Source organism: Streptomyces sp. BBFR25, assembly GCF_044590125.1.
Lineage (GTDB): Bacteria > Actinomycetota > Actinomycetes > Streptomycetales > Streptomycetaceae > Streptomyces > Streptomyces canus_D.
Genome location: NZ_CP172447.1, coordinates 1257269 through 1312831, shown reverse-complemented (window position 1 = coordinate 1312831; position 55563 = coordinate 1257269). Strand labels below are relative to the sequence as shown.

51 protein-coding genes (2 of these 51 only partly in view) are annotated in these 55563 nt (G+C 73.2%); 22 read left to right on the top strand and 29 right to left on the bottom strand.

All coding sequences use genetic code 11. The annotated features are described in order from the left end of the window. Positions 1 to 407 carry the start of an MFS transporter gene (locus ACGH52_RS05790; protein ID WP_399946646.1) on the bottom strand. The gene continues 766 nt to the left of window position 1, outside the view, so the window shows 407 of its 1173 coding nt (coding positions 1-407); its start codon is at positions 405 to 407; its stop codon lies off the left edge, out of view. A gap of 164 nt (positions 408 to 571) precedes the next feature. Next, the gene (locus ACGH52_RS05785) at positions 572 to 1594 is read right to left on the bottom strand and encodes a LacI family DNA-binding transcriptional regulator (protein WP_399938021.1); all 1023 of its coding nucleotides are present in this window, start codon (positions 1592 to 1594) and stop codon (positions 572 to 574) included. A gap of 276 nt (positions 1595 to 1870) precedes the next feature. Here ACGH52_RS05785 and ACGH52_RS05780 point away from each other — a divergent pair, with 276 nt between their 5' ends. The 6 genes from ACGH52_RS05780 (at position 1871) to ACGH52_RS05755 (ending at position 10231) form a co-directional block, all read left to right on the top strand. Further along, positions 1871 to 3232 carry an ABC transporter substrate-binding protein gene (locus ACGH52_RS05780; protein WP_399938019.1) on the top strand — a complete coding sequence of 454 codons (1362 nt, stop codon included), beginning with the start codon at positions 1871 to 1873 and terminating at the stop codon, positions 3230 to 3232. After that, positions 3229 to 4164, top strand: a complete 936-nt coding sequence (locus ACGH52_RS05775) for a carbohydrate ABC transporter permease (protein ID WP_059297437.1) — start codon at positions 3229 to 3231, stop codon at positions 4162 to 4164. Before ACGH52_RS05780 ends, ACGH52_RS05775 begins: the two co-directional genes overlap by 4 nt. Positions 4165 to 4166: 2 nt before the next feature. Then, a complete protein-coding gene (locus ACGH52_RS05770) occupies positions 4167 to 5048 on the top strand; it encodes a carbohydrate ABC transporter permease (RefSeq protein WP_076973134.1) in 882 nt (293 codons plus the stop codon). Positions 5049 to 5119: 71 nt separating this feature from the next. After that, complete coding sequence (locus tag ACGH52_RS05765; protein ID WP_399938016.1) at positions 5120 to 7201, top strand: glycoside hydrolase family 2 protein; 2082 nt, start codon at positions 5120 to 5122, stop codon at positions 7199 to 7201. Positions 7202 to 7266: 65 nt separating this feature from the next. Then, positions 7267 to 8934, top strand: coding sequence for a ricin-type beta-trefoil lectin domain protein (locus ACGH52_RS05760; RefSeq protein ID WP_399938014.1), 1668 nt, complete (start codon positions 7267 to 7269; stop codon positions 8932 to 8934). Positions 8935 to 8989: 55 nt separating this feature from the next. Further along, a complete protein-coding gene (locus ACGH52_RS05755; RefSeq protein WP_076973131.1) occupies positions 8990 to 10231 on the top strand; it encodes an ROK family protein in 1242 nt (413 codons plus the stop codon). Between the two features lie 43 nt (positions 10232 to 10274). On the opposite strand, the gene ACGH52_RS05750 is transcribed toward ACGH52_RS05755, so the two are convergent. From ACGH52_RS05750 to ACGH52_RS05735, 4 genes are read right to left on the bottom strand one after another with little or no spacing between them, the layout of a single operon-like run. Then, positions 10275 to 11654, bottom strand: a complete 1380-nt coding sequence (locus tag ACGH52_RS05750) for a GH1 family beta-glucosidase (protein WP_399938012.1) — start codon at positions 11652 to 11654, stop codon at positions 10275 to 10277. A gap of 41 nt (positions 11655 to 11695) precedes the next feature. Continuing rightward, positions 11696 to 12523 (bottom strand): carbohydrate ABC transporter permease, encoded by an 828-nt coding sequence (locus ACGH52_RS05745; RefSeq protein ID WP_059297795.1) that lies wholly within the window; start codon positions 12521 to 12523, stop codon positions 11696 to 11698. Between the two features lie 5 nt (positions 12524 to 12528). Further along, positions 12529 to 13482: a carbohydrate ABC transporter permease gene (locus tag ACGH52_RS05740; protein WP_210976097.1), complete on the bottom strand. Its 954-nt coding sequence runs from the start codon at positions 13480 to 13482 to the stop codon at positions 12529 to 12531. A gap of 23 nt (positions 13483 to 13505) precedes the next feature. Next, the gene (locus tag ACGH52_RS05735) at positions 13506 to 14792 is read right to left on the bottom strand and encodes a sugar ABC transporter substrate-binding protein (RefSeq protein WP_059297432.1); all 1287 of its coding nucleotides are present in this window, start codon (positions 14790 to 14792) and stop codon (positions 13506 to 13508) included. 283 nt (positions 14793 to 15075) lie between these two features. Here ACGH52_RS05735 and yicI point away from each other — a divergent pair, with 283 nt between their 5' ends. After that, entirely contained in the window at positions 15076 to 17346 is a 2271-nt protein-coding gene (gene yicI, locus ACGH52_RS05730; RefSeq protein WP_121703910.1) for an alpha-xylosidase, read from the top strand. A 91-nt stretch (positions 17347 to 17437) separates the two neighbouring features. On the opposite strand, the gene ACGH52_RS05725 is transcribed toward yicI, so the two are convergent. After that, positions 17438 to 18640, bottom strand: a complete 1203-nt coding sequence (locus tag ACGH52_RS05725; protein ID WP_399938009.1) for a cysteine desulfurase-like protein — start codon at positions 18638 to 18640, stop codon at positions 17438 to 17440. Between the two features lie 50 nt (positions 18641 to 18690). Continuing rightward, on the bottom strand, positions 18691 to 19410 hold the full coding sequence (locus tag ACGH52_RS05720; protein ID WP_121703908.1) for an aspartate/glutamate racemase family protein: 720 nt from the start codon (positions 19408 to 19410) through the stop codon (positions 18691 to 18693). A gap of 266 nt (positions 19411 to 19676) precedes the next feature. Here ACGH52_RS05720 and ACGH52_RS05715 point away from each other — a divergent pair, with 266 nt between their 5' ends. The 5 genes from ACGH52_RS05715 to ACGH52_RS05695 all read left to right on the top strand — a co-directional run bounded on the left by ACGH52_RS05715 (position 19677) and on the right by ACGH52_RS05695 (position 26736). Beyond that, positions 19677 to 21026 carry a cytosine permease gene (locus ACGH52_RS05715; RefSeq protein WP_121703907.1) on the top strand — a complete coding sequence of 450 codons (1350 nt, stop codon included), beginning with the start codon at positions 19677 to 19679 and terminating at the stop codon, positions 21024 to 21026. A gap of 55 nt (positions 21027 to 21081) precedes the next feature. Beyond that, positions 21082 to 22644, top strand: coding sequence for a hydantoinase/oxoprolinase N-terminal domain-containing protein (locus ACGH52_RS05710; RefSeq protein WP_121703906.1), 1563 nt, complete (start codon positions 21082 to 21084; stop codon positions 22642 to 22644). Further along, positions 22637 to 23716, top strand: coding sequence for a DUF917 domain-containing protein (locus ACGH52_RS05705; RefSeq protein ID WP_121703905.1), 1080 nt, complete (start codon positions 22637 to 22639; stop codon positions 23714 to 23716). The genes ACGH52_RS05710 and ACGH52_RS05705 overlap by 8 nt, the downstream gene beginning before the upstream one ends. Positions 23717 to 23726: 10 nt before the next feature. Continuing rightward, positions 23727 to 24833, top strand: coding sequence for a DUF917 domain-containing protein (locus tag ACGH52_RS05700; protein WP_121703904.1), 1107 nt, complete (start codon positions 23727 to 23729; stop codon positions 24831 to 24833). 358 nt (positions 24834 to 25191) lie between these two features. Beyond that, on the top strand, positions 25192 to 26736 hold the full coding sequence (locus ACGH52_RS05695) for a helix-turn-helix domain-containing protein (RefSeq protein WP_399938005.1): 1545 nt from the start codon (positions 25192 to 25194) through the stop codon (positions 26734 to 26736). Positions 26737 to 26767: 31 nt separating this feature from the next. On the opposite strand, the gene ACGH52_RS05690 is transcribed toward ACGH52_RS05695, so the two are convergent. Further along, positions 26768 to 27841, bottom strand: a complete 1074-nt coding sequence (locus tag ACGH52_RS05690) for an ABC transporter permease (RefSeq protein WP_399938003.1) — start codon at positions 27839 to 27841, stop codon at positions 26768 to 26770. An 11-nt stretch (positions 27842 to 27852) separates the two neighbouring features. Then, entirely contained in the window at positions 27853 to 28455 is a 603-nt protein-coding gene (locus tag ACGH52_RS05685) for a Dps family protein (protein WP_121703902.1), read from the bottom strand. Positions 28456 to 28847: 392 nt separating this feature from the next. On the opposite strand from ACGH52_RS05685, the gene ACGH52_RS05680 reads away from it, so the two are divergent. Then, complete coding sequence (locus ACGH52_RS05680) at positions 28848 to 29300, top strand: phospholipase (RefSeq protein WP_121703901.1); 453 nt, start codon at positions 28848 to 28850, stop codon at positions 29298 to 29300. Here the strand turns inward: ACGH52_RS05680 and ACGH52_RS05675 are convergent. From ACGH52_RS05675 to ACGH52_RS05665, 3 genes are all read right to left on the bottom strand, one after another. Then, positions 29273 to 29941: a phosphatase PAP2 family protein gene (locus tag ACGH52_RS05675; RefSeq protein WP_210976043.1), complete on the bottom strand. Its 669-nt coding sequence runs from the start codon at positions 29939 to 29941 to the stop codon at positions 29273 to 29275. The two genes, ACGH52_RS05680 and ACGH52_RS05675, sit on opposite strands and share 28 nt — an antisense overlap. A gap of 209 nt (positions 29942 to 30150) precedes the next feature. Beyond that, positions 30151 to 32412 carry a heavy metal translocating P-type ATPase gene (locus tag ACGH52_RS05670; RefSeq protein ID WP_399938000.1) on the bottom strand — a complete coding sequence of 754 codons (2262 nt, stop codon included), beginning with the start codon at positions 32410 to 32412 and terminating at the stop codon, positions 30151 to 30153. Positions 32413 to 32490: 78 nt separating this feature from the next. Continuing rightward, on the bottom strand, positions 32491 to 32736 hold the full coding sequence (locus tag ACGH52_RS05665) for a heavy-metal-associated domain-containing protein (protein ID WP_076973119.1): 246 nt from the start codon (positions 32734 to 32736) through the stop codon (positions 32491 to 32493). Positions 32737 to 32927: 191 nt separating this feature from the next. On the opposite strand from ACGH52_RS05665, the gene ACGH52_RS05660 reads away from it, so the two are divergent. Next, positions 32928 to 33905 carry a hypothetical protein gene (locus tag ACGH52_RS05660; protein ID WP_399946643.1) on the top strand — a complete coding sequence of 326 codons (978 nt, stop codon included), beginning with the start codon at positions 32928 to 32930 and terminating at the stop codon, positions 33903 to 33905. A 20-nt stretch (positions 33906 to 33925) separates the two neighbouring features. Here the strand turns inward: ACGH52_RS05660 and ACGH52_RS05655 are convergent, their stop codons facing one another. Next, the gene (locus tag ACGH52_RS05655; RefSeq protein ID WP_059297417.1) at positions 33926 to 34705 is read right to left on the bottom strand and encodes a DeoR/GlpR family DNA-binding transcription regulator; all 780 of its coding nucleotides are present in this window, start codon (positions 34703 to 34705) and stop codon (positions 33926 to 33928) included. Positions 34706 to 34831: 126 nt separating this feature from the next. Between ACGH52_RS05655 and ACGH52_RS05650 the strand changes: the two genes are divergently transcribed. After that, entirely contained in the window at positions 34832 to 35713 is an 882-nt protein-coding gene (locus ACGH52_RS05650; protein ID WP_399937998.1) for an SIS domain-containing protein, read from the top strand. Positions 35714 to 35808: 95 nt separating this feature from the next. On the opposite strand, the gene ACGH52_RS05645 is transcribed toward ACGH52_RS05650, so the two are convergent. Then, the gene (locus ACGH52_RS05645; protein ID WP_399937996.1) at positions 35809 to 37038 is read right to left on the bottom strand and encodes a methyltransferase; all 1230 of its coding nucleotides are present in this window, start codon (positions 37036 to 37038) and stop codon (positions 35809 to 35811) included. Between the two features lie 77 nt (positions 37039 to 37115). On the opposite strand from ACGH52_RS05645, the gene ACGH52_RS05640 reads away from it, so the two are divergent. Then, positions 37116 to 37766: an alpha-ketoglutarate-dependent dioxygenase AlkB family protein gene (locus tag ACGH52_RS05640; RefSeq protein ID WP_398345755.1), complete on the top strand. Its 651-nt coding sequence runs from the start codon at positions 37116 to 37118 to the stop codon at positions 37764 to 37766. Positions 37767 to 37803: 37 nt separating this feature from the next. Beyond that, positions 37804 to 39042, top strand: coding sequence for an ROK family protein (locus ACGH52_RS05635; RefSeq protein WP_399937994.1), 1239 nt, complete (start codon positions 37804 to 37806; stop codon positions 39040 to 39042). A gap of 22 nt (positions 39043 to 39064) precedes the next feature. Here ACGH52_RS05635 and ACGH52_RS05630 read toward each other — a convergent pair whose 3' ends face one another. The 6 genes from ACGH52_RS05630 to ACGH52_RS05605 are packed head-to-tail and all read right to left on the bottom strand — an operon-like array spanning position 39065 to position 42400. Continuing rightward, on the bottom strand, positions 39065 to 39463 hold the full coding sequence (locus ACGH52_RS05630) for a VOC family protein (RefSeq protein WP_171987030.1): 399 nt from the start codon (positions 39461 to 39463) through the stop codon (positions 39065 to 39067). Then, the gene (locus tag ACGH52_RS05625) at positions 39457 to 39858 is read right to left on the bottom strand and encodes a tautomerase family protein (protein ID WP_121703895.1); all 402 of its coding nucleotides are present in this window, start codon (positions 39856 to 39858) and stop codon (positions 39457 to 39459) included. Before ACGH52_RS05625 ends, ACGH52_RS05630 begins: the two co-directional genes overlap by 7 nt. A 50-nt stretch (positions 39859 to 39908) precedes the next feature. After that, positions 39909 to 40820, bottom strand: coding sequence for a phosphotriesterase (locus ACGH52_RS05620; RefSeq protein WP_076973400.1), 912 nt, complete (start codon positions 40818 to 40820; stop codon positions 39909 to 39911). Then, a complete protein-coding gene (locus ACGH52_RS05615; RefSeq protein ID WP_121703894.1) occupies positions 40817 to 41404 on the bottom strand; it encodes a DUF4865 family protein in 588 nt (195 codons plus the stop codon). The genes ACGH52_RS05620 and ACGH52_RS05615 overlap by 4 nt, the downstream gene beginning before the upstream one ends. Positions 41405 to 41415: 11 nt before the next feature. Next, complete coding sequence (locus ACGH52_RS05610) at positions 41416 to 41811, bottom strand: cupin domain-containing protein (protein WP_121703893.1); 396 nt, start codon at positions 41809 to 41811, stop codon at positions 41416 to 41418. 16 nt (positions 41812 to 41827) lie between these two features. Beyond that, on the bottom strand, positions 41828 to 42400 hold the full coding sequence (locus ACGH52_RS05605) for a TetR/AcrR family transcriptional regulator (RefSeq protein WP_121703892.1): 573 nt from the start codon (positions 42398 to 42400) through the stop codon (positions 41828 to 41830). A gap of 193 nt (positions 42401 to 42593) precedes the next feature. Between ACGH52_RS05605 and ACGH52_RS05600 the strand changes: the two genes are divergently transcribed. Continuing rightward, complete coding sequence (locus ACGH52_RS05600) at positions 42594 to 42878, top strand: SHOCT domain-containing protein (protein ID WP_076973110.1); 285 nt, start codon at positions 42594 to 42596, stop codon at positions 42876 to 42878. A 35-nt stretch (positions 42879 to 42913) separates the two neighbouring features. Then, a complete protein-coding gene (locus tag ACGH52_RS05595) occupies positions 42914 to 43108 on the top strand; it encodes a hypothetical protein (protein WP_399937990.1) in 195 nt (64 codons plus the stop codon). Between the two features lie 96 nt (positions 43109 to 43204). Here the strand turns inward: ACGH52_RS05595 and ACGH52_RS05590 are convergent, their stop codons facing one another. Beyond that, a complete protein-coding gene (locus tag ACGH52_RS05590) occupies positions 43205 to 43753 on the bottom strand; it encodes an ATP-binding protein (RefSeq protein ID WP_171987029.1) in 549 nt (182 codons plus the stop codon). A 185-nt stretch (positions 43754 to 43938) separates the two neighbouring features. Next, entirely contained in the window at positions 43939 to 44262 is a 324-nt protein-coding gene (locus ACGH52_RS05585; protein WP_059297407.1) for a hypothetical protein, read from the bottom strand. Positions 44263 to 44541: 279 nt separating this feature from the next. On the opposite strand from ACGH52_RS05585, the gene ACGH52_RS05580 reads away from it, so the two are divergent. Next, the gene (locus ACGH52_RS05580) at positions 44542 to 45666 is read left to right on the top strand and encodes a PLP-dependent cysteine synthase family protein (protein ID WP_076973108.1); all 1125 of its coding nucleotides are present in this window, start codon (positions 44542 to 44544) and stop codon (positions 45664 to 45666) included. A gap of 41 nt (positions 45667 to 45707) precedes the next feature. Here the strand turns inward: ACGH52_RS05580 and ACGH52_RS05575 are convergent, their stop codons facing one another. Continuing rightward, positions 45708 to 46181, bottom strand: coding sequence for an SRPBCC family protein (locus tag ACGH52_RS05575; RefSeq protein WP_399937987.1), 474 nt, complete (start codon positions 46179 to 46181; stop codon positions 45708 to 45710). Between the two features lie 102 nt (positions 46182 to 46283). After that, on the bottom strand, positions 46284 to 47108 hold the full coding sequence (locus tag ACGH52_RS05570) for a DeoR/GlpR family DNA-binding transcription regulator (RefSeq protein WP_059297404.1): 825 nt from the start codon (positions 47106 to 47108) through the stop codon (positions 46284 to 46286). 254 nt (positions 47109 to 47362) lie between these two features. On the opposite strand from ACGH52_RS05570, the gene ACGH52_RS05565 reads away from it, so the two are divergent. Then, complete coding sequence (locus ACGH52_RS05565) at positions 47363 to 49720, top strand: hypothetical protein (RefSeq protein WP_399937985.1); 2358 nt, start codon at positions 47363 to 47365, stop codon at positions 49718 to 49720. 48 nt (positions 49721 to 49768) lie between these two features. Here the strand turns inward: ACGH52_RS05565 and ACGH52_RS05560 are convergent, their stop codons facing one another. The 4 genes from ACGH52_RS05560 to ACGH52_RS05545 all read right to left on the bottom strand — a co-directional run bounded on the left by ACGH52_RS05560 (position 49769) and on the right by ACGH52_RS05545 (position 54456). Continuing rightward, positions 49769 to 52207 (bottom strand): right-handed parallel beta-helix repeat-containing protein, encoded by a 2439-nt coding sequence (locus ACGH52_RS05560; RefSeq protein WP_399937984.1) that lies wholly within the window; start codon positions 52205 to 52207, stop codon positions 49769 to 49771. A 108-nt stretch (positions 52208 to 52315) separates the two neighbouring features. Beyond that, positions 52316 to 52924 carry a hypothetical protein gene (locus ACGH52_RS05555; RefSeq protein WP_059297401.1) on the bottom strand — a complete coding sequence of 203 codons (609 nt, stop codon included), beginning with the start codon at positions 52922 to 52924 and terminating at the stop codon, positions 52316 to 52318. 218 nt (positions 52925 to 53142) lie between these two features. Continuing rightward, the gene (locus ACGH52_RS05550) at positions 53143 to 53970 is read right to left on the bottom strand and encodes an MOSC domain-containing protein (protein WP_399937981.1); all 828 of its coding nucleotides are present in this window, start codon (positions 53968 to 53970) and stop codon (positions 53143 to 53145) included. 42 nt (positions 53971 to 54012) lie between these two features. After that, the gene (locus tag ACGH52_RS05545) at positions 54013 to 54456 is read right to left on the bottom strand and encodes a DUF6643 family protein (RefSeq protein ID WP_059297785.1); all 444 of its coding nucleotides are present in this window, start codon (positions 54454 to 54456) and stop codon (positions 54013 to 54015) included. Positions 54457 to 54752: 296 nt separating this feature from the next. Between ACGH52_RS05545 and ACGH52_RS05540 the strand changes: the two genes are divergently transcribed. After that, positions 54753 to 55563 carry the 5' portion of a TerD family protein gene (locus ACGH52_RS05540; protein ID WP_399937979.1) on the top strand. 506 nt of this gene lie beyond the right edge of the window, so the window shows 811 of its 1317 coding nt (coding positions 1-811); it begins with the start codon at positions 54753 to 54755; its stop codon lies beyond the right edge, outside the window.

Below are 55563 nucleotides of genomic sequence, written 5' to 3'. Positions count from 1 at the left end.
GGCATGATGGGGCGTCCCAGGACGGCCACCAGATCGACGGCGGCGCTGTTGAAGGCGACGTTGATCCCGCCGTACGCGCTGCCGAAGACCAGCAGTACGGCGCCTAGGGCGAGCGCCGAGTGGGTGAGCGGGGGCAGGGCGATGCTGAGGCAGAGCAGGACCGCGCAGGCGACGGTGACGGGGTGGCTGCCGAAGCGGCGGACGAGTCGTCCGGTGAGGGTCATGGTGACGACGGCGCCCGCCGAGACACCGAGCAGGGCGAGGCCCAGGGCGCTGGCGGAGGCGCCGGTCTGCTCCTTGATGGCGGGGATCCGGACCACCCAGCCGGCGAAGACGAAGCCGTCGAGGGCGAAGAAGGCGGTCAGGGCGATGCGGAGACGGGTGAGATCGTCGCGGGTGCCCGGCACGGCGTTGTGCGATCGGGCTTTGTTTATTTGCGGCACAAAGTCAGGCTAGGTGCCGGGCGGGGGACGCGGCAAGGGCGCCGGGGCGGGGGAGGGGCGTCCGGGCGGGGCCGGACCGGGGCGGGGAAGGGGCGTCCGGGCCGGGGCGGAGGGGTGGCGGGCGGCCGTCAGTCGACCGGTGCCCCCACCGTGCTCTGCCGCACCAGCAGCCGGTGCGGCGCCTTGGTCTCCGTCGGCGCGGGCGCCGAACCGTCGATCACGCCGAGCAGGGTGCTGACCGCCGTGCGCGCGATCGCGGCCTTGTCCGGGGCGACGGTGGTCAGCGACGGCGAGCTGTACCGGCCCTCCTGGATGCCGTCGACCCCGACGACGGCGATGTCGTCGGGCACCCGTACACCGGCCCGGGTCAGGGTGTGCATGGCGCCGATGGCCAGCAGGTCGTTGTAGCAGAAGACCGCGTCGGGCGGCTCGGGCAGGGCGAGCAGGCGCTCCATGGCCTCGGCGCCGAGGTGGCGGTGGAAGCGCGGGGTGGGGACGATCAGCTCCTCGTCGACGGTGAGACCGGCCCGTTCCAGTGCCTGGCGGTATCCCGTCGTCCGCAACTGCGCGGTCTCGCCGGTGCTGTAGGGCTGGTCGCCGATGGCCGCGATGCGCCGACGGCCGAGGCCGATCAGGTGCTCCGTCGCCTCTCGGGCCGCGACGATGTTGTCGATCGCCACGTGGTGGAAGCTGCCGTTGAAGATGTGCTCGCCGAGCAGCACGACGGGCACCCTGTTGGTGCGCCGGCGCAGCTCGTCGGCGGAGATGGACAGCGGGCTCAGCAGCAGGCCGTCGAACATCGTGGCGCGGGACTCGCGGCCCAGCAGCTCCCGCTCGCGGTCGCCGTCGCCGTCGGTCTGGTCGAGCATCACCACGTACCCGTGGGTGCGGGCCGCGGTGATCACCTCGCGGGCCAGTTCGGCGAAGTACGGCACGTCCAGCTCCGGGACGACCAGGGCGATCATGCCGCTGCGGCCCCGGCGGAGATTGCGGGCCACCAGGTTCGGCCGGTAGTCGAGTTCGTCGAGCGCGGCCTGCACCCGCACCCGCAACTCGTCGGAGACGGGCACCGAACCGTTGACCACGTTGGACACGGTGCGAATCGAGACTCCGGCGCGTCGGGCGACGTCGCGGAGTGTGGAGCCGGCCATCCAGTTCCCCCTCACGGCCCTCGCGGGGCATCGGTCGGCAGCATCTCGCGTTCGCGCCGGTGCGGACCAGCGCTGAGGCAGGTTGATGTTACTCAGCTATTGCATCGTTGCAAAATGCGCAGCATCATCTCTGCATCGTTGCAAAGTGCGGGCGGCGGAACGGGCCACACGTGTGCCGTCGCGCCGTCGGCGACGCCTGCGCGCGTCACGTCCACTCCTGCTCAGCCACCCCGTCCCACGCACCCCAGCCCGTATCCCGACCGAGGAGCCGTGCTCATGTCCAGATCATTCGTCCCCCGGCGCAGCGTTCTGCGCGGCGCGCTCGGCGCCGGCGCGCTCGCCGCGGCCGCCGGTCCCCTCGCGGCGTGCGCCCCCGGATCCTCCGGGTCCGAGCCGCGCAAGCTCACCGGGACGCCGAGTGCCTCGGCCAAGGGCGAGATCACCATCTGGAACCGCTCGGGAGACCTGTTCAAGGTCTTCGACGCGGCGATCGACGCCTTCCGCAAGGCCTATCCGGACATCAAGGTCAACCACCAGGCCGTCGACATCGACGCCAAGCTCGCCAACACCCTGATCAGCGGCACCGACCTGCCCGACGGCAGCTTCTGGGACGACGCCAAGATCGGCGGCCAGGCGGAGCACCTGTACGACCTGACCGACCTGATAGCGCCCTACCGCGACAAGACCTCGGCCTACAAGCTGTCGGTCAACACCGTCGACGGCCGGATCTACGGCGTGCCCTGGGACCTCGACCCCGGGCTGCTCTGGTACCGCGAGGACCTGCTGGAGGACGCCGGAGTCGACCCGGCCGGGCTGAAGACCTACGACGACCTGCTGGCGGCGGCCCGGTCGCTGCGGGAGAGGAACCCGAAGGCCCGCCCCCTCCACATGGAGAAGGACCCCTTCCTCGGCCAGCTCTGGCTGGAGATGCTCGCCGGACAGCAGGGCACCAGCCTCGCCGACGCCGAAGGCCGGGTGCGGCTGGACTCCAAGGAGTACCGCAACATCCTCAACTGGGTCCGGGACGCCGTCGACGACGACCTGGTCACCCACGCCGAATACCTCAAGCAGGCCGACCTGGCCGCCCTGGAGAGCGGGCAGCAGGCCCTGGTCCCGTGGGCGGTGTGGTGGTCCTTCGCCCCTCAGCAGCTGCTGAAGAAGGGCAAGGGCAAGTGGCGGGCCGCACCCCTGCCGGCCTGGACCCCGGGCGGCGCGCGCAGCGGCGCCATGGGCGGCAGCAGCTTCATCATCCCGGCGAAGGCGAAGCACCCCGAACTCGCCTGGCTGCTGTACGAGTTCCTGTGCTTCAAGGAGCCCGGCTACAGCGCCGTGTACGGGCCCAGCGAGATCTACCCGAGCGGTCTGACCACCTCGGTGCCGAGCTACGGCCCCGCCCGCCGCCCCGACAAGCCGCTGTTCGAACCGGTGGCCGCGCTCGGCGGACAGGACCTGTGGAAGGTCGCCGTGGACGCCGCCGACACCATCCCGTCCGCCGCGCCGATCCCGGCCTGGTGGGCCAAGTCGGTCGACTACCTCGGCAACAACCTCCAGCGGCTCATGGAGGGGCAGATGACACCCGACGACGTCATCGACGACTCCACCAAGAAGATCCAGCGCAACCTGGTGGACCGCGCATGACACCCGGCACCCTCACCCCGTCGAGCGAGGAACGGGCGGTGCCGGACGCGCCGCGCCCCGCCCGCCGCTCCCGGCGCAAGCCCTTCCTCGCGCCCTACCTCTTCGTCGCGCCGTTCTACGTGGTCTTCGCGGCCTTCGGCGTCTATCCCCTCGTCTTCGCGCTCCAGTTGAGCTTTACCGACTGGAAGGGCGCCGGTGAGGCGAACTTCATCGGCCTGGAGAACTACACCTACCTGCTCACCAGCGAGGAGTTCTGGTCCTCGCTGGGCAACAGCGCGGTGATGTGGCTGCTGATCGTGCCCCTCCAGATCGTCGGCGGCCTGGCCGCGGCGGTGCTGCTCGCCAACGCGCGGCTGCGGCTGAAGGGCATGTTCCGGGTCGCCTTCATCGCGCCCTTCGTCACCCCGCTGGTGGCGATGGCGCAGGTGTGGATCGTCGCCTTCGACACCGACTACGGGCTGGTCAACCACCTGTTCAACCTGGTCGGCCTGCCGGACGTCGACTGGCTCCAGTCGACCGCCTGGGCCAAACCGACGCTCGCGCTGCTGTTCCTGTGGAAGACCACCGGATTCGCGATCATCATCCTGCTCGCCGGACTCCAGGCCGTGCCCGCCGACGTGTACGAGGCCGCCGCCCTCGACGGTGCCTCCCGCAAGCGGCAGTTCTGGTCGCTGACCCTGCCACTGGTGCGGCGCAGCATCGCCTTCCTCGTCGTGGTGCAGACCCTCGCGGTGTTCCAGATGTTCGCCGAGCCGTTCGTCGTCACCCAGGGCGGCCCGTACGGCTCGACCACCACCGGCGGGCTGTACCTCTACAACCACATCCTGGCGTCCGACCTCGGGACCGGCGCCGCGAACTCCTTCCTGCTCGTGCTGCTGGTGTTCGCCCTGTCCCTGCTGTCCGTGCGCCTGCTCCGCTCCCGAGACGAGTGACCATGACCAGCCAGACCCAGAAGGCGAGCAGGAGTCTGTCCCAGCCCCGGCCGGGGCCGCTCCAGTACCTCGTGCTCGGCCTCCTCGCCCTCGTGTTCGTCTACCCCATCTGGTGGGCCGTCAGCTCCTCGCTGAAGCCGCCGTCCGACATCGTCCGCGACCCCCTGTCCTTCTCGCTCGGCTCGGCCACGCTCGACAACTACCGGGCCATGTTCGACGACGTGCCCATCGGCACCGGCTTCGTCAACACCGTGCTGGTCGTGGCCGTCAAGGGCGCGATGACCATGTTCTTCTGCCCGCTGGCCGGCTACGCCTTCGCCAAGTACCGCTTCCCCGGCAAGAACCTGCTCTTCGGCGTGCTGATGCTCACCCTGATGCTGCCGACCCTCGTGCTGGTCATCCCGCTGCTCCTGGAGATGAGCGAACTGGGCTGGGTCAACACGTACCAGGCGCTGATCCTGCCCGGCAGCATCGACGCCTTCAGCATCTTCTGGATGCGGCAGACCATCGCCGCGGTGCCCGACGAACTCCTCGACGCCGGACGGGTGGACGGGGCGAGCGAGTTCGGCATCTTCGCCCGGATCGTCGTACCGGTCATCCGGCCGGGCATCGCCGCGCTCGGCGTCCTGACCGCCATGAACATCTACAACGACTTCGTCTGGCCGGTCGTCGCCGTCAACGACGAGAGCCACCAGACGCTCCAGGTCGTGCTCTCCACCCTCGCGCAGAACGTCACCGGCAACCGGGTCGGCGCCGACTTCGCCACCGTCTGGGGCGAACTGCTCGCCGCCGGAAGCATCGCGATGCTGCCCGTGCTCGCCCTGTTCGTCCTGCTGCAACGCCACTTCATCAACGGGATCCTCGCGGGCAGCGTCAAGGGCTGACCTCACCGCTGGCCTCCCCCCGTACACCGCCGACCGCCCCACAGCCGTACCGAATCGGAGCACACACGCCCATGACCACCCCCCGTCCCGAATACCCCCGCCCGCACTTCGACCGGTCCCACTCCTGGCTCACCCTCAACGGCACCTGGGACTTCCGCGCCGACCCCGCCGAGCGGTACTCCGCCGACGCCTCCGAGGGCTACGACCGCGCCATCACCGTGCCCTTCGCCTGGGAGACGCTCGCCTCCGGCATCGCCGAGCACTGGCTCCAGACCGCCTGGTACCGGCGCACGTTCACCGTGCCCGCCGACTGGGCCGGACAGCGCGTCGTCCTGCACTTCGGCGCCGTGCACCACGCCGCCACGGTCTGGGTGAACGGCACCGAGGTCGCCCACCACGAGGGCGGATACACCCCCTTCGCCGCCGACGTCACCGACGCGCTCGGCGACGGAGAGCACCTGCTCACGGTGCGGGTCCACGCCCCGGCGGACAAGCGGGACATCGCCCACGGCAAGCAGCGCAGCATGCCCCGCGACGACTACGACGGCGTCTGCTTCACCCCCTCCTCCGGCATCTGGCAGAGCGTCTGGATCGAGGCCCGCCCCGCCACCCACCTGGCCGCGCTCCGGCTGCGCCCGAACGACGACCTGACCGGCATCACCGCCGAAGCCGTCGTGCGCGGCCCCGCGGCGGACCGCGCCGAACTCCGGCTGCGGATACGCGACGAGGACACCGCCGTCACGGCGACGGTGGACGCCGACGGACGGCTCCGCACCGAACTCCCGCTCACCGCACCGAGGCTGTGGTCGCCGGAGGACCCGCACCTCTACCACGTCGACGCCGAACTGACGTCCGCCGACGGCACCGACCGGGTCGCGGCCTACACCGGACTGCGCACCATCACCGTCGACGGCGAAGCCCTGTACCTCAACGGGCGGCGGCTGTTCGTGCGCGGCGTGCTCGACCAGGGCTACTGGCCCGAGACCGGCATCACCGCCCCCGACGACGCCGCCCTGCGCCGCGACCTCGAACTCGCGGCCGAGGCCGGCTACAACCTCGTCCGCAAGCACCTCAAGCTGGAGGACCCCCGCTTCGCCCACCACGCCGACACCCTCGGCATGCTCCTGTGGGCCGAACCCGCCTCACCCGGCCGCTTCTCGCGCGCCTCCGTCACCGCCTTCACGGAGCAGATCGAGCCGATGGTCGAACGCGACGGCAACAGCCCCGCCATCGTCATCTGGGGCCTGTACAACGAGGAGTGGGGCCTGGACTGGGACATCCCCGGCGACCCGGCCAAGCAGCGCGCCACCGCCGATGCCTACGACCGCGTCAAGGCCCTCGACCCCACCCGCCCGGTCGTCGACAACTCCGGCTGGACCCACGTCAAGACCGACCTGCTCGACTGGCACTACTACGACGAGAGCGCCGCCTCCTGGGCCTCCACCGTCGCCGACCTGCTCTCCGGCGAACGCGACGACTTCCCCGTCAAGCTCGGCCCCGACTTCGTCGTCCACAAGAAGCTCGCCGTCCCCGGTCAGCCGCTGCGCGGCCTGCCCAACCTCAACAGCGAGTACGGCGGCGGCTTCACCGGCCTGGACCGCGCCTGGCACCTGCGCTGGCAGACCCAGGAACTGCGCCGCCACGACCGGCTCGCCGGGTACGTGTACACGGAGCTGTACGACATCGAGCACGAGAGCGCCGGGCTGCTGGACTTCGGGCGCGGGGCGAAGGACCTGGCGGGTGTCGACCCGGCCCACGCCAACGCGCCGACGACCCTCGTCCTGGACGTGACACCGGTGGCACCGGGCCGCGACCTGCTCACCACCGGCCCCGACTTCACGGTCGACGTGCACGTCTCCCACCACGGCGCCGACCCGGTCGCCGGCACTCTGCACACCACCTGGACCCCGGTGTACGCCAGGACGCCCGACGCGCCCGGCGACGCCGTCCCCGGCTGCCGCGCGGAGGCCAAGCCGCACGTCCTCGGCGCCCCCGTCACCGTGCCCGCCACACTGCCCGAGGGCTGGACCAGCGGCCGGCTGCACCTGGCGCTGGTCGTGGACGGCACCGTCGCCGCCCGGACCGCGCTGGACGTGGACACCCGGACCGACCCGTACATCGGCGACGACCCACTGGCCCGCCCCACCGCCTGACCCCCGGCCCACCAGATCCACCGATCCCGCACCACCCGACATCCCCACCACCAAGGAGTCGATCCGTGCGCAACCCTTCACCCACCCACAGAAGATCACCGGCCCTGCTCGGCGTCCTCGCCCTGCTCACGGCCCTGCTGTCCCTGTGGTCGCAGCCCGCGTCGGCGGCGCCCGCCGGGCAGGTCCTGGCGTCACCCGACCTCGCGGCCCACCCGCAGGGCGACAACAGCTACCCCCGCGCCGTACGCCTCGACCACGACGGCTCGGCCGGACAGACCATGCTGGCCACCTACGCCAAGCGCGAACAGGGCGCCACCAACACCCTGCCCGTCCACCGCAGCACCGACGGCGGCCGCACCTGGAGCGCCGCCCCGATCTCCACCATCACCTCGCACACGGCGGGCTGGGACATCGAGGCACCCGTCCTCTACGAGGTGCCGCGCACCGCGAACGGCCTGAACCAGGGCGACCTCCTCGCCGCCGGCACCGCCTGGCAGGCCGGGGACTACACCACGCAGCGCGTCGAGGTGTTCAAGAGCACCGACCACGGGCAGAGCTGGCAGTACCTCTCCGACTGCACCCGCACCAGCGGCCTGCCCGACACCATCGGGCACGGCATCTGGGAACCCTGGTTCCTGCTGGCCCCCGACAACACACTGGCCTGCTTCATCTCCGACGAGCGGCCCGCGAACAGCCCCACCAACAACCAGGTCATCGGCCACTACACCTCCACCGACGGCGGCCGCACCTGGAGCGGCACGCTCACCCAGGACGTCGCGTTCCCCGCCGACAACCTCGCCCGCCCCGGCATGTCGATCATCGTCCCGCTGCCCGACGGGCGGTTCATGATGGCGTACGAGATGTGCCGGGACGCCACCGACGCCGACCACGCCTGCGAGGTGTACACCAAGACCAGCCCCGACGGGCTGAACTGGGCGCCCGCCGACAACCCCGGCACCCTGGTGCGCACCGCCGACGGCAGGGAACTGCTGCACACCCCCTACCTCGCCTGGGTACCGGGCGGCGGCCCCGACGGCACCCTGCTGATGTCCGGCCAGCGCGTGGTGAGCGGACCCACCGGGAACAAGACCGTCCTGTCGGAGTCCGGCACCGTGGTCTTCGCCAACACCCGCCTCGGCGCGGGGGAGTGGACCGAGATCGAGGCCCCGGTCCTGACCGACCCCACCGGCGGCTACAACCCCGGCGAGCCCTCCTGCCCCGGCTACAGCTCACCGATCGTGCCGCGCGCCGACGGCACCTCCTTCCTCTACCTGACCGCCACCTGGCTCGGCACCGGCAACCAGTGCCAGGTCCGCTTCGGCACCGGCGGCCTCGGCGGGCCGGTCGGCCAGGTCACCACGCCGTGGGTCGCGGGCAAGTGCCTGGACGTCGACACCAACACCAGCCGCAACGGCAACGCCGCCCAGCTGTGGGACTGCTCCACCGCCACCGGACAGCGCTGGTCGGTGGCGCCGGACGGTACGGTGCGCGCGTTCGGCAAGTGCCTGGACATCGACGGCAACGGCACGGCCAACTTCGCCAAGGTCCAGGTGTGGGACTGCGCGGCGGGCGTCGCCGGCCAGCAGTGGCGCCACCGGAGTGACGGCTCGCTGTTCAACCCCCAGTCCGGCCGCTGCCTGGACATCTCCTCCGGCGGCACCGCCAACGGCACCAAGCTGCAGATCTACGACTGCAACGGCCTCGGCACCCAGAAGTGGAACCTGCCGGCCTAGGGGCGGGAGCACCCGGGGCTGACGGCCCCGGGTGTCGCATACGCTCGACAGCACCATGATGAACAACCTCACCCCCTTGGAGCCGAAGGCCGACAAGGCCACGGTCAGACGGCACAACCTCAGCCTGGTCCTGAGGGCCGTGCACGACGCGGGGGAGGCGACCAGGGCCGGCGTCGCCACGCATGTCGGACTGACCCGCGCGGCGGTGTCGTCCCTGGTCGAGCAGTTGCTGGAGTACGGCGTCGTCGCCGAGTGGGGCAAGACCAGCAGTGGCCAGGCGGGACGGCCCGGCACCGTCCTGAAGGTCTCCCGCTCCGGCCCGGCGGGCCTCGGCGTGGAGATCAACATCGACTACATCGCGGTGTGCGTCGTCGACCTCGCCGGTACCGACCGGGTGCGGCTGGTGGAGCACGTCGACAACCGAGGCGTCCAGCCCTCCGCGGTCCTGGCGCGCGCGGCCCGGCTGGCGGCGCGCGCCATCGGCTCGGCGGCGGAACAGGACCTCGTACCGGCCGGTGTGCATGTCGCGCTGCCGGGCCTGGTGACCGGCGGCACCGTGCGCCAGGCACCCAACCTTGGCTGGCAGCGGGTCGCCGTCGAGGGGCTGTTCGCGCAGGCGCTCCTCGCCCTGCGCCCCGCCCACCGGCCCCTGCCGGTCAGTTCCGACAACGAGGCCAACGCCGCCGCCCTCGCCGAGCTGTGGTTCGGCGCCGGAACCGAGGGTGTGCGCAGCTTCCTGTATCTGACCGGCGAGATCGGCATCGGCGGCGCCCTCGTGCTGGGCGGCGAGCTGCTGCGCGGCGCGCACGGCTTCGCCGGGGAGATCGGGCACACGGTCGTCGATCCGGACGGCCCGCGGTGCCGGTGCGGCGCCCACGGCTGCCTGGAGCAGTACGCCGGACAGGCCGCGCTGCTCACCGCCGCGGGCATCGACGCGGACGCGGGTGCGCAGGGCGTCGCCGAACTCGAACGCCGTGCCCGGCGGGGCGACCCGCCGGCGCTGTCGGCGATCGAAGGCGCCGGGCGGCAACTGGGCGTCGTGGTCGCGGGCGCGGTGAACCTCTTCGACCCCGAGGCGGTGATGCTCGGCGGTGTCTACCGGGAGCTGATGGACTGGCTCGCCCCGGCCGTCCACCGCGAACTCGCCCGGCGCGTGGTGTCCGGGCTGTGGAGCGAGGACGGCAAACGGCTGCGGGCCGCGTCCTCGCTCGGCGACGCGGCCCGGGGCGCGGCCGGGGTGATCGTCCGCGAGGTGCTGGCCGACCCGGCGGCGCACGCGGAACGGGACGCGGTCTGACGCGGAGGACGGCCGCCCGGCGGTCCTCCGCGCCCGGCCTCCCTCACCCGCGGTTCGCGGCGATCATCTCCCGGTACCAGCGGTAGCTGTCCTTGGGCGTGCGCTCCTGGGTGTCGTAGTCGACCCGCACGATGCCGAAGCGCTTGTCGTAGCCGTACGCCCACTCGAAGTTGTCCAGCAGCGACCACACGTAGTACCCGCGCACGTCCACGCCCGCGTCGATCGCCGCCCGCAGCGCGGTGAGGTGGTCGCGCAGGTAGGCGACCCGGTCGGTGTCGTGCACCGTGCCGTCGGCGGCGGGCGCGTCGTCCTCCGCCGAGCCGTTCTCCGTGATGTGGACCGGCGGGAGCGCGTCGCCGTACCGGTGCTTCAGTTCGACGAGCAGGTCGGTGAAGCTGTCCGGGACGACCGGCCAGTCCATCGCCGTGTGCCGCACACCGGGCAGGCGCACCTCCTCGTAGCGGTTGTCCGTCGCCACTCGCCGCGCCGGGTCGCTCTCCCGGTGGGGAGCGTCGGCGACCACGATCGGCCGGTAGTAGTTGACGCCCAGGAAGTCCAGGGGCTGGGAGATCAGCTCCAGGTCGCCGTCGCGCCGGAAGTCCGCGCCGGTGATCAGCTCGCCCCAGGTCTCCTCCTCGGTGGCCGGGTAGCGGCCCGCGAGGATCGGCTCGGTCCACACCAGGTTGTGCTGGGTGTCCGCCCGGACCACCGCCGCCCGGTCGGCCGGGGAGTCGGTGGCGGGCAGGTTGCGGTCCAGGTTGAGCGTGATGCCGACCTCGCGCACCCCCGCCGCGCGCAGCGCCTTCACGGCCAGCCCGTGCCCGACCAGCAGGTGGTGGGCGGCGGCCAGCGCGCCCCGGCCCTCCTTGGCGCCGGGGGCGTGCCGGCCGATGGAGTAGCCGAGGAAGGAGCTGCACCACGGCTCGTTGAGGGTGATCCAGCGCGACACCCGGTCGCCGAGGTGCTCCGCGACCGCCGCCGTGTACTCGGCGAACCGCTCCGCCGTCTCCCGCACCCGCCAGCCGCCCCGGTCTTCGAGGGCCTGCGGCAGGTCCCAGTGGTAGAGGGTGGCGGCCGGTTCGATGCCCGCCGCCAGCAGTTCGTCCACCAGGCGGGAGTAGAAGTCCAGGCCCTTGGGGTTCACCGCGCCCGACCCGTCCGGGACGATGCGCGGCCAGGCGATCGAGAAGCGGTAGGAGTCGACGCCGAGGTCGCGCAGCAGGGCCACGTCCTCGGGGTAGCGGTGGTAGTGGTCGCAGGCCACGTCACCGGTGTCGCCGTTCACCACCAGACCGGGGGTGTGGCTGTAGGTGTCCCAGATCGACGGACCGCGGCCGTCCTCCGTCGCCGCGCCCTCGATCTGGTACGAGGCGGTCGCGGCGCCGAAGACGAAACCGGGCGGGAAACCGGGATAGTTGCTCATGCTGTGCTGCTCATCTCCGTGCTTGCGGGGTGGTGCGGGGTTCACTTGACGGAGCCGCCGGTGATCCCGGCGGCGATGTACTTCTGGGCGAGGACGAGGAGGACCGCCGCCGGCACCGCCGACAGCACGGAGGCCGCCATCACCGAACCCCAGTCGCCGACGTGCGCGCCGATGTACTGGTAGATGCCCAGGGTGATGGGCTTGACGTCGTCGGTCGTGTTCAGGGTGAGCGCGAACATGAAGTCGCTCCACGAGAACAGGAACGCGAACAGGCCCGAGGTGATCAGGGAGTTGCGGCTCATCGGCAGCACCACCCGTACGAAGGTGCGCACCGGCCCGGCACCGTCGATCTGCGCGGCCTCGATCACCTCGCCCGGGATCGACACCATGAAGGAGCGCATCAGCACGATGGAGAACGGGATGCCCAGCGAGGCGTCCGCGAGCATCAGGCCGAAGTAGGAGTTGACCAGCCCCAGGTCGACGTAGGAGTTGTAGAGCGCGTTGGCGATGACGATGCCGGGCACCATCTGGGTGATCAGCGTGCCGAACACGATGGTGCGCGAGCCGCGCAGCCCGAACCGGGCGAGACCGTACGCGGCGGGCGCCGAGATCGCCAGGCAGATGGCGACCGCGCCGAGCGAGACCGCCAGCGAGGTCAGCAGGTGCCCGCCCTGGTCGCTGATCGCCTTGGAGAAGCCGGAGAAGTCCAGGCTGCCCGGCACCGGATCGACCTGGAGCAGCCCGGAGTCGGGCTGGAGCGCGGTGTTGAGCATCCAGTACAGCGGGAAGAGCATCACGCACAGGATGAGCACGCCGGCGACGGTGGAGCCCCAGCGGCGCCGGGAGGCGGTGGGCGTGTGGGAGGCCATGGACGTCACTTCCCCTCGGTGCGGTTGGCCCGCAGGTAGAACACCGCGAACACGGCGGAGATCAGGATGAGTACGTTGCCGACCACGGCGCCCGCGCCGAAGTCCAGCTGGACGAACGAGTTCTGGTAGGTCAGCGTGCCGAGCGTCTGGGTGGCGTCGGCCGGGCCGCCGTCGGTCAGGGCGAGGATCAGGTCGAGGATCTTCACCGTCGACATGAAGCCCAGCACGAGCACGACCGTGACGACCGGCTTGAGCATCGGCAGGGTGACCGAACGGAAGGTCCGCCAGGCCGAGGCGCCGTCCAGCGCGGCCGCCTCGTGCAGCTCCTTCGGGATCTCCTGGAGACCGCCGTACAGGATGACCATGTTGAACGGGATGCCGATCCAGATGTTGACCAGGATGACCGACAGCAGGGCCATCTCGGGGCTGGTCAGCCAGGGCGTGTGGCCGCCGATGCCGAGGGTGTCCAGGAACGAGTTGAGCACGCCCGTGTCCTGGTCGAGGATGCGGCGCCAGACGATGCCGGACACCACCATGGGCACCAGCCACGGCAGCAGGATCAGCGAGCGCAGCACGCCGTTCAGCGGGAAGCGGCGGCTGAAGAAGACCGCGAGCGCCAGGCCGATGCAGAACTGGCCGAGCAGCGAGCCCGCCGTGAAGACGAGCGTGTGCCACAGCGCCTTGCCGAACAGGGCGTCCTGGAACACGTTGGACCAGTTGTCGGCGCCGTTGAAGGGCGCCTCACCGGTGAAGAAGGTCTTCGGCGTGTAGTCCTGGAAGCTCATCACGACGTTGCGCACGAGCGGGTAGCCGAAGAAGAGCAGCATGAAGACGACGGCGGGGGCGACGAACCCCCACTGGGCGAGCCTGCGGCGGCGCGCGATCCGGCCGGGGTCCGGCGCGGCGGGTGACGAGGCCGCCTTCGAGGGCGGCTGCGCGGCGACGGTCGACGTGGGCATGGGCGTGGTCATGGGGGCGTACCTCAGTTCCCGCTCGTGGCCCGCTGCTGGGCGCGCTTCAGGGCGGTCTCACTGGACTGGCCGGTCAGGGCCGACTGGAAGGCGCTCTGCAGCGCGAGCGAGACACTCGACCAACCGGCGCCGAGCTTCGCCGTCCGGGACCGGGCGACGGCCACCTGGTCGGCGAGGGAGTCCAGCTCGGGCACCTTCTCGCGCCACACGGCGGCGGCCTCGGCGTTGGCCGGGACCATCCAGCTGTTCAGCGCGTAGGTCAGCTGCTCCTGCTCGCTCGCCAGACACGCGACGATCTTCCCGGCCGTCTTCTCCCGGGCCTCGTCACCGGTGTTGGGCACGGTGAGCACGGCACCGCCGAGCGGACCCACCGAGTCCTCCCCGGCCTCGGGCACCGGGATCGGCGCGATGCCCCAGTGCAGCGACTTGTCGCTGTTGAGGGTCTCCACCTGCCACGGACCGTTGATCATCATCGCCGCGTTCCCGGCCATGAACTGGTCGTTGACGTCCGCCTGGGTCCAGTTGACCGTCGACTTGGAGAGCGAGCGGTCCTTCAGCAGGCTCTTCCAGTAGTCCAGGGCCTCGACGACCTTCGGGCCGTCCAGGTCGGTCTCGTCGCCGCCGTTGGACCACATGAACGGGGTGAACTGGAAGACGCCGTCCTCCGCGCCGCCCGCGCTGAGCGCCAGGCCGTACTGCTTGCCCCGCGTGAGCTTCTTCGCCGTCTGGCGCAGCTCGGCCCAGGTGGTCGGCACCTTCACGCCCGCCTTGTCGAGGACGTCCTTGTTGTAGAAGAGCGCGAGGGTGTTCACCGAGCGGGCCGCGCCGTAGTACGTGCCCTTGTACGAGCCGAAGTCGACGATGCCGTCGGGGATGTCGTCGGTGCTCAGCCCGAGGGTCCGCAGATCGACCAGACCGCCCGCGTCGGCGAAGGTCGGCATCTCGGACGCGTCGAACTGCACGATGTCGGGCAGCGACTTGGACGAGGCCATGCGCAGCGCCTTCGTCATCACCTGCGCCGCGGGGACGCTCTGCTGCTCGATGCTGACGCCCAGCTCCTTGCCGCAGCGGGCCATCGCCTCCGCGTCCCAGCGGTGGTACGACTCGTCGGTCGAGGAGTTCATGACGGTGTACGTGTCGGCGTCACGCTGCTGTCCGCAGCCGGCCAGTGCCGCCCCGGCGACCAGCACGGACACCGCCGTGAACGGGGCGACGACTCGGCGTGAGCGCCCTCGTTCGCGGCGCGTGGCAGCCGGGGGGTGTGCTGTCAAGGCGAGCGAGGTGAAGCGCTTCGACATGGTGCGGCCCTTGCTGTCGTACCGTCCGGCTTCCTCGCCGGACTGTTTTGTTTGATGTGATGACTAATACGTCACCGACCCGCTTCCGCGCTAGAGGAAAGTGGCCCCCCTCTCTTCGCTCCGCCGGGTGAGGGAGTCGTGATCATGCGTGATAGGCCCAGCTCAGCGCAGTGAAGTCGACGCGAACGTCTCGGCTTCGGGATTTGTTTTGTGTACGATCAAAACGCTGTGAGACCGCCCCCGTGCTCCCACCCGACAGCTCCCGCCCCACCCAAGGAAGATCATGAAGTTCACCGACGGCTTCTGGCTCATCCGCGAGGGTGTGCATCTCTCGTACGCCACCGAGGTACGCGATGTGCGCCCCGAATCGAAGCGCTTCACCGCCCATGCCGCCGTGAAGAAGGTGACGCGGAGGGGGGACACGCTCAACGCGCCGCTCCTCACGGTCGAGTGCTTCTCACCCGCCGAGGGCGTCATCGGCGTCCGCGTCACCCACCACGCCGGCAAGCGCCGGCCGGGTCCCGACTTCGCCCTCGCCGAGGCGGCGGACGGCGCCGGCCAGGTGCGCCAGGAGGGCACCGTCACCGAGCTGACCAGCGGCCCGCTCACCCTCCGCCTCGACCGCGAGGGCCCCTGGGGCCTCACCTTCCACGGCGCGGACGGGCGTGAGCTGACCCGCGCCGACGCCAAGGGCACCGCCTTCGCCACCACCGGCGACGGCGCCCACCACATGCTCGGCCGCCTCGCCCTCGGCGTCGGCGAGCAGGTCTACGGCCTTGGCGAGCGCTTCACCCCGTTCGTCAAGAACGGCCAGGTCGTCGACATGTGGCAGGCCGACGGCGGCACCAGCAGCGAGCAGGCCTACAAGAACGTCCCGTTCTACCTCTCCTCGCGCGGCTACGGCGTCTTCGTCAACCACCCCGGCGCGGTCTCCTTCGAGGTCGGCTCCGAGTCCGTCGGCCAGGTGCAGTTCAGCGTCGAGGACCAGACGCTGGAGTACTACGTCGTCGCCGGGCCCACCCCCAAGGAGGTCCTCACCCGCTACACCGCCCTCACCGGCCGCCCCGCCCTGCCGCCGGCCTGGTCCTTCGGCCTGTGGCTCACCACGTCCTTCACCACCTCGTACGACGAGCAGACGGTGACGAAGTTCGTGGACGGCATGGCCGAGCGCGGCATCCCGCTCTCCGTCTTCCACTTCGACTGCTTCTGGATGCGCGAGTACCAGTGGTGCGACTTCCAGTGGGACCCGGACGTCTTCCCGGACCCGGACGGCATGCTCGCCCGGCTCAAGGCCAAGGGGCTGAGGGTCAGCGCCTGGATCAACCCCTACATCGCCCAGAAGTCCCCGCTCTTCGACGAGGCCGCCGCCCTCGGGCACCTGGTGCGCAGGCCGGACGGCGACATCTGGCAGTGGGACCTGTGGCAGGCCGGCATGGGCCTGGTCGACTTCACCAGCCCGGCCGCCCGCGACTGGTACGCCGACAAGCTCAAGCCGCTGCTCGATCAGGGCGTGGACTGCTTCAAGACCGACTTCGGCGAGCGCATCCCCACCGACGTGGTCTGGCACGACGGCTCCGACCCGGAGCGCATGCACAACTACTACACGCACCTGTTCAACCGCACCGTCTTCGAACTCCTGGAGAAGGAGCGCGGCCAGGGCGAGGCCGTCCTCTTCGCCCGCTCGGCGACCGCGGGCGGCCAGCAGTACCCCGTCCACTGGGGCGGCGACTGCTGGTCGTCCTTCGAGGCGATGGCCGAGTCACTGCGGGGCGGCCTGTCCCTGTCCCTGAGCGGCTTCGGCTTCTGGAGCCACGACATCGGCGGCTTCGAGGGCACGCCCGACCCGGCGGTCTTCAAGCGCTGGCTCGCCTTCGGCCTGCTCTCCTCGCACAGCCGCCTGCACGGCTCCTCGTCGTATCGGGTGCCGTGGGAGTTCGGCGAGGAGGCCGTCGACGTCGCCCGCCGCTTCACCCTCCTCAAGCACCGCCTGATGCCCTACCTGTACGGCGTCGCCGCCGAGGCCCACCGCACCGGCGTGCCGATGATGCGGCCGATGGTCCTGGAGTTCCCGCACGACCCGGCGTGCCGTCCGCTGGACCGCCAGTACATGCTCGGCTCCGACGTCCTGGTCGCCCCGGTCTTCACCGAGGACGGCGAGGTCGAGGTCTACCTCCCGGAGGGCACCTGGACCCACCTCCTGTCCGGCGAGCGCGTCACCGGCCCGGCCTGGCGCACCGAACGGCACGGCTACGACAGCCTGCCCCTGTACGTCCGTGAGGGCGCCGTACTGCCGCTGGCCTCGGACGACCAGCGGCCCGACGGCGACTGGCTGGACGCCCCGACCCTGCTGGTCCACCCGTCCGCCGACGCCGACCACACGGCCGAGGTCACCGTGCCCGACCTGCTGGGCACACCGGCCGCGACGTTCCGCGTGCGGCGCGACGGGGACGCCCTGCGCGTCACCGCGAGCGGCACCGACCGCCCCTTCACCGTCCGGGTCGCGGGCGGCGCGAGCGCGGAGGGCGCCGGAGAGGTGACCGTGCCCCTGGCCTGACCCCTGCGCGACGGGGGGGAGACACGGCGAAGCGGCACGCGGGGGCGTGCCGCTTCGTTCCGCGGGGTGCGGGTGTTCCGAGGAGTGCGCCTCAGCGCTTCAGGGCACCGAGCGCCGTCAGCAGCCGGTCCACGTCCTCCGCGCTGCTGTACGGTGCCAGGCCGACGCGTACGCCGCCCTCGTCGCCGAGGCCCAGTCGGCGCGCGGCCTCCACGGCGTAGAAGGAACCGGCCGGCGCGTCGACCGCCCGCTCGGCGAGCTGCCGGTAGACGCCGGCCGGGCGCAGGCCCGCCACGGTGAACAGCAGCGTCGGAGTGCGCCGCGCGGCCCGCGAGTACACGGTGATCCCGCCGAGGTCCGCGAGCCCTCGTTCGATCCGACCGCGCAGCGCGTCCTCGTGCCCCTCCAGCGCCGCGAAGGAGGCGATCAGCCGGTCCCGGCGAGAGCCCCCGGCCTCGGGGTCGAGCCCTGCGAGGAAGTCCACCGCCGCGGTCGCCCCGGCCAGCAACTCATAGGGCAGGGTGCCCAGTTCGAACCGTTCGGGCACGGTGTCGGCGGACGGCAGCAGCTTGTCCGGGCGCAGCGACTCCAACACCTCGGCCCGGCCGGTCAGCACGCCCAGGTGCGGGCCCAGGAACTTGTACGGCGAGCACGCCAGCGTGTCCGCGCCGGTCGCCGCCAGGTCCACCACGGCGTGCGAGGCGTAGTGCACCGCGTCGACGTGGAAGTGCGCCCCGTTCGCGTGCGCGAGGGACGCCAGCGCGGGCAGGTCCGGGAGGGTTCCGATCAGGTTCGACGCGGCGGTGACCGCTACCAGCCTGGTGCGCGGGCCCAGCACCGCCGCGAGGTGCTCGGGCCGCAGCTCGCCCGTGGCCGGGTCGAAGTCCGCCCACCGCACGTGTGCCCCCGCCGCCTCGGCCGCCTGCACCCACGGCCGGATGTTCGAGTCGTGGTCGAGCCGGGTGACCACCACCTCGTCGCCCGGTCCCCAGTCCTTGGCCAGGGTCCGCGACAGGTCGTAGGCGAGCTGGGTGGCGCTGCGCCCGAAGACGACCGTCCCCGGGGTGGTGCCGAGGAGGTCGGCGAGAGCGGACCGGGCCCCGTCGACGATCCGGTCCGCGTTGCGCTCGCCCTCGGTGTTGCGCCCCCGGTTGGCGAGCGGGGCGGTCAGCGCCGCGGCGATCGCGTCGATCACCGGCTGCGGGGCCTGCGTACCGCCCGGCGCGTCGAACCGCGCGGTACCGGACTTCAGGGCGGGCACGTGCGCGCGGATCGCGGCGACGTCGAGGGCCATGGGGCAACTCCAGGGTCGTGGGCCAGGCGGACAGGGGAGGGAGACGGTCGTCAGGCGATGCGGTCCTTCGGCCGGGGCGGCAGGTACGTGGTACGGCTGGGCCGCACCCCGAGCCGCACCTGCGACTCCAGCCACATGATCGCAGCCCCCGTGGGGTCGACGACAGGGACGAAGGGACCCTCGGCCGCCAGGCGTTCCTGGAGGGCCGCGGCCACGCCCAGCATCCCGGTGCAGCCGAGCACGATCACGTCCGCCTCCCGCGCCGCCACCGCGGCCCGGGCCTGCTCGGTCAGCGCGTCGATCAGCCGGTCGCCGGTGTCCAGGTCGAGGACGGGGATGTCGACGACCCGGATCGGTCCGACCCGCCCCGTCAGCGCGTAGCGCCGGACCAGGCCGTGCAGCATCGGCAGTACGTTCGGCAGCACGGTGATCACCCCCGTGTGCTCACCCAGCGCGAGGGAGGTGAGCACGGCGGGCTCGAAGCCGCCGACCACGGGAATGTCCACGATCTCCCGGGCCGCCTGCACCCCGGGATCGCCGAAGCAGCTGACGAACACCGCGTCGGCCCCCTCCGCCGCCGCCTCGCGGACCGCGTCGAGAATGCCGGGTGCGGCGAGTGCCTCGTCGTACTCGGACTCGATGGAGGCGGTGCCGCGCGCGATGCGGCGGACCTCGACCTCCGTTCCGGGCGACACCCAGGCGCCCACCTCGCGGCGGACCTCCTCGGTGAACGCGTCGGTGATGACGGGGAGCACGACCGTGAGCTTCACAGCACCTCCAGGGTGGGCGGGCGGAGCGGTCGGCCCACCCTGTGCGGCCCCGCCGGGGGCCGCAAGGTGCGAGGCGCACAGCCGGGCCGCGGCGACCGTGCGGACCGCACCGCCGACGGCCCCGGCCCCGGGCCGCTCCGGCTGCCCGACTGTGCACGGTGCCCTGCCGGTGCCGCGAACCGGTGCCTGATGCACGGTGACCGCCCGAGGGCGGCGGCCTAGTCTCGGCGCACCGCACCCGGCGCCCCCGCCCTTCTGGAGTCCCCATGGCGTCCTCTTCAGGACACGACGACCACGCGCTGGCCCGCGTGCCGCAGACGGCCCGGTTCCACTGGTTCTCGGTGGCGACCCAGCGCTTCGGCCAGCTCTCCACCCTGGCCAGCTTCCTCATCGGCGCGACCCTCGGCTTCGGCATGACCTTCTGGAACGCCGTGCTCGCCATCACCCTCGGCGCGGTGATCCTCGAAGTCATGACGGTCTTCACCGGCATCGCCGGGCAGCGCGAGGGGCTCTCCACCTCGCTGCTGGCCCGGTGGACCGGATTCGGCGCGGCCGGGGCCTCCCTCATCGGACTCGCCATCGGCATCAGCGCCGTCGGCTGGTTCGGCATCCAGAACGCGGTCTCCGCGGACGGACTGGCGGACCTCGTCGGCGTCCTGCCCTCCTGGGGCTGGGCCCTGGTGGTGGGACTGCTCATCACCGCCATCGTGGTCCACGGCGTCGGCTCCATGGCGTGGGCCGCCTACGTCACCGTCCCCGCCTTCCTGCTCATGGCCGGCTGGTCCATCGCCGTCGAACTGTCCCGGCACGACCTGGGCGCGCTGACCTCCGCCCAGCCCGCCGGGCCCCCGCTGTCCCTGCTCCAGGGCACCACCATCGTCGCGGGCGGCTTCATCGTCGGCGCGGTCATCACCCCCGACATGAGCCGCTTCAACCGCAGCGGCAAGGACGTCGTCAAGCAGACGGTCGTCGGCATCACGGTCGGCGAGTACGTCATCGGCCTGATCGGCGTGCTCCTCGCGCTCGCCCTGCGCACCAACGACGTCATCGCCATCGTCACGTCCACCTCGGGCTTCCTCGGGACTCTGATCATCGTGGCCGCCACCGTCAAGGTGAACGACTGGAACCTGTACGCCGCCTCCCTCGGCGTCGTCACCTTCGTCGACCAGACCTTCGGCCGCCGCCTCCACCGGGGCGCCGTCACCGTCGGTGTCGGGGTGCTCGGCTCCCTGCTGGGCGCGGCCGGGGTCCTCGACAACTTCACCGACTTCCTCGACCTGCTGGGCGTCCTCTTCCCGCCGATCGCCGGGATCATGGTCGCCGAGTACTTCGTCGCCCGGACCTGGCGCTCCGGTCTCGACGAGACCCGCGACAGCGGCGAACTTCCCGCCGCCTCGCCCATGTGGGTGCCCGCGGGGCTGATCACCTGGGCCGTCGCGGCCGTCGTGGGGAAGTACGTCGACTGGGGCCTGCCGTCGATCAACTCGATCGCCGTCGCCTTCGTGCTCTACCTCGCCGCCGCCCGCCTCGGCCTGGTCCGCGGGGTGGGCACGGCACCGACCCGCCGCGCCGTCCCCGGGACGGCGGTCGGCACCCCCGGCGTTCCCGCCGCCTGACCGCGCACGCCACCGGCGTACGCGGCCACCGAAAGAGAAAGGCAGGACCACCCACATGCTCCGACTGGGCATCGACGTCGGCGGCACCAACACCGACGCCGTCCTCATCGACGGCGACCGGGTGCTGGGCGCCGTGAAGGCGTCCACCACGGCCGACGTCACCGGCGGCATCGTCACCGCCATCGGCGACCTGGGGCAGGCCACCGGCTTCGACCCGGCCGCCGTCCACGCGGTGATGATCGGCACCACGCACTTCATCAACGCGCTGGTGGAGGGCGAGCGCCTGGCGCAGACCGCGGCCATCCGGTTCGGGCTGCCCGCCACCCGCGCCCTGCCCCCACTGGTCGACTGGCCCGACCGCCTGGTCACCGCGATCGGCGGCCACAGCCATCTGTGCCACGGCGGACACGAGTACGACGGCAGCCCCATCGCGGACTTCGACGAGACCGAGTTCCGCGCGGTCCTGGACCGGGCGGTGGCCGCCGGCGCCACCTCCTTCGCGCTGTCCTCCGTCTTCTCCCCGGTCAACGCGGAGTTCGAGACCCGCGCCGCCGAGATCATCGCCGAGCAACTGCCCGGGGCCCCGGTGAGCCTCTCCCACGAGATCGGCCGCATGGGCCTGCTCGGCCGGGAGAACGCCACCGTCGTCAACGCCGCCCTGCGCGGCCTCGCCGACCAGGTGGCCACCGGACTGCTGCGCACGGTCGCGGAGGCGGGCATCAACGCGCCGGTCTTTCTCAGCCAGAACGACGGCACCCTGATGGACGTCGACTACGCCCGCCGCTACCCGGTGGCGACCTTCGCGTCGGGACCGACCAACTCCATGCGCGGCGCCGCGTTCCTGTCCCGGCTGCCGTCCTGCGCCGTCGTCGACATCGGCGGCACCACCAGCGACGTCGGCATCCTCCAGCAGGGCTTCCCGCGCGAGGCGTCCACGGACGTCAACGTGGCCGGCGTGCAGACCAACTTCCGCATGCCCGACGTGCTCTCGATCGGCATCGGCGGCGGCAGCCACGTCGTGCACCAGGCGTCCGGCACCGCCGTCGGACCCGCCAGCGTCGGCTACCGGCTCGCCCAGGAGGCCCTCGTCTTCGGCGGCACCCGCCTGACCGCCACCGACGTCGCGGTGGCCGGCGGCCGCGCCGAGGTGGGGGACGCCTCGCTCGTCGCCCACCTCGACAAGAGCGCGGTGGACGCCGCCCTGCGCGTCGTCGACGACCGGCTCGCCGAGGTCGTCGACCGGATGCGGGCCTCCGCCGAACCGGTGCCCGTCGTCGCCGTCGGCGGCGGCAGCATCCTGGTGCCCGACGACCTCGCGGGCGCGTCCCGCGTCGTACGCCCCGACCACTTCGCCGTGGCCAACGCCATCGGGGCGGCGATCGCCCAGGTCGGCGGCGAGGTCGACCGGGTCTACTCGGTCGTACCGCAGCAACGCGACACCGTGCTCGACGAGGCCCGTCAGGAGGCCGTCGACCGAGCGGTGGCCGCCGGAGCCCGGCCGGGCTCCGTCGAGATCGTCGACATCGAGGAAGTACCGCTGGCCTACCTGCCGGGCAACGCCACCCGGATCCGGGTCAAGGCCGTCGGAGAGCTGAGCCTGGGAGGCCCCCGTGCGTGAGATCACCGCCGACCACCTGCCCGACCTCGCCCGCGGGGCCGCCGTGCTCGGCACCGGAGGAGGCGGCGACCCGTTCGTCGGCCGCCTCCTCGCCCAGCAGGCGCTGAAGCGGAACGGTCCCGTCACCCTCCTCGACATCGACGAGGTCGACGACGGTGCGCTGATCGTCCCGACCGCCTTCATGGGGGCGCCCACGGTGATGCTGGAGAAGCTCCCCTCGGGCGACGAGATCATCGGCGCCATGCGGGCCCTGGAGGAACTCCTCGGCCGCAAGGCCACCCACACCGTCTCCATCGAGGCGGGCGGCCTGAACTCCATGACGCCGTTCGTCGCCGCCGCCGAGACGGGCCTCCCGCTGATCGACGCCGACGGCATGGGGCGCGCCTTCCCCGAACTGCAGATGCTGCTGCCGACCCTGGGCGGCGTGCAGGCCTCCCCGATGGCGCTCGCCGACGAGCGCGGCAACTCCGTCACTCTGCGCACCGACGGCAACGCCTGGGCGGAGCGCCTCGCCCGCGCCGCCACCGTCGAGATGGGCTGCAGCGCGGCGGTCAGCCTGTACGCGCTCACCGGCCGCCAGGCCAAGGACCACCTGGTGCCCGGCACCCTGACCCTGTGCGAGCGGGTCGGCCGGGCCATCCGCGAGGCCCGCGAGGGCCACGAGGACCCGGTGGCGGCGGCGTCCGGTGTCCTCGGCGGCCGGACGGTCTTCACCGGGAAGATCGGCGACGTGCAGCGCACCACCACGGGTGGCTTCGCCCGCGGCACCGCCCGGCTCACCGGCCTCGACGCCGACAGCGGGTCCGCGCTGGAGCTGTCCTTCCAGAACGAGAACCTGGTCGCCACCCGCGACGGCGAGGTCGTCGTCAGCGTCCCCGACCTGATCTGCGTCCTCGACACCGACTCCGGCGAACCGGTCACCACCGAGACGCTCCGCTACGGCCTGCGGGTCAGCGTCCTCGGCGTGCCCTGCGACCCGCGCTGGCGCACCCCCGAGGGCCTCGCCCTGGCCGGGCCCGGCTACTTCGGCTACGCGCACGAGTACGTCCCGTTCCGGGGCGCCGAAGTGTGATGATCGAAGGGTGACCCGCACATCCGCCGAGGCCCCCTCGCCCGTGCCTCCTGCGCCGCTGACCGCCGCGCGGGTGCCGGCGCTGGCCGCCGGGGCGATGCTGCTCGGCTCCGGCGGCGGGGGAGAGGTGGCCACCGGCGCGCTGCTGCTGCGCCGCGAGCTTGCCGGGGCGCCGGTGCCGCTGGTTCCCGCCGACAGGCAGGCGCCGGACACCCTCGTGGTGCACGCCGGGCTCGTCGGCGCTCCCGACGTCCTGGCCGAACGGCTCGCCGACCCCGAGGACTTCGCCCACGCCGTACGCACCGCCGCCGAGGTGGCGGGCGGGCCGGCGGGCGCGGTCGGGGTCATCGAGATCGGCGGCCTCAACGCCGTCGTCGCCGCGGTCGCCGCCGCCCGGCTCGGCCTGCCGCTCGTCGACGGCGACCTCATGGGGCGGGCCTTCCCCCGCATCGACCAGACCGTGGCCGCCGTGGCCGGTGTGGACCCGGCGCCGCTCGTCCTGGTCGGCCCCGGCGGGAACACCGTCGTCGTCCGGGAGTGCTCACGCCGACTGGCCGAACGGCTGCTGCGCGCCAACGTCCTCGCCCTCGGCGGGGCCGCCGCCCTGGCCGTCCACCCCCTGCCCGCCGCCCGGCTCGCGGCGATCGGGGTGCGCGGCTCCGTCTCCGCCTGCCTCGGACTCGGTGACCGCCTCCTCACCGCGCGGGACGCGGGCGGCACGCCCGAGGGGCTGGCCGGCACCCTGGGGGCCGAGCTGCTGGCGGTCGGCCGCGTCGAGGAGATCGTCCCCCGACAGGACCTGACCCCCGGCTGGGCGACCCTCACCGACGGACGCACCGGTGCGGTGGTCCGGGTGGACCTCCTGGACGAGTACCTGGCCGTCACGGTCGACGGCGTCACCCGGGCCGCCGCCCCGCAGATCATCGCCGCCGTCGATCCCAGCGGCCGCCGCCCCCTGCGCGCCGATCAACTCCGCACCGGCGGCCGCCTGATCCTGCTCGGCCTTCCGCCCCTGCACACCTGGCCCTCAGACGCGGAACCCCTGGTCGGCCCCACCGCCTTCGGCCTCGACCTGACCCCGCGCCGCGGCGCCTCCCGGTCGTGGGTTCCGTCGTGACCGCCGCGTTGGTCGTCGGCGACCTGCTCCGCCCGGGCGGCGGCTTGGCCGTGCTGCGCCCTCCGGTGCTGCGTGCGTGGTCGGTCGGGGTCCGCCTTCGGTGTCGGCCTGGCTTCGCTCTGCGTCCTGGTGCCGCGCCGCGGGGCCATTCGGCCGTGGGTTCGGTCGTGACTGCCGCGTTGGTCGTGGGTGGTCTGCTCCGCCCGGGCGGCGGCTTGGCCGTGCTGCGCTTCCCGGTCCTGTGTGCCTGGCCCTCCCGGGCGGGGTCACTGGGGGACCCGACCGTCTTCGGGCTCGGCCTGGCGGCGCCCACGGGTGCGGTTCTGCCTCGCGGCGCCTTCCGGTCGTGGGGTCCGTCGTGACCGCCGTGCCGAGCGTCGCCGACCTGCTGGCCGACCCGCTGCTCGGGGGCGCCCGCACGCTGGCCGGACACGCCGGGCTGGGGCGGCCGGTGCGCGATGTCACCGCCTACCGCGGCGTCCTCGCCCCGGTCGACGGCCACCTGGTGCTCTGCGCCGCGGCGGACGCCACCCCCGCCTACCGGCTCGACGCCCTCGTCCGCCGCGCCCAGGAGGCCGGCGCGGCGGCGCTGTGCGTGACCGCCGACGACACGGCCAGGCCGCCGCTGTCCGCCGTACGACTGGCCGACCGGCTGCGGATCCCCGTGCTGTGGGCCGCCACGGACGACCCGTTCGGGCTCGCCCTCGACCTCACCCTGCGGGTCCGTGCCCCCGAGGCGGCCCGGGCCCGCACCGTCGAGAACCTGCTCCGCCGGCTCGCCACCCGCACGGAGGGACCGGAGCTGATCGCCGCCGCCCGCACCGTGCTCGCCGCCGACGTCAGCCTCGTCACCCCCGACGGCGGAGCCATCGTCGGTGACCCGGTGGTGCCGGACGCCCTGCGCACGCGGCTCGCCGTGCCCCAGCGCGTCCCCGGCCTGCTGGCCCACCCCGTGCACGCCGTCCCGCTCGCCGGGCACCTGCCGGGCGGCACCGCGCCGGTCACCGCCTGGCTGGTGTGGTCCTTCGAACGGGCCGACGAGGACCGCGCCGACACCGTCGCGCTGGGCCTCGCCCTGCTCGAACCCTTCGTCCGGTCCTGGCTCGCCGGAGCGCGCACCCGGGCCGACCACGACGGCGCCGTCCGCCGCCGCCTGCTGGCGGAGGTCGTCACCGGCCGGGGGACCGTCAGCCGGGAGGTCGTCGAGCAGGCGGTCGCCCTGGGCTGGCGGCTGGAGGACTGGCACGTGGGTCTGGCCGTGCGCGCCGAGGAACCGCCCGCCGCGGACCGTCCCGACACCGTCCCCGCACCGCTGCTCGCCGCCCTGTCCCGGCACGGCGTCAGCACCCAGGCGGTGGCGGAGGGGGACGGCGACTGGGCCCTGTGGTCCAGCAGCGGGCCCCGGCCCGCCGACGACGAGCCCCGGCTGCTGCTGCGCCGGGTACGCCGGGCGCTCGCCGAACTTCCCCCCGGCTGGCGGCTGGTGGCCGGCATCGGCAGGCCCCGCCAGGGTCCCGGCGGCCTGGCCGACACCCTGACCGAGGCCCGCAACGCGGCACGGCTCGCGGCTGCCCGGAACGTCCGGCCGTCCGTGGAACACACCGACGAACTCGGCGTGGGCAGACTGCTGGCCGCCTGGCAGCAGTCCGACATCACCCGCGCCTTCGCCGAGACCGCGCTCGCCCCGCTCGGCGGCCCCGAGCACGCCCATCTGCTCACCACCTTGCGGGTCTTCCTGGAGCACGGCGGCTCAGCCGCCGCCACCGCCCGCGCCCTCGGCCTGCACCGCAACACCGTCGCCGCCCGGCTGCGCCAGGTCCGCGAACGGCTCGGCGTCCCGCTGGACGACCCCAGCAACCGGCTCGCCCTCCAGATGGCCTGCCGTGCAATGACCGCCCCCTGACCCTGAGCCCGGTCCGAGCACCTGCGGACCGTCAGGACGCGGCGGCCTCCGGCTCGGCCTCCGGCGGCTCCTTCTCCCGTCCGCCGGGATGCCGGTGCCGCCAGATCCAGAAGACCGCGCACGACAGCAGCGCCCACCCGCCCAGCACCAGGAACGGGAACGCGTGCTGGTGGCCCTGGAAGTACACCGCGGTGTGCTGGGCGTTGACCGAGGCGCCGGGCGGCAGCCACCGGCCGATCACCCCCAGCGGCGACGGCAGCAGCGGCCAGGACACCGCGCCGCCCGAGGAGGGATTGCCGATGATCACCATCAGACCCCAGGTCGGCAGCATCGCCCACCGGCCGAACAGGGTGTTGAACATGGTGAAGACCATGCCGGACACGAACATCGTGAGCGCCAGGATCAGCCACGACTCGGCGAACGGCAGGTCCACCGCGCCCAGCAGCCAGTCCACCGCGGCCGCGATGACGAACCCGCCGAGCAGCGCGTAGGCCGCCGTGAACAGGATGCGCTCGAACGGGGTGAGCGCCCGCGCGTGCACGCTCAGCTGGATCGCCCCGACGAAGCCGATGATCACGGCGGCCAGGGAGATGTAGAAGATCGCCAGCCCGCGCGGGTCACCCTGCTGAAGGGGGTTGACGTCCCGGACGGTGACCTGGACGCCGACCTTCTTCCCGACGGCCGGTGCCGTCTGCCCGAGCAGCTCGGCGACCGACGAGCCGGAGGCGCCGGACACGTCGAGGACGGCGTACCGCCCGTCGTCGTGCAGCTCGAAGACCGCGAAGACCTCCTGCTGTTCGACCGCCTCGCGGGCCGCGGCGCGGCTCTCGTAGGGATGCACCCGCACCGAGGTGTCCAGCGCCTTCTCCAGGCCGTACAGGAAGGCCCGGCCGCCCGCCTTCTCGTAGGAGCCGACCACGGCCGTGGGGATCAGGCGCGGCGTCGGGTTCGCCATCGAGTAGGTGTACGAGCCCGCGAAGAGGCCCGCCGCGGCCGCGAGGATCAGCACCAGCACGGTGGCGGGCCAGAACGGCGACTGCCGGAACGCGGACCACCGCCCGCGCACCGGCGGGCCGCCGTCGGCGTCCTGTGACATGTGAGCCATGTCCGGCGGGGTCAGGCGTGGACCAGCGGCGTGTCCACGAGGTGTTCCGCCACGAACCACGCCTGGAGTTCGTTGGTGCGTACGACCTCGGAGACCAGCAGGTCGTTGGTGCCGTCGTCGCCGTACTCCTGGGTGCGGGCCGCCGCGTCGTGGCACTCCGTCAGGATCAGCTCGTGCGCCTCCAGCAGCCGCGAGAGCATCGACGGCACCTCCTCCACCCCGTCCGGCGGGCGCGGCACGGTGGTGATCTCGGCGACGTGCCGGGGGTCGCCGACCGCGACGCCGCCGAGCGTCTGGACGCGCTCGGCGACGGTGTCGATCAGCTCCAGCTGCTCACCGGCGTGCTTGTCCAGCAGCAGGTGCAGTTGGTAGAACGTCGCCCCGCGCATGAGCCAGTGGTACTTCTTGTACAGATCGTGGAGGATCCGGGTGTCCGCCAGGACCTTGTTGAGCCGTTGGCAGGAGTAGAGCCGGGTCTCCATGGTCAGGGCCACGGGGAACTGCTTGACGGTGCCGAACTCCTGAATGGTCCGGCCCTTCTGGTGCAGCCAGGGCTGGCTGCCGTCCGACCGGTGCTCCGCGGACGACGAGGGCTTCGGCTTCGGGGAACTCACGCCTGGACTCCTTCCGGAGAGGACTGAAGGGTGGGCCGCCGCGATACCGCCGGCCCCGGTCCCCCCGCGACAGTCGACCAGCCGTACGCCCGGCCCGCAAACGGTGAGGGTTGTCCGGGCCATCGCTCCCCGCTCAGGGACGGCCCGGCCCGAGAGTGCTTTTTCACCGGCGTGCGCGTGCCGCCCACGCCGACCGAGCCGAACCGGTCGCCACCGGCGGACGAGGCGGCCTTCACCGGACGTCCGGTGCGCGTGGGCGTAACGGGCTTCAAAGCCGAGATGTTCACAGCGAGTTGGGCCGGGCGAGGTGTGAACGGGGGGTGGACCTGCGCATCATCTTGACATGAACCTGCGGTCCGAGGGGCGGGCCGCATCCTCATGGAGGTGTGGGAATGCACCGCAGACTCGCCACCGGACTCACCGCCGCGACCCTGGCCGTGACCACCGTCGTCGCCACCGCCGCGGCCGCCGACGCCGCTCCCGCCGACAAGGCACAGGTCCTCGCGAGCTGGACGCAGACCAGCGCGTCCAGCCACAACGCCTGGGCCGCCGCGCGGGCGAACCAGGCCGCCTGGTCCGCCTACGGCTTCGACTGGACCACCGACTACTGCTCCTCCTCGCCGGACAACCCGTTCGGCTTCCCCTTCAGCACCTCCTGCGCACGGCACGACTTCGGCTACCGCAACTACAAGGACGCGGGCACCTTCAGCGCCAACAAGTCCCGGCTCGACAGCGCCTTCTACGAGGACCTCAAGCGCGTCTGCGCCGGTTACGGCGGCGCCACCAAGACCGCCTGCAACAGCACGGCCTGGACGTACTACCAGGCGGTGAAGGTGCTCGGCTGACGAGCCCGGCCGGGCGCCGGAGCCGACGTCGCCGCCGCCAGCGCGGCCGCCGCACTGGCGATGCCCAGGACGGCGCCCGCGGCGACGTCACCGGGGTAGTGCACGCCGGTGTGGACCCGGGAGTAGCCGACGGCGCTCGCCAGCGCTCCGAGCGGTACGGCGGCCTCGGGCAGGACGACGCCGACGGCCGTGGCGAACGCGACCGCCGCGGCCGTGTGCCCCGACGGGAACGACGCCGACGCGGGCATCGGCACATACCGGTCCACCGTCACCCGCGCCGCCTCCCGGTCCGGACGGGCCCGGTGCACCAGGCGCTTGCCCAGCAGGTTCGTCGCGGCCGACGCCACGGCGACCGCCGCCACGCCGACGAGCGCCGCCCGCCGCGCCCGCGCACCGCTCAGCGCGAGCGCCGCGGCGATCCCGAGCGAGAGCTTCGAATGGTCCGCGGCGTGGGACAGGCGCCGCAGCGCCCGGTCGAGCGTGGGTGTGGACGTGGCGGCCACCGCCGCGTACAGCGCGCCGTCCACGGCACGCAGCTCCCCGAGCACGGCCGCGAGGGCGCGCCGGGGCGCGGACCCGGGACCGGGGGGCGGCCCGAGCGGGCCACGGGTGACGTCGTCGGCGTGGGTCGGCCGGTTCATGGGCTCCTGCTCCGCGGGGAGACGGGACCCGGACCATGCTCGTCGTCGACGGACCCGGCGGCGCGTGGGCGGGGCCCGTCCGGGGGACGCCGAGTGGGTACGGGGCCCGGTCCGGGCGGTGCGGTCCGGCCGGGCAGGCGTCCACGCGGCGGCGGGCCGCCGGCCGGCCCGCACGGGGTCGGCCGACGGCCCGGTAGGGCGGCGGTGGGTCAGTCCGCGGCCTTGAAGCCCCGCAGACGCAGGCTGTTGCCGACGACGAAGACGGAGGAGAAGGCCATGGCCGCCCCGGCGATCATCGGGTTGAGGAGTCCGGCGGCGGCGAGCGGCAGGGCGGCGACGTTGTAGGCGAAGGCCCAGAACAGGTTGGACTTGATGGTGCCGAGGGTCCTGCGGGCCAGCCGGATGGCGTCGGCGGCGGCGCGCAGGTCCCCGCGGACGAGGGTGAGGTCGCCCGCCTCGATGGCGGCGTCGGTGCCGGTGCCCATGGCGAGCCCCAGGTCGGCCTGGGCCAGCGCGGCGGCGTCGTTGACGCCGTCGCCGACCATCGCCACCGAACGCCCCTCGCCCTGGAGGCGCTGGACGACGTCGACCTTGTCCTCGGGCATGACCTCGGCGATCACGTGCTCGGGAGCGATGCCGACCTCCGCGGCCACGGCCTCGGCGACGGCCCGGTTGTCGCCGGTGAGGAGGACCGGCGTCAGGCCCAGCGCCCGCAGCCGGGTGACGGCCTCGGCACTGGTGTCCTTGACCGCGTCGGCCACCTCCAGGACGGCCCTGGCCTCGCCGTCCCAGGCCACGGCGATCGCGGTGCGGCCGGCCCGCTCCGCCTCGGCCTTGCTCCGGGCCAGGTCGGCGGGCAGCTCCATGGCCCACTCGGCGAGCAGCTGCTCGCGGCCCACCAGGACGGCGTGGCCCTCGACGACGCCCTGGACGCCGAGACCGGGCACGTTGGCGAAGTCCTCGGGAGCGGGCAGGGTGCCGACCCGTTCGGCGGCGCCCGCGGCCACCGCCCGCGCGATCGGGTGCTCCGAGGCGTGTTCCAACGCCCCGGCCAGCCGCAGGACTTCGGCCTCCTCGGTGCCTTCCGCGGTGTGCACGGCGAGCAGTGTCATGCGGCCGGTGGTGACGGTCCCGGTCTTGTCCAGGACGATGGTGTCGACCTTGCGGGTGGACTCCAGGACCTCGGGACCCTTGATGAGGATGCCGAGCTGTGCGCCGCGCCCGGTGCCGACCATCAGCGCGGTCGGAGTGGCCAGCCCCAGCGCGCAGGGGCAGGCGATGATCAGTACGGCGACGGCGGCGGTGAACGCGGCGGTCAGCCCGGAGCCGTTGCCGATCCAGAAGCCGAGGGTGGCCAGCGCGAGTGCGATCACGACGGGGACGAAGACACCGGAGACGCGGTCGGCGAGCCGCTGGGCGGCGGCCTTGCCGTTCTGGGCGTCCTCGACCAGCCTGGCCATCCGCGCCAGCTGCGTGTCCGCGCCGACCCGCGTCGCCTCGACCACCAGCCGACCGCCCGCGTTCACGGTCGCACCGGTGACCCCGTCGCCCACGCCGACCTCGACCGGCACCGACTCTCCGGTGAGCATCGACGCGTCGACGGCCGAAGTGCCCTCGACGACCGTGCCGTCGGTCGCGATCTTCTCACCGGGGCGGACCAGGAAACGGTCGCCGGCCTTCAGGTCCCCGACCGGGATCTGCTCCTCGCGCCCGCTCCGCAGGACCGTGACGTCCTTGGCGCCCAGCTCCAGCAGGGCCTTCAGCGCGGCGCCGGCCGTGCGCTTGGAACGGGCCTCGAAGTAGCGCCCGGCGAGGATGAAGGCGGTCACCCCGGCCGCGGCCTCCAGGTAGATGTTCCCGGAGCCGTCGCCGCGCGCGACGGTCAGCTCGAAGGGATGGGTCATGCCGGGCGTGCCCGCGGTGCCGAGGAACAGCGCCCACAGCGACCACAGGAACGCCGCCGACGTGCCGACCGAGATCAGGGTGTCCATGGTGGCGGCGCCGTGCCGGGCGTTGGTGAACGCGGCCTTGTGGAAGGGCCAGGCCGCGTACGTCACCACGGGCGCCGCCAGGGTCAGGGACAGCCACTGCCAGTACTCGAACTGCAGCGCCGGCACCATCGCCATCGCGATCACCGGGACCGCCAGCACCACCGCCGTCACCAGCCGCTCCCGCAGGGGGCGCAGCTCGTCGCCGGTCTCGGTGCCCTCCGGCCCGGACTCGGACCCGGTGCGCACCGGCTCGGGTTCGCGGGCCGTGTACCCGGTCGCCTCGACCGTGGCGATCAGCTCCGGGACGGACACGTCACCGGCATAGCTGACCTTCGCCTTCTCCGTCGCGTAGTTGACGGTCGCGGTGACCCCGTCCATCCGGTTGAGCTTCTTCTCGATCCGGGCGGCGCACGAGGCACAGGTCATGCCGCCGATGGCGAGTTCCACCTCGGCCGGTGCGCTGGTGCTACTGGTGGTCATGGCTGCTCCTGATGCGGGGTCGTCGGCCGGGACCCGGCGTCGCGGGTCCCGGCGGTTCGGCGGGGGAGTGCGGGTCGGTCAGACGCGGCCGGTCAGCTCGTAGCCGGCCTCGTCGACCACCTCGGCGATCGTGGCGTCGTCCGGCTCGGCGGTGGCGGTCACGGTGACCCGGCCGGTGTCGAGCTGGACGTCGACACCGGTCACACCGTCCAGCTCGCCGATCACCCGGGTGAGCGTCGCGGCGCAGTGACCGCAGCTCATGCCGGCGACGGCGTAGGTCGCGGTGACGGGGGAGACGGCGGGAGTGGTGACGGTCGAGGACATGGCTTCCTCCGGAGGGTCGCGGAACGTATACGGGGCGGGGGTATCCGCCCGGCGAGGTCCATGTATACCCCTGGGGGGTAGGCAAAGCAAGTGTCGGAGCGACTTGACTCGGTACCCCCCAGGGGTATGGTGAAGTGCATGAGGAGGTCTCCGTGCGACCCGGAGCCCCGCAACTCGAGGAGACGACCGTCATGCACACCGGACTGAGGATCACCGCCTTCGCCGCCGCTCTGGCCGCGACCTTCGGCACCGCCTACGGCGTCGGCACCGCAGTGGACCCGATCGTGGCGGACGGCGCACCCGCGCCCCACGACGAGCACGACGAGCGGGGCGGCCCGGGTGAGCCGACCGCGCGGCCGGAGGAGAGCGGCGGCCACGAGAACTCCCCGGCCGGCGGCCTGCGGATCTCCGAGGGCGGCTACACCCTCGACCTCGCCACCCCGCGCGTCACCGCCGGTCAGCGCACCGAACTGCGCTTCACGGTCCGGGACGCGAGCGGCGAGCCGGTCACCGCGTACCAGCGGGAGCACGACAAGGAACTCCACCTCGTCCTGGCCTCACGCGACCTGGTCACCTACCGCCACCTGCACCCCGCCCGTGCCGCCGACGGCACCTGGAGCACACCCGTCGACCTGCCCGCGGCGGGCGGCTACCGGGTCTTCGCCGACTTCACCCCGGCGGGCGAGTACGCGCAGAACCTCACCCTCGGCGCCGACCTGGCCGCCTCCGGCCGCTACGAACCGGCGCGGCTGCCCGCCCCGAGCAGCACGGCCCGGGCCGACGGCTACCAGGTCGAACTCGCCGGTTCCCTGCGCCCCGGCAAGGCGAGCGAGCTGAAGCTGAAGGTGACCCGCGACGGCGAACCCGTGGGCGACCTCCAGCCCTACCTGGGCGCCTACGGCCACCTCGTCGCCCTGCGCTCCGGAGACCTCGCCTACCTCCACGTCCACCCGAACGGCGAACCCGGCGACGGCACCACCGAGCCCGGCCCGGAGATCTCCTTCACGGCCACAGCGCCCAGCGACGGCACCTACCGCCTCTTCCTGGACTTCCGGCACGGGGGCGAGGTCCACACCGCGGCGTTCACCGTGCGCGCCGCAACGGCGTCGGACGCGCCGCACACCGCCCCGACCACGACGCCGGACCACACCGACGGCCACGGGCACTGACCGGCACCCCCGCCGGGCCGTCAGGCCGTGACGACCCGGACTCCGGCCTCCTCGAACCCGCGCACCAGCTCCGGGTCGGCGGCGCCGTCCGTCACCAGCGTGTCCACCGACCCGGTCGCGCAGATCCGGGCGAACGCCCGCCGGCCCAGCTTGCTGGAGTCGGCGGCCACGACCACCCGCTCGGCGCGCTCGCACAGCAGCCGGTTGATCGCGGCCTCCGCCTCGTCGTGGGCCGCGGCGCCGTGCGCGACGTCGAAGGCGACGACGCCCAGCACCGCCACGTCGAGGGTCACCTGCCCCAGTACACCGTCCGCGAGCGGCCCGATCAGCTCGTACGACTGCGCCCGGGCCACGCCGCCGGTCACCACGATCTTGAACTGGGGCCGGACGGCCAGCTCGTTGGCGATGTTGAGCGCGTTGGTGACCACGGTCAGCGCGGGCGTCCCGGAGGCCAGGTCGGCGCGCACGGCCAGGGCCCGCGCCACCTCCGTGGTGGTCGTGCCCCCGGTCAGTCCCACCGCCTCACCGGGCGCCACCAGAGCGGCGACCGCCTGCGCGACGCGCTGCTTCTCCGAGGCGCGGCGGGCGGTCTTGTAGCGCAGCGGCAGTTCGTACGACACTCCGTGGACGACCGCGCCACCGCGCGTGCGCACCAGCATCTGCTGCTCGGCGAGCCGGTCGAAGTCGCGGCGGATCGTCGCGGCCGAGACCTCCAGCTCGGTCGCCGCCTCCTCGACGTCCAGCCGGCCGCGCTCCACGAGCAGTTCCAGCAGCGCCTTCCAGCGGGCGTCGCGCGACATCCGCGCCTCCGTTCCTCGACCCCGCCGACCCTAGCGCACCGCACTCTTCCCCAGATTGCTTGATAGTGCTCGAAAGATCCCTATACCTTGCAGGAACAATCAGTCCGGGTGCGGGGAGTGTGCGACATGACGTATGTCGAGGACGAGCTCAACAGCCAGCCCGCATGCTGGACGCGCGCCGCGGCCGAGGCGGCGCGCCACACGGCGGCGCTGCCGACGGCGGGGGAGCGGGTGGCGATCATCGGCTGCGGCACCTCGTACTTCATGGCGCAGTCGGCCGCGGCGCTGCGCGAGGAGGCGGGCCTGGGCGAGACGGACGCGTTCGCCGCCTCCGAGTTCCCACGGGGACGGGCGTACGACCGGGTCGTGGCCCTCACCCGCTCCGGCACCACCACCGAAGTGCTGGTGCTGCTCTCGGAGCTGAAGGGCCGCACCCGCACCGTCGCGCTCACCGCCGACCCCCGGACCCCCGTCATGACCGCCGCCGACGACGTGGTAGTCCTCGACTTCGCCGACGAACGGTCCGTCGTCCAGACGCGGTTCGCGACCACCGCGCTCACCCTGCTCCGCGCCCACCTGGGCCTGCACACCGAGGCCGTCGTCGCCGACGGCCGCACCGCGCTCGCCGCCGAGCTGCCCGAAGGGCTCGTCGAGTGCACCCAGTTCACCTTCCTCGGCCGGGGCTGGACCGTCGGACTGGCCAACGAGGCGGGCCTGAAGATGCGCGAGGCCTCGCTGTCCTGGACGGAGGCCTACCCGACGATGGAGTACCGGCACGGCCCCATCAGCATCAGCACCGCGGGCACGGCGACCTGGATGTTCGGCGAGGCGCCCGAGGGCCTGGCCGAGCAGGTCGCGCGGACCGGCGCGACGTGGGTGGCCGGTGAACTGGACCCGCTGGCCGAACTGGTCCGCGCCCAGCGCCTCGCCGTCGCCGTCTCAGCCGCCCGCGACCTCGACCCGGACCGCCCGCGCCACCTGACCCGCTCGGTCGTCCTCGCCCCCTGACACCCGCCGTACGTCCGCGGCCTGGTGCAGCAGACGGCCCACTCCCAAGGTCTCTGGATCGAGGCCGAGTCGGGGGGGGGCTCCCCCTCTTCGCACTACTCCTTGACCGCCTTCAGCACCACGAACTTCCGGTCGCTCGCCACCAGCCGGCTGTTGCCGAACAGGCGCCGCAGCTTGACGTGGTAGCCCAGGTGCCGGTTGCCGACCACCCACAGTTCACCGCCGGGGCGCAGCACTCGCCGCGCCCCGGTGAACATCCGCCACGCCGTGGCGTCGGTCGTCGCCTGGTGGGAGTGGAACGGCGGGTTGTTGAGCACCAGGTCGACACTGCCGTCCGGCACCCCGGCCAGCCCGTCGCCGACCCGGAACTCCGCCCGGCCCGCGGCGTCGTTCGCCCGGCCCGCGGCCTCGTTCGCCCGGTACGTCGCCCGGGCCGAGGCGACGGCCTGGAACGACTCGTCGGTGAACAGCAGCTCCGCGTCGGGATCGGCCAGCGCCACCGCCGTACCGACCACACCGTTGCCGCAGCCCAGGTCCACCACCCGCCGGAAGGCTCCGGGCTCCGGCAGATGCCGGAGGAAGAAGCGGGTGCCGATGTCGAGCCGGTCGGCGCAGAAGACCCCGGCGTGGTTGACGACGGGCCTGCCGGCGAGGAGCGGTCCGACGTCCTCGGGGAGCCGGTAGCCGAGCGGCCAGGGGTTGGGGGGCCGCCGCAGCGCGGGATCGGGCTCGGCGAAGATCAGCCGGGCCTTCCGCACGGCCGGCGAGGTCCGGGTCGGGCCGACGATCCGCTCGAACAGCCGGAGCGTCGAGGTGTGGATCTCCTTCACCATCCCGGTGCCGACCACGACCGTGCCCTCGTGCAGCGACGGCGCCAGCCGAAGCAGCTGGTCCTCCAGCAGCGCCAGGCTCTTCGGCACCCGCACCAGCAGCACGTCGACGCGGTCCGGCGGCGGGTCCTGGGTGGTGAGCAGGCGCACCGAGCCCGGTTCGGCACCGCTGCGCTCCAGATTGAGCCGCGTCGCCTCGCGCGTGAGGTGCGAGTCGGTGATCTGCACCGGCCGGTGCGCCGCCAGTGCCGTCACCAGCGCTCCCCAGCGGTCGCCGACGACCACGACCGCGCCGTCGAGGGGGACCTGCCGCTCCGCGAGGTGCCCCAGCAGGTACGCGTCGGAGGCGTCCCAGGCGCGGAGCCTCTCGCGCGGGTCCTCGGGGAAGCGGGACAGCGCGTGCTCGCCCCAGGGCGTCGTCAGACGGTCGCTGCGGTCGCTGCGGTCGCTGCGGTCGCTGTGGTCGTCGCTGTCGTTCGTGCTGCGGTCGTTCATCGTTGCTCCAGGCTAGCCGAGCCGCAGCTCAGCGCCCCTCCCGCCCGGGAGGCCGGGCGCGGAGGCAGGATGGGGACATGGACGCCGAGCTGTTCCCCAGGACCCGGGCCGAGACCGCGCCCGGCGCCGTCCACGTCCCGGACTGGCTGGCCCCGCAACGGCAGCGCGAGCTGCTGACCGCCTGCCGCGCGTGGGCCCGCCCCCCGGCCGGACTCCGCACGGTGCACACCCCCGGCGGCGGCACCATGACCGCCCGGCAGGTCTGCCTCGGACGGCACTGGTACCCGTACGGCTACGCCCCCACCGCCGTCGACGGCGACGGCGCCCCGGTCAAGCCCTTCCCGGCCTGGCTCGACGGCCTCGCCCGCCGCGCGGTGACCGACGCGCTCGGCCCCGAAGCGGTGGCCCGGGAGCCGTACGACATCGCGCTGATCAACTTCTACGACGGCGACGCCCGGATGGGCATGCACCGCGACGCGGACGAGCGCTCCGAGGCCCCCGTGGTCTCCCTGAGCCTCGGCGACAGCTGTGTCTTCCGCTTCGGCAACCCCGAGACCCGCACCCGCCCCTACTCCGACACCGAGCTGCGCAGCGGTGACCTGTTCGTCTTCGGCGGCCCCTCCCGGCTCGCGTACCACGGCGTGCCGAAGGTGCACCCGGGCACCGCGCCGCCCGAGTTGGGGCTCGCCGGGCGGCTGAACATCACGCTCCGGGTCAGCGGGCTCTAGGCACCCCGTGCGGACGGATCATGGGAGACTCCCCCTCATGAGCGGCAAGGCGGACCCCCGGGCGGCGGGGGAAGGGACCACCTCGAGGACGCGGCTGGACCGGGGGCGCGGTGCGCTCGGACCCGCGTTGGAGCTCGTGCACACCGGACGCGCCCCCACCAGGGCCGTCCTCACCGCGGAACTGGGCGTGACCCGGGCCACGGCCGGTGCGGTCGCCGCCGAGCTGGAGGCGCTCGGCCTGATCCGGGTGGACGCCAGGCCCGGCGCGGCGGCAGGTTCCCAGGGCCGCCCCTCGCACCGTCTCTCGGTCGCTGAGGACGGGCCGGTCGCCCTCGCCACGCAGATCCACGCCGACGGTTTCCGCGCTGCCCTGGTCGGCCTCGGCGGCCGGATCGTCGCCACCGCGCCCGGCTGCGAGGTCGTCGACGCCGACCCGGCGAAGGTGCTGGGCTCGGTCGTCGAGGCGGGCACGGAACTCCTGCGGGAGACCGGGCGGCGCTGCGTCGGCGCCGGACTCGCCGTGCCGTCCGCCGTCGCGGAACCGGACGGCCTGGCCCTGAACCCGCTGCACCTGGCCTGGCCCGCGGGCGCGCCCGTGCGGGAGATCTTCGCGCAGCAGGTGCGGGCGGCCGGCATCGAGGGACCCGCCTTCGCCGCCAACGACGTCAACCTCGCCGCCCTCGCCGAGCACCGCCACGGCGCCGGACGCGGCGCCCGGGACCTGCTGTGCGTGGCCACCGGCCACCGCGGCGTCGGCGGTGCGCTGGTCCTCGACGGCCGTCTGCACACCGGCAGTTCCGGGCTCGCCCTGGAGGTCGGCCACCTCGCCGTCAACCCCGAGGGGCGCCCCTGCCACTGCGGCAGCCGCGGCTGCCTGGACGTGGAGACCGACCCGCTGGCCTTCCTCACGGCGGCCGGCCGCGAGCCGGGACCGGAGGTGTCCCTGCTCCAGCAGTCCTACGACCTGATCCGCGAGCACTACGCCGACCCGGCCGTCCGCACCGCCACCGAGACCCTCATCGACCGGCTCGGCCTGGGCCTCGCCGGTCTGGTGAACATCCTCAACCCGGACCGCATCATCCTCGGCGGACTGCACCGGGCGCTCCTGGACGCCGACCCCGAGCGGCTGCGCGCGGTCGTCGCCGGGCGCAGCCTGTGGGGCCAGAGCGGCGGGGTGCCGATCCTGCCCTGCGGCCTCGACCACAACAGCCTGGTCGGCGCCGCCGAACTGGCCTGGCAGCCCGTTCTGGACGACCCGCTGAGCATGCCCGGGTAGGCGGCCGAACGCGGCCCGTGTCTCAGGCCGCGGGCCGGTCGCCGCCGCTCGGGGCATGGCTGAGGTCGACGACGCAGAAGATGTTGTCGTCCGGGTCGGCCAGGACGACGAAGTCGGGTTCGGGCGGGTACAGGTCCCACTCGACGGCCCGCGCACCCAGACCGATCAGCCGCCGCACCTCCGCCTGCTGCTCCTCGGCCGAGTCCGTGAACAGGTCGAGGTGGAGACGGGGCCGCGGCTCGGGCGGCGAGTCACTGCGCAGCAGACCGAGGGCCCGCCCGGAGCCGTCCGCGTACTCCAGCGTGCGCCAGGTCTCGCTCTTCCACTCCTCCACGGCGACCAGAGGCAGCGCCGCCGTCCAGAACGCCACCGCGCGGGGGATGTCCGTGACACCGATGACGGGAATTCCGAGTCTCAGCATGATCCCGACCCTACGTACTGAGCCAGCCCGTTGCCCAGCGACCAGTCGGCGGAGGTGTTCTCGGCCAGGGTGACGAAGACGTTGCGGGGATCCGTCCCCGCGTACTCCTCGGCGAGTTGGGCGATCCGGCGGTACAGCGCCTGCTTCTGCCCGGTCGTCCGCCCAGCCCGCAGCGTGATCGACACGAAGACGATGCCCTCGTCGCGGCGCACGCCGAGGTAGTCGTCGTAGCGCAGGGTGCCACGCGCGGCGTCGTGGGCGGTCAGGACCTGGAAGCGGTCGTCACGCGGAATGCCGAGCGTCTCGACCAGGGCGTCGTGAACGGCCCGCCCCAGCGCGTCGAGGCGGTCGTCGTCGGTGTCACCGCCGTGGGCGTCGATGCGCACGAAGGGCACGAGGGTTCTCCTGTCGGGTGGGGACGGGACGGGGTCCGCGGGAGGAGGCGTCAGCGCCAGTCGACGGCGAACGCCCGCGCGGGGTTCTCGGTGAGGATGCGCCGCACCAGGTCGTCCCCCACGGCGAGGGCCAGCCGGGCGGCCACCCGGCGCAGCAGGTACGGCATGCCCGGACCGCCGTCGACCGACCGGGCCGAGGCGGTCGTCGTGTCGCCGCCGAGCAGCAGCCGGTCGCCGAACCCCGCCTCGGCGAGGTCCCGCACCGCGTCCGGCATCCGCCAGTCGGTGGCGTGGTTCCCCCGCGAAGGCCCGTCGAAGGCCAGCCAGCACCCCGACCCGGCGGCCTGCCGGTGCGTCACGGCGTCGGGGGAGCGGTTGAGGTGACCGAGGATCACGCTCTGCGGCGGGACGCCCGACTCGCCGCACAGCAGCTCCAGTACGTCCAGGGCGCCGGTGCCCAGCTCCAGGTGCACGGCGATCGGCGCCCCCGTCGCGTGGTGCGCCTCGGCCGCCGCCGCCATGGTCCACCGCGCGTGCGCGTCCAGCGCGTGGAAACCGCCCGCCACCTTGATCAGCCCGGCGCGGACGCCCGACGTCCCGATGCCCCGCGTCAGTTCGGCGACGAAGACGTCCGCGGCCCGGCCCCGCAGCGCGGTGAGCGTGGCCTCGTCGTAGTGGACGTCCTGGTGCAGCCCCGTCGCGGCCACCACGTGGACACCGGTCTCCCGGGACAGGACCGGCAGATCGGCGGCCCGCCGACCCAGCCCGTACGGCGTCCACTGCACCACCGCGCCGCCGCCCCGCTCCCGGAACGCGGCCAGTTCCGCCCGCGCCGCCGCCGCGTCGCGCAGCTCCTCGCCGGGCAGCCGGGGGCTGGCGAAGAACAGATGGTCGTGGGCGTCGCACACGCCCAGCTCACCGCCCGGCACGTCCCCGAGGACCGTGCGGACGGCACCGCTCACCACTGGCGCCCCCTCGGCAGCAGGGCCCGCCCCGGCTCGGACAGGTGCAGCACCTGGAAGACCTCGCCCTCCACCCCGACGGGAGCGTCGCCCGCGTGGAGCGAGAAGTGCACCAGCTCCCAGCGCCCGGTGTCCACGACCGCCGCCGCGAGCAGCGCCCCGTCCCCGGTCGCCAGCCGCCCGGTCTCCCGCACCGCGTCCGCCGCCGTCTCCGACAGCGGTGCCCCCTGCGGCACCGGCCGCCGCCGCAGGACCGCCACCCGCGCGGGCGTGCCGGCGGCGCCGCCCTCCTCGTACGCGAGGCCCGTCCACTGCCGCACCGCGGGCCGGCCGAAATCGTCGGTGGGCCGCTGGAAGGCGCCCTCCCAGAGGAAGGAGTTCATGCCCTCCACGGTGTGCCACAGGTAGAACGGCGCGTACTGGTTGACCGGCGAGCCGTCCTTGTCGCGCTCGCGGATCAGGTACGCCTTGAGTCCGAGCCCGGGCCAGTCGTCCAGCAGGTGCCCGGTGCGGGCCACGCGCTGCCTGATGGCGTCCATCGGATAGTCGGCGGGCAGGGTGAAGGTGTACTGCATTGCGTGCATCGGATACCCCCTCAGGCGTGCCGGTCCCCGGACGCGACGTGTGCGCCCCACTCGGTGGTCGTGCCGTCCCCGGCGGCCTCGACGACCGCGAGGTGGCTCATGAAGGTGTGCGGCCCGGCCCCGTGCCAGTGCCACTCGCCCGGCTCGATCCACACGGTGTCCCCCGCGCGGACGGCCTCCACCGCACCGCCCCTGCGCTGCACCCGGCCCTCGCCCTGAAGGATGTGCAGGACCTGGCCGTGGGGATGGCGGTGCCAGGCGGTGTGCGCGCCGGGCGCGAAGTGGACGTCGAACATGCGCAGCCGGGAGGGGGCCGGGGGAGCGGCGATCTCGTCCAGCCATACCGCGCCGGTGAAGTTCTCGGGCGCGCCCTGCTCGGTCCCGGGGCGCTGTCGGGTGATGTGCATGTGTCGTCGAACTCCTCTACGCCGTGGCGTTCTTGTGGCTCGCGAGCAGCGAGAGCAGACCCCGGACACCGGCGTCGAAGGCGGCCGGCGAGCCGGACGCGCGGGCCAGGACGTAGCCGCCCTGGACGGTGGCGACGACCGCCGCCGCGATCTCCTCGCCGTCCAGCGAGGGCGCGAACTCGCCCCGTTCCCGGCCCTCTTCCACCAGCTGGGCGATCTGCTCGCGCAGCCAGTCGAGGGTCTCGTCCACCGGGGCGCGCAGGGTGTCGTCGGCGATCACGTCCGGGTCCATCGTCAGTCGCCCGACCGGGCACCCGCGCAGCACGTCGCGCTCGCGCCGCAGATACGCCTCGACGCGCTCGTACGGCGTCCCCGGACCGTTGAGCACGGCCTCGGCGGTGGCCCGCATCTCCTGGGCCGTGCGCCGGATCGCGGCGAGCGCGAGGTCGGGCTTGCCCTTGAAGTGGTGGTACATGCTGCCCTGGCCGGCGCCGGCCCGTTCGAGGATCGCCTTGGGGCTGGTGCCCACGTAACCCCGCTCCCACAGCAGCTCGCGGGTGGACTCGATCAGTCGTTCCGAGGTGCTCATGGAACGCACTGTACATACTAGTAGTTACAGAAGTCGAGCGGGCGCGTACGAGACGGAGGAAGCAGACGCGGGCCCCAGCAGTACTCCCCGCGGGGTACGCACACTGCCGCTGGCCGTACGACGACCCGGACCCCCTCCCGGAGCGAGGCTCGGAAGCGACACGAAGGACATCGCGACCGAGGAGTGGGACGACATGGAGACCCTGGCACAGTTCGGCGACGGCGGGCCCGGCCCGTGGATCCTGCTCTTCCCGGTGATCTGGGCGCTGGTCATCGGCGGCGGCATCACCCTGCTGCGCCGCACGGTGTGGCGCGGACGCCGCGGCCCCGCACGGCCGGGCGCCGTCGAGGACAACTCACCCATCACCGTGCTCGGCCACCGCTTCGCCTCCGGCGAGATCGACGAGGACGAGTACTGGCGCCGACTGTCCGTGCTGGACGAGCAGTTCGGCCGGACCGGCAAGGGCGGTGCGGCCTGACCACGACGACCGTCCCCCGGGCCGCCGCCCGGGGCGTGGACGCCGTGAAGGTGTACGGCGGTGGCGACACCGCCGTACGCACCCTGGACGGGTTCAGCGTCGACTTCCCCGGCCGCCTGGACGTACAGCGCGCCGCCATGGCCGCCGACCGGCAGGCGTCTTGCCACGTCGCCGGACTGCGGCCCGCGGGCCGACGCTCCGTCAGGACCCGTATGGGCCCCGAGCGGTGACGACCGGGCGCCGACCGCCACTGGCACGGACCGGAGTCCCGGACGTCGGCCGTCACCGCGCCGCACGGTCCGCGGCAGCGGACGGTCACCGCCCGGTCAGCCGACAACGGCCGACCGGGCGGGAGCGGGTTGGCGGCTGCCGAGGTCGACCGCGTGCTCGACCTCGGCGAACGCGGCGGCCGGCACCTCCTCGACCAGACGGCGGGGCGGACGCGCGGTCACCGGCGGTGCGGTGACCGGCGCGGGGGTGGCCGCCGTCGGCAGCGTGAACCAGACGACCTTGCCCGACTCGCCGTCCGGCCGGGCGCCCCAGCTGCCGCTCATCGCGGCCACCATGGCGAGCCCGCGCCCGCACGTCGCGAGGGGCTCGGCGTCGTCCACGACGGGCAGCCGCGGATCGTGGTCGCGCACCGAGACCGTGAGCCGGTCCAGGAGCAGTTCCATCTCCACGGTGCACGTCTTGTCGGGCCTGGCATGCAGGTGGACATTGGTCAACAACTCCGTCACGCCGAGCGCCGCCCGGTCGATCAGGAGATCCATATGCCAGTAGCGCAATTGCGCAGATACGATTCTGCGGACCTGGCCGATCCGCGACGGCAGGGCTTGGAGCTCCACCGTGCAGTGTCTGCTTGGGTGAGTGATCACGGCTGCGACTCCCCGACATAGAGGTCCGGAAGAACACGGAGTTCGGATCCAGCGAGGCGCACCTGGCGCACGCCGCCCGCTGTCATGGCCGGCGGGCTGGTTCGCAGCGTTATCGCCGGTAAACCCAGAGTGACGTGAGACCAGCGTGACGCAAGGGGTGAGGCACCGCAACTTACGGCCATCTCTCAGGCGCGGCGTCCGGACGCCCTGCGCACCGCCTCGATGAAGCGGCGGGCCGCGGGCGGGCCCGGTTCGCCCGGAGCCGGGTCACGCTCGCCGAGGGTCAGCAGGTACCGCTTGCCGTCGAGGTCGGCCAGCGCCCGGTCCTGCGAGGCGAACCACGGGCGGGAGGCGCGCACCGCCTGCACCGGCGCGCTGTCTATCTCACTGCCGTAGCTGGTCAGCAACTCCACCCGGCCGCCGCTGATCCGGACCGTCCCGGCCCGGGTGAGCGAACGCAGCCGCTTGCCGATCCGCACCCCCGTGGCCCTGAACTCCGGCTCCGCCATGGCCGTCGCCCCCTCGCGCGTGTCGGTTCCCGCCGCTGGCAGTCTGCCCCTACCGCGCACCGAGCACCAGTACGCGCCGCCCGTTTCCGGGGGCGACCGGAGCACTCGCGCGAATGCGCCCCCCGTCGCAGCCGCACCGCGTCGACCCGGACACCCCAGGGGTGCCTTTGAGGCGCCCAAAGAGGTGTTTATGCAGGTGAGAAGCGTGTGGAAGGTGTTTATGATCCAGGTGTCGGCCGCGCTGTCCGCCGTCGGCGCGCAGCGCAAAGGAGCCCCGAAGTGAGCACTGACCGGCAGACCGTCACCGGCGCCACCCTCGACGTCGACCACAGCGACGCCGCCTACCGGGCCTGGCTGAAAGAAGCCGTCCGCAAGGTCCAGGCCGACGCCAACCGCTCGGCCGACACCCACCTGCTCCTGTTCCCGCTCCCGGAGCACTGGGGCATCGACCTGTACCTGAAGGACGAGTCGACCCACCCGACGGGCAGCCTCAAACACCGCCTCGCCCGCTCCCTGTTCCTCTACGGCCTGTGCAACGGCTGGATCCGGCCGGACCGCCCGGTGATCGAGGCGTCCAGCGGCTCGACGGCCGTCTCCGAGGCGTACTTCGCGAGCCTGGTCGGCGTGCCCTTCATCGCCGTCATGCCCCGCACGACGAGCACCGAGAAGATCCGCCTGATCGAGTTCCACGGCGGACGGTGCCACTTCGTGGACGACTCCCGGCGGATGTACGAGGAGTCGGCCCGCCTCGCGGCGGAGACCGGCGGCCACTACATGGACCAGTTCACCTACGCCGAACGCGCCACCGACTGGCGCGGCAACAACAACATCGCCGAGTCGATCTTCCGCCAACTGCGGCTGGAACGGTACCCCGAGCCGTCCTGGATCGTCGCCACGGCCGGCACCGGCGGCACCTCGGCGACCCTCGCCCGCTACGTCCACTACATGCAGTACGACACTCGCGTCTGCGTCGCCGACCCGGACAACTCCTGCTTCTTCGAGGGTTGGACCACCGGCGATCCGGACGTGGCCTGCGACCGGGGCTCCCGGATCGAGGGCATCGGCCGCCCCCGGATGGAACCGAGCTTCGTACCCGGCGCCATCGACCGCATGATGAAGGTGCCGGACGCGGCGAGCGTCGCGGCCGTACGCTCCCTGGAACGGGCCATCGGCCGCAAGGCGGGCGGCTCCACGGGCACCGGTCTGTGGAGCGCGCTGAAGATCGTCGCCGAGATGGTGGCCGCGGGGGAGCGGGGCAGCGTCGTGACGCTGCTGTGCGATCCGGGGGACCGGTACCTCGACAAGTACTACTCGGACGCCTGGCTCGCCGAACAGGGCCTCGACATCGAGCCGTACACGGCGGCGATCGAGTCCCTGCTGCGCACCGGCAGCCTGCTCGACTGAGCCGGTCGCCGGTCGCCGGTCGCCGGTCGCCGGTCGCCGGGCTAAGGGCGCCGCAGCCGCCGGTCCAGTGACGTGACCGCGCCCCGGAACGCCCGCCCCAGCCCGGGACGCGCCCGGTCCAGCACGAAGCGGAACGGCGCCGTACCGTCCGCCGCGAACGTCCAGCGCACCCACGTACCGGTCCCGGCAGGCGTCAGCCGCCACTCCTCGAGCATGGCCCGGGCGCCCGGCGCGTTGGTGACGTCGACGCGATAGGCGTACACCTCGGGCCGCTCTGCCGCCAGCACCGTCTCCACGAAACGCGTGCCGCCCCTGAGCCGGATCTCGCGCCCCGCTCCCTCACCGATGGGCCGGGCGAACGTCACCGCCGAGAACCAAGCGGTCCAGCCGGGCACGTCCTCGGCCAGGGCGCGGAAGACGGCGTCCGGAGCGGCGGCGATCTCCCGCGCGAAGACCAGGCGCACCGGCGCCGTCTCGACGAAGTCGAGACCCACCGGACGCAGACGGCGAATCATGGACACAACCCCCTTGTGCGAAGCCGCGCACGGCGGACGATCGGCCGGGTGGCGCCACGATAGACCCGGGCGCGCCGGGTGTCAGCGGGGCGGGCGTCGGCGTCAGTCCGCCGCGGGCTCCGGCTCGCCCGCCACGATCAGCCCCAGGTGCTCGGCGACCTCCGCGCGAGCCTCCGCCGACAGGCCCGCGTCGGTCACGAGCGTGTCCACCTGCTCCAGCGCGGCGAACGAACTCAGTCCCACGACACCCCACTTGGTGTGGTCCGCGACCACCACGACACGCCGTGCCGACTGCACCAGACGCCGGTTCGTCTCGGCCTCCGCCAGGTTCGGCGTGGACAGGCCGGCCTCGGCCGATATCCCGTGCACGCCCAGGAACAGCATGTCGAAGTGGAGCGTCGCGACGGCCTGGTCGGCGACCGGGCCCACCAGCGAGTCGGAGGGCGTGCGCACACCGCCGGTGAGCACCACCGTCGCCCCGCCCTGCCGCGCCCCCGAGGTGCGCTGCGCCACGTGGAACACGTCGGCCACCCGCACCGAGTTGGTGACCACCGTCAGATCCGGCACGTCCACCAGCCGGTGCGCCAGCGCGTACGTCGTCGTACCGCCCGACAGGGCGATCGCGGCGCCCGGCGCGACCAGCTCCGCGGCGGCCCGCGCGATGTCCTCCTTGGCCGTCGGCTCCAGACCCGACTTGGCCTCGAACCCCGGTTCGTGGGTGCTCGCCTCCGCCACCGGGACCGCTCCGCCGTGCACCTTCTCCAGCACACCCTGCCGGGACAGCGCGTCGAGGTCGCGGCGGACCGTCATGTCCGACACGCCGAGCTTGCGGGTCAGCTCGTTGACCCGGACACCGCCCCGGCGGCGCACCTCGTCGAGGATCAGGGCGCGCCGCTGCTCCGCGAGGAGGTTCGGATTCTCACTCACGTACGCTTCGGTCCTTTCGCCGCAAAACCGTCCGACACGCCGCCGCACTCGCTCCGATGAGGACTTCTCCCCGCACCCGTGCGCGGACGTCCCATCCTCGCACGCCCCGCCAGGGCCCGCGCCACCGGCCGCCGGGCGTCACCGGTCACACGGAACGAGGAGATTCCGTGCCCAGGGGTGTACGACGCCCGCGGACGGGAGATCCTGTGCCCGCACGGACACAGCCGACGGCGCGTCACGGGGGAGTGCGGACAGTGAAGAAGGCGCAGGAACGGGCCGGGACGGACGGCACCGACGCGAGAAGCGGCACCGCCCTGGAACTCCTGGTACACGGAGTGGGCGGTACGACACCCGCCGAGATGCTGGACGATCCGCGGACCGTGCGGATCACCGGCGACCACGTCGCGGCCGTCTTCCGGCGCGCCGAGGACGCCGACGCCGAGTCCCGGCCCGAGGACTACCGGGGCCGGCCGGTGCCCGAGGCCTACGTCTGGTGCAACCTCACCTCCGGCAACGGCACCCGCGCCCTGTGGCTGCTGCTCCTGCCCTTCATGGTGGTCAACATCGCCCACTGGATGCGCCCCGCCGCCGAGGGCCGGATCCGCACGGTCCGCCTCTACGGACTGCTGCTGCGGCTCGCGGCCCTCACCCTGACGGTGCTCCTCGTCGCCGCCGCCTGCGAGGTCGCCCTCGACCTCGTGGCCTGGCAGTGCGCGGGCACGCGCGCGTGCGCCGAGCGGCACTCCTGGCTGGGCTTCCTGTCGCCGGTGCTGTCCGACGGCGGCTGGTGGAGCGCGCCCGGCCGCAGGGTCGCCCTCGCGGCCGCGGTGCCCGCCGCACTGACCGGGCTGCTCTGGTACCTGTCGCTGCGCACCTGGCGGGCGTACGAGTCCCAGCAGCCGATGGACCGCGAGGCCGACTCCGAGGAGGACGCCCGCCACGCCGCGCTGGGCCGCCCCGGGTTCTGGTACGGGCGCCGCCTGGTGGCCCGGCTGCGCGCCGCGCACACCGCCGCCGGGCTGCTGACCGTCGCCGTGGGGGTAGCCGCTCCGGCGGCCCGGTTCGACCGCCGGCCGGGCGGGCCCGCGCTGCTCGACACGCTCGGATGGGTGCTGCTGGGAGCCCTGGCCGCCGGGGCCGTCGCCGTGGTCGCGGTGGTGTGCCGCCGCGGCCGCAGCGAGCGGCACCTCGACCGGACACTCGACGAGTACCTCGTACGCCGGCTGCCGCTCGCCGCCGTCCTGCTGCTCGTCCTCGCCCTGCTGTACGGCGGCTGGGCCCGCCCGGAATGGACGTCGGCGGGCCGGCTGGCCGGTGACACGGCCTTCGGCGGCATCGCCCTGGTGCAGGGGCTGCTGGTCATCGCGCTGGCCGTGGTCGCCCACCTGCTCCACCGCAGCCGCCCCGACGCCCGCGCCGCGATCCGGGGCCTGGGCGGTCCCGCCGTCGCCATGCTGGCCTGCGCGCTGGGCGGCGTCATGTCCGGCGGCGTCTCCCAGCGTGTCTCCGACTGGATGGACGGCACCGGCACCTTCCTCGACGGCCCGCCCGTCCTGCTGACCTGGCAGGCGTCGGTCATCCCGCCGCTGCTCGTCGTCGTGCTGCTGATGTGCGCCGTGCTTGCCCGGCACACCCTGCGCCTGGCCCGCGCGGAACGGGACGCCGTGGAACGCGACCACCCGGGGGAGACCGGAGACCCGGGCCGCACCCGGCGTATCGCCCTCACCCGCGCCACGGCCACACTCACCGACCGGGCGCCGCTCCTCGTCGCCATCACCTCCGCCGCCACCCTCCTCCTGGGCGCCGGAGCCCTGGTGGGCGCCCTGACGACCGGGAAGGTGCCGGGCGAGGCCGCGCGGGGGACCTACACCGTCGTCCAGGGAGCCGCGCAGACCGCGCAGGAGCTGGGCTCCTGGCTGATCGGCGTCGGCTTCATACTGTTCGTCACCTGGGGGAGGCGCGCCTACAAGGACGCCTCCGCGCGGCGCACCATCGGCATCCTGTGGGACGTCGGCACCTTCTGGCCGCGCGCCGCGCACCCCTTCGCACCGCCGTGCTACGCGGAGCGCGCGGTGCCCGACCTGACCTGGCGGATGGCGACCTGGACCCGGGCCACCGGCGGGCGGCTGGTCATTTCCGGGCACTCGCAGGGCAGCGTCCTGGCCGCCGCCGCGTCCTGGCAGCTCGAACCGTCCGCCCGCAAGCGGGTCGCCCTGCTCACCTACGGCTCCCCGCTGGAGCGGCTGTACGGCCGCTGGTTCCCCGCCCACTTCGGCCCCGAGGCACTCGCCTCGCTGCACGAGGAGGTCGACTGCTGGCGCAACCTCCACCGGCGCACCGATCCCATCGGCGGCCCGATGCGACTGCCCGGCGACGCGGGCCCCGCGGTGGACCGCGCGCCCCTCAAGGACCCGCTGACGTACGGCCGGACCGAACTCCACCCGCTGCCTGCGCCGGTCCTCGGCCACTCCGACTACCAGGCGGACCCGGCCTTCGCCGAGGAACGCCGACGGCTGCTGGGCCGGCTGCGACCGGAGGTACCGGCGCCGCGCCACACGGGCGGTGCGGCGGCGTCCGTCCCGGCGGCGGACGACGCGACCGAGGAGTGCTGAGATCTGCCCCGCCCGGCGGCTCGGCCTGTGGCTCCGCCTGCGGCTCCGCTACGGCAGTCCGGGCAGGTCCTCGGGGTACAGCAGGGTCAGATCGTCCGTGCTGGGGTCGGGCAACTGGGCGACCCGGCTCGCGTGCCGCTCCACCATCGCCTCGAAGGTCTGGCGGGCCGTGCGGCCGTTGCCGAAGGCCGGGCCCTTCGGGATCTCGGTGAAGTACTTCGTCAGCGCCTCGGCCGTCCCCGGCGCCAGCCGGTACTCGTGCTCGTCCGCCTGCTGCTCCACGATCCGCAGCAGTTCCCCCGGGCCGTAGTCGCCGAAGGTGATGGTCCGTGAGAACCGGGACGCCACACCGGGGTTGACGGACAGGAAACGCTCCATCTCCGCCGTGTACCCCGCGACGATCACGACGACGGCCTCCCGCTGGTCCTCCATCAGCTTGACCAGCGTGTCAATGGCCTCCTTGCCGAAATCCCGGCCCGCGTCCTCGGGGGAGAGCGCGTACGCCTCGTCGATGAACAGCACGCCGCCGTGCGCCCGCTGGAACGCCTCCTGGGTGCGGATCGCCGTGGAACCGATGTGCTCGCCGACCAGATCCACCCGGGACACCTCGACCAAGTGGCCCTTGTCCAGCACGCCGAGCGAGGCCAGGATCTCGCCGTACAGCCGGGCGACCGTCGTCTTGCCGGTGCCCGGGGAGCCGGTGAAGACCAGGTGCCGCTTGACCGACGCGGCCTTCAGCCCCGCCCGCTGCCTGCGCCGCCCCACCTCGATCATGTCGGTCAGCGCACGCACCTCGCGCTTGACACTGTCCAGGCCGACCAGGGCGTCCAGTTCACCCAGTACGGCCTTCGAGGTCCGCGTCGGCTCCTGCGAGGCGGTGTCCGCGATCAGCGGCTCCTGCTCCGTGGTGCGCTGCCCGGGGATCGAGCCCAACAGCCCGGGGGACTGGGCCGCCGTCTGCACCACCGGCTCGGGCGCCACGGGCGCCGTCAGGCCGGTGCTCTCGTCACTGGTGCAGTCCTCGACGAGCGGCCCGGAGTCGTACGCCGTGTCGGGGCCGCCGTCCGCGAACTCGTACCCGCCGCGCGCGCAGCGCTCCGTGCGGCACTTCCTCAGCGTCGTACGACAGCCGTCGATCACGTGGAAGCCGTAGCCCGCACTGCCGGTGACCCGGCAGTTCAGGAAGCTGCCGCGGCCTCCGGCCGACACATAGACACCCGCCTCGGAAGGCGAGTCGACGGTGCAGCGCTCGATGGTGGGGTCGGCGCCCTTGGTGACGATGACACCGGTGCGGTTGCCGTCCAGGGTGCAGTTGTTCAGGGTGCCGCCGCTGCCGTGGTCGCGGAACCACGCGCCGGTGGCCGCGTCCCGGATACGGCAGTCGTCGAGCTGCGCGGTGGCGCCGTCGCTCACCGACACGGCGGTGTTGCGCACCTGGGAGAGGTCGCTGTCGACGACGTCCGCGCGCGAGCCGCGGTCCAGGACGAACAGCGCGTCCGGCACGTCGTGCACCCGGCAGGAGTCGAGCACCGCGGTGGCGCCGTCGCTGACCCAGACCGCCGGGTAGTCGCCGGTGCTGTCGAAGATCTCGCACTGGTTGGCGTCCACGCGCGTGCCCGGGTCCCACACCGACAGGCCGTTGCGCCCGAACTGCCGCACGCTGGTGCGGGTGAGGGTGAGCACCGAGCGGGACCTGAGGTCGACCGCGTTCTCCGGGATGTCGTGGATACGGCAGTCGGCCAGGGTGAGCACGGCGTCCGTGTCCAGCGTGACGCCGTCGCCGGTGGTGCGGTGCACGTCGCAGTCGGTCAAGTGGGCCGTGGCCCGGCCGGTCACCTGCACGCCGCTGCCGCGGACCTCGTAGACCTCGCAGCCCACGGCCTCCAGGGCGGTGCCCTCGCCGGTGGCCGTCAGTCCGGAACCCGCCGCGTGGTGCACCCGGCAGCGCTCCAGCCGGGGGTGGGCTCCCGAGCGCACCGCGACGCCCGCCTGCCCGGCCGCGACGACCTCGCACTCCTCGAACACACCACCCCCGCCGTCCAGGACGGCGATGCCGACCCCGGCCGGATTGTCGACGGTGCAGCGCCGCACCGTGGGACGCGCGCTGCCGCGCACCTCTATCCCGGAGGCGGAACGCGCGACGATCCTGAGGCCGAGCAGCTCCGGCGTGCCGTCCTCCACCAGCACCGCGGGCGCCGCCGCGTCCTGGCCCTCGACGTGCAGGTCCTGGATCACCGCCGAGGCGCGCACGGTCAGCGGGACACCGTCGGCCGGCGCGATCCGCACCGAGCCCTGGGCGCCCTCGGGTCCGCGCAGGGTCACCGCCCGCTGGACCACGAGGTTCTCCCGGTAGGTCCCGGGGGCGACGGTGAGGACGTCGCCGTCGGCCGCGGCCTCCAGGGCGGCGGCGAGCGATGCGTACTCACCCGTGCGGCGCCGCCACCGCGAGGTGCCGGTGTGCGTCACCTGGACCGTGCCCTGTGCCATGGCGTTGCTGTGCCCCCACCTCGTCGTACGCGGGTCGTCGCCGATTCGGTTCGGCCGGTCCACCGTAGCGTGCGCGCAGGTGGTGAGTTGACCGGAGGCCGAAGCCCGTCAACTGCCCGCGCCGGTCCTGCCCCAGTCCGGTCCCGCCCGCTCCCACTCCTGCTCCAGGCGCGCGTACCGGCGGCGGACCAGGCGCCAGACCACGATCCGCCGGGCGGCCTCCACCAGGGCCGCCGCCGCCACCGCGGTGCCGATCCCGGCGAGCACGGCATGCGTGGCCGCGGTCGCGGAGTCCAGCGGGCGGGCCGCCTCACGGCCCCGCGCGTCCGTCCACATCGCGAACCGGTCGCCGCTGGCCGGGCGGTCGATGCCCACCAGGACGGGGCCCTCGTGCCGCGAGCCGTCCGGCCCGGACCACGCGGCGAGGACACGGCTGCGCAGCTCTTCTCCGGAGGAGGCACCCTCGGGATCGACGCTCAGGGGCGAACGCTCCAGGGCCCGCACCACGGTGGCCGTCACCCGGTGCCGCGCCTCGTGCTGTTCGCGCACCGACCGCTGCAGGGCACTGTGCGCCGCGCCGCCCACGAGCACGCCGATCAGGGGCGCCACGCACACGATCAGCAGCAGTGATGTCAGGGCCACCCAGGCCTCGGCCAGATCGCTCGTGCGGCACAGCGGATTGCCTCGCCAGCGCCACAGACCTCTGATCGCCCGCACACACGGACCCCCTTCCCGCTCCGCTCCGCCCCCGTCGAGCCGTTCACGCGGCACCCGGGCGGACCGGACCGCGGGGGCGCGCCGTCCCCGCGCGGTGGCCGTCACGGCCGGATTCTCATGAAGCTCTCAGGAACCCCAACGCGCGGCCCCCGCACCGGGTTCCCGTTACCGGGCCGTTTGTCCGGAACCGGAGCGCGGTCCGGACGAGCGGCCGCACCTCATTCGATGATCCGCACGGGGTCGCCGACCCGGACCGTGCCGCTGCCGAGGGGGACCAGGTTCTGCCCGAAGACCAGCTTGCCGTCGACGCGCCGGTGCCGGCCGAGGCTGTACAGGGGCTCGGCGCCGCGGTCCGCGGTGCCCTGGTCGGTGGTCGTCACGACGCACCGCCCGCACGGCTTGGCGACCCGCAGGACGACCTCGCCGACGGCGACCCGCGACCAGCGGTCCTCGGCCCAGGGATCGGTGCCGGAGACGACCAGGTTCGGCCGGAAGCGGTCCATGGGCAGCGGGCCCTCGTCCGCGTGCTCGCCGCGCGCGATCAGGGAGTTGAGGGCGTCGAGCGAGGCGGTGGTGGTCAGCAGCAGCGGGAAGCCGTCCGCGAAGGAGACGGTCTCGCCCGGCAGCGCGTACTCCGGGTCCACGGGGCGCCGGGTGGCGGGATCGTCCAGGTGCACCAGCCGGACGTCGGCGCCGAGCAGCGTGCTGCACCAGGCGTGCGCGGCCCCGTCCTCGGCGGGCAGTGCCTCGACCTTGTCCCTGAAGATCCGCACCGTCACGGTGCCCGGCGCGCGCGGGACCGGCACCGTGATCGGTGCCATGCCGGGCGCGGACAGCCGTACGCCGCCGCCGGGCAGAAGCTCGGCGGCGGCCAGGGCGAGGCGCGGCTGCCTGCGTTGCGTGACGACCTTTCCCCCGTCGTCGATCAGCATCCAGCGTCGGTCCCCGGCCGGCCCCCAGGGCTCCACCACGGCTTCCTGGAGCGACAGGCTCCGGAACGCCTTGACCGGATGGACGTGGATCGACTGCAGTCGCGCGTACCCCATGGGGTCATCGTGCCAGGTGGCACCGACAACCCGGAGGTCGGCTCAGTAGCCGCGGTACTGCTGCTGGTTGTACGGGTCCTGGTACGGCGCGGGCGCCGGCCGGGGAGCCGCGGGCCGCATCGCCTCGTACCCCGCGGGGCCGGGCGCGGCCGGGCGGGGCTGCTGCGGCTGCTGGGGGCCCGGGTATCCGCGCGGCGCGGTCGCCTGGTGCGGGATGTACGCGGCGGGGGCCTGCTGCAGCGGGGCGGGCTGCGGGGCCTGCTGCGGGTATCCGTAGGAGGGCTGCGAGGGGCCCGCGGGCAGGGCGGGCAGGGCGGACGGCAGCGCGGGCAGATGGCTGTTGCTCGGCATGTCGTACGCGGCGGGGACCCGGATCGGGGCGATCTGCGGTGTGCCCCGTTCGGCCACGAGCGAGTCGTAGATCGGGGTGTCCGGGAAGGAGGCGGAGTAGTAGCCGCCGCCATAAGTGGAGCGGGGGGAGGTCATGGCCATAAGTTAAGCCCACGATGTGCTGGTTGGGGAGACCGATAAGAGGGTTGTTTTCCGTGTCCGCGGTGACCGGGTATCCCCAATGCGAGCGAACTTGGCAAAATAGGGCGCCGGACCACGCGATGTTGCGGTAAAGGCCGAGTTCCGGGCGGGTTACCGGCGGTTGACCGACACCTTCTGCCGGGCTCTTCTTCAAGGGCGGGCGGCCCGGAGAATAGGTTGTGCGGCAGGAACTCGACGATTCGCCGGGAGATCACCCGGCTCGGTGACACGTGATGGGGGCGGACATGTCAATGTCGAAAGGATCGAACACCCCGGTGCCGACGACGGCACTGCGGGTCGAACTGGGCTGGCGGTCCGGACCCGGCGTGCCCGACGCGGACGCCTCCGCGCTCCTGCTGGTGGGCGGCAAGGTCCGTTCCGACGCGGACTTCGTCTTCTACAACCAGTCGGCCCACGCCTCCGGATCGGTGCGTCACGAGGGCAAGCGGGACGCCGGCGGCCGGGTGACCGACAGTCTGCTCGTCGACCTCGCGCGCGTGGAGCCCGCGATCGAGACCGTGATCCTCGCCGCCTCCTCGGACGGCGGATCCTTCGGCCAGGTCCCCGACCTGTACATCGAGGTGCGCGACACCGCGCGGAACACCGTCGTGGCCCGCTTCGACAACCCGGGCGCGAGTGTCGAGACGGCGTTCGTGCTCGGCGAGTTCTACCGCCGCCAGGGCGCCTGGAAGTTCCGCGCCGTCGGGCAGGGATACGACAGCGGACTCGAGGGCCTGGCCACGGACTACGGCATCTCGGTCGACGAACCGCAGCGGACACCTCCCGCCGCCCCACCGGCCCCCGCCCCGCCCGCGCCCGCCCCACCGGCGCCCATGCCTCCCGCGCCCGCCCAGCCGACACCGACGGCCCCGCCCGCCTTCCCCGCCGCCGCGCCTCCGCCGGCTCCCTCCGCGCCCCCCGCCCAGCCGGTGCGGCTGACCAAGGTCACGCTCACCAAGGCGGCGCCCTCCGTCTCGCTGACCAAGCAGGGCGCCACCTCCGGCGCCATGCGCGTCAACCTCAACTGGCAGGTGCGCAAACAGTTCTCGGGCTGGGCCCGCA

Excerpts from the sequence above, each read along its gene's own strand:
- ACGH52_RS05785 (WP_399938021.1), bottom strand. The coding sequence starts at position 1,594 with ATGGCCGGCTCCACACTCCGCGACGTCGCCCGACGCGCCGGAGTCTCG.
- ACGH52_RS05780 (WP_399938019.1), top strand. The coding sequence starts at position 1,871 with ATGTCCAGATCATTCGTCCCCCGGCGCAGCGTTCTGCGCGGCGCGCTC.
- ACGH52_RS05775 (WP_059297437.1), top strand. The coding sequence starts at position 3,229 with ATGACACCCGGCACCCTCACCCCGTCGAGCGAGGAACGGGCGGTGCCG.
- ACGH52_RS05770 (WP_076973134.1), top strand. The coding sequence starts at position 4,167 with ATGACCAGCCAGACCCAGAAGGCGAGCAGGAGTCTGTCCCAGCCCCGG.
- ACGH52_RS05765 (WP_399938016.1), top strand. The coding sequence starts at position 5,120 with ATGACCACCCCCCGTCCCGAATACCCCCGCCCGCACTTCGACCGGTCC.
- ACGH52_RS05755 (WP_076973131.1), top strand. The coding sequence starts at position 8,990 with ATGATGAACAACCTCACCCCCTTGGAGCCGAAGGCCGACAAGGCCACG.
- ACGH52_RS05750 (WP_399938012.1), bottom strand. The coding sequence starts at position 11,654 with ATGAGCAACTATCCCGGTTTCCCGCCCGGTTTCGTCTTCGGCGCCGCG.
- ACGH52_RS05745 (WP_059297795.1), bottom strand. The coding sequence starts at position 12,523 with ATGGCCTCCCACACGCCCACCGCCTCCCGGCGCCGCTGGGGCTCCACC.
- ACGH52_RS05740 (WP_210976097.1), bottom strand. The coding sequence starts at position 13,482 with ATGCCCACGTCGACCGTCGCCGCGCAGCCGCCCTCGAAGGCGGCCTCG.
- ACGH52_RS05735 (WP_059297432.1), bottom strand. The coding sequence starts at position 14,792 with ATGTCGAAGCGCTTCACCTCGCTCGCCTTGACAGCACACCCCCCGGCT.
- yicI (WP_121703910.1), top strand. The coding sequence starts at position 15,076 with ATGAAGTTCACCGACGGCTTCTGGCTCATCCGCGAGGGTGTGCATCTC.
- ACGH52_RS05725 (WP_399938009.1), bottom strand. The coding sequence starts at position 18,640 with ATGGCCCTCGACGTCGCCGCGATCCGCGCGCACGTGCCCGCCCTGAAG.
- ACGH52_RS05715 (WP_121703907.1), top strand. The coding sequence starts at position 19,677 with ATGGCGTCCTCTTCAGGACACGACGACCACGCGCTGGCCCGCGTGCCG.
- ACGH52_RS05710 (WP_121703906.1), top strand. The coding sequence starts at position 21,082 with ATGCTCCGACTGGGCATCGACGTCGGCGGCACCAACACCGACGCCGTC.
- ACGH52_RS05690 (WP_399938003.1), bottom strand. The coding sequence starts at position 27,841 with ATGGCTCACATGTCACAGGACGCCGACGGCGGCCCGCCGGTGCGCGGG.
- ACGH52_RS05680 (WP_121703901.1), top strand. The coding sequence starts at position 28,848 with ATGCACCGCAGACTCGCCACCGGACTCACCGCCGCGACCCTGGCCGTG.
- ACGH52_RS05675 (WP_210976043.1), bottom strand. The coding sequence starts at position 29,941 with ATGAACCGGCCGACCCACGCCGACGACGTCACCCGTGGCCCGCTCGGG.
- ACGH52_RS05670 (WP_399938000.1), bottom strand. The coding sequence starts at position 32,412 with ATGACCACCAGTAGCACCAGCGCACCGGCCGAGGTGGAACTCGCCATC.
- ACGH52_RS05665 (WP_076973119.1), bottom strand. The coding sequence starts at position 32,736 with ATGTCCTCGACCGTCACCACTCCCGCCGTCTCCCCCGTCACCGCGACC.
- ACGH52_RS05660 (WP_399946643.1), top strand. The coding sequence starts at position 32,928 with ATGCACACCGGACTGAGGATCACCGCCTTCGCCGCCGCTCTGGCCGCG.
- ACGH52_RS05655 (WP_059297417.1), bottom strand. The coding sequence starts at position 34,705 with ATGTCGCGCGACGCCCGCTGGAAGGCGCTGCTGGAACTGCTCGTGGAG.
- ACGH52_RS05650 (WP_399937998.1), top strand. The coding sequence starts at position 34,832 with ATGACGTATGTCGAGGACGAGCTCAACAGCCAGCCCGCATGCTGGACG.
- ACGH52_RS05645 (WP_399937996.1), bottom strand. The coding sequence starts at position 37,038 with ATGAACGACCGCAGCACGAACGACAGCGACGACCACAGCGACCGCAGC.
- ACGH52_RS05640 (WP_398345755.1), top strand. The coding sequence starts at position 37,116 with ATGGACGCCGAGCTGTTCCCCAGGACCCGGGCCGAGACCGCGCCCGGC.
- ACGH52_RS05635 (WP_399937994.1), top strand. The coding sequence starts at position 37,804 with ATGAGCGGCAAGGCGGACCCCCGGGCGGCGGGGGAAGGGACCACCTCG.
- ACGH52_RS05630 (WP_171987030.1), bottom strand. The coding sequence starts at position 39,463 with ATGCTGAGACTCGGAATTCCCGTCATCGGTGTCACGGACATCCCCCGC.
- ACGH52_RS05615 (WP_121703894.1), bottom strand. The coding sequence starts at position 41,404 with ATGCACGCAATGCAGTACACCTTCACCCTGCCCGCCGACTATCCGATG.
- ACGH52_RS05610 (WP_121703893.1), bottom strand. The coding sequence starts at position 41,811 with ATGCACATCACCCGACAGCGCCCCGGGACCGAGCAGGGCGCGCCCGAG.
- ACGH52_RS05605 (WP_121703892.1), bottom strand. The coding sequence starts at position 42,400 with ATGAGCACCTCGGAACGACTGATCGAGTCCACCCGCGAGCTGCTGTGG.
- ACGH52_RS05600 (WP_076973110.1), top strand. The coding sequence starts at position 42,594 with ATGGAGACCCTGGCACAGTTCGGCGACGGCGGGCCCGGCCCGTGGATC.
- ACGH52_RS05585 (WP_059297407.1), bottom strand. The coding sequence starts at position 44,262 with ATGGCGGAGCCGGAGTTCAGGGCCACGGGGGTGCGGATCGGCAAGCGG.
- ACGH52_RS05575 (WP_399937987.1), bottom strand. The coding sequence starts at position 46,181 with ATGATTCGCCGTCTGCGTCCGGTGGGTCTCGACTTCGTCGAGACGGCG.
- ACGH52_RS05560 (WP_399937984.1), bottom strand. The coding sequence starts at position 52,207 with ATGGCACAGGGCACGGTCCAGGTGACGCACACCGGCACCTCGCGGTGG.
- ACGH52_RS05550 (WP_399937981.1), bottom strand. The coding sequence starts at position 53,970 with ATGGGGTACGCGCGACTGCAGTCGATCCACGTCCATCCGGTCAAGGCG.
- ACGH52_RS05545 (WP_059297785.1), bottom strand. The coding sequence starts at position 54,456 with ATGACCTCCCCCCGCTCCACTTATGGCGGCGGCTACTACTCCGCCTCC.